Genomic DNA, 57,671 nt, shown 5'->3' on the forward strand with positions numbered 1-57,671 from the left:
ACCCAATATAGGTGCCGTGCTTAAAGTGATTATCTTTGCCATCATTATTATTGGCGCTTTTAACTACACTCAACATCAAGGTATGGCCAACCCGCTAACCTTTGACACGCTTATTCCCGACCTAGGCAGCAGCCTACAATATATACCCGCCATTATTTACGGCATGTTGGGTTTTGAGCTAATTAGCGCCAGCAGTGATGAAATGGAAAACCCCGCTAAAGATGTACCCCGTGCCATCTTTATGTCGGCGGGTATTATCATCACCCTTTATATACTGGGTACTATCGCGGTATTAGCCGCCATACCCGCTGATGAAATCAACTTGGTAGAAGGCCTAATGGATACGCTGTATCTATTCTTAGGTGACTCCCCAATAGGCCAAGCAGCTGCATTAGTTCTGGGTGTTGCCGCCTTATATACCTTCTTCTCTAATGGCGTTACCTGGTCATTGGGCTGTAATCGTGCCGCCGCTGAGGCAGCCCAAGATGGCGAACTACCCAAAGTGTTTGGCATAGTGCATCCAACCCGTGGCACCCCGGTAGGGGCGGCCATTTTAACTGGAGCAGTTAGTACTGCTACCTTACTGCTATACGGTTTTATCTCGGGCAGTAATGAAGACCTGTTCTGGTCGCTATTTGCCTTTAGCGCCGTCGTCTTCCTACTACCTTACCAAGGCATGCTGCTATCTTTTGTGCGTATGCGCAAAACCGACCCTGATCACCCCAGACCCTATAAAATTCCTGGTGGGGACCTAGTTGCCAAACTGTTGGCTTACTTATGCATGTCAGTTTTAGGCTTAACCATCGTCCTGTTTATTTACGTACCTGGTGAAGGCGTACAGTGGCCGGTATTAATAGGCGTTTTATTCACCCTAGGTTTAGGTGAAATCATCATACGCCAAGCGGAAAACCATAAATTCCCGCAAACAACACAAACCGAGGCCCTATAAGCTTAGCAATAGCTTATAATGCCCGCCCTAATCGCGTATTTGGACTAAGAATTGGAGTACCCCCATGCGAAATTACAACCAGTTTTACATTAACGGCCAGTGGGTAGCACCTATAGAGCCCAAGCTCTTAGATGTTATCAACCCCGCCAACGAAGAGGTTTGTGCGCAAATTTCTATGGGATCAGAAGCCGATGTTGATGTCGCCGCCAAGGCTGCACGCCTAGCCTTTAATAGCTACGGCTACAGCAGCCGCGAAGAGCGTATCGCCCTGTTAGAAAAAATTATCGAAGTCTACAAAAAATACTACGATGAAGTGGCCGATGCCATTACCGAAGAGATGGGCGCCCCTACCAAGCTAGCTAAAGGCGGCCAGGCCCACACCGGCCTAGGTCACTTTCAATCAGCCCTTAAAGCCTTGAAAACTTACGAGTTTAATGAAGACTTAGGTAACTCTGAAATTGTCTTAGAGCCTATAGGCGTGTGTGGTTTCATTACCCCTTGGAACTGGCCCATCAACCAGATCGCCTGTAAGGTCGCCCCGGCTTTAGCGGTAGGTTGTACGGTAATTCTTAAGCCTTCAGAAGTAGCGCCTTTATCCGCTTATATCTTCACTAAAATTTTGGATGAAGCTGGCGTACCTGCTGGCGTATTCAACATGATTAATGGTGACGGCCCCGCGGTAGGCACGGCTATATCAACTCACCCTGAGATCGACATGGTGTCTTTCACCGGCTCTACTCGCGCCGGTACCTTGGTTGCCCAAAATGCAGCCCCTACCGTTAAGCGTGTAGCGCAAGAGCTAGGCGGTAAGTCAGCCAATATCGTATTGGAAGATGCCGACCTAGAAAAATGCATTACCGAAAGCGTATTGGACATGTTCAGCAACACCGGCCAGTCCTGTAATGCCCCTTCACGCATGATTGTGCCAGCTAACAAACTTACTGAAATCAACGAAATCGCAGCCCGTGCGGCGGCAACTGTAGTGACTGGCGACCCTAGAGCCGAAGGCATTACTATGGGCCCGGTAGTTAGCGAGGTGCAATTCAACAAGATACAAGGCCTGATTCAAGCCGGTATCGATGAAGGCTCAGAGCTACTATGCGGCGGTACTGGTTTGCCAGAAGGTATAGAAAAGGGTTACTACATCAAGCCCACCATCTTCACCAACTGCACTAACGATATGATCATTTCGCGTGAAGAGATCTTTGGCCCAGTATTCTGCATCATCCCTTACAACACATTGGATGAAGCCATAGAAATAGCCAACGATACCCCTTACGGCTTGGCCGGCTATATTCAAGGCAAAGATGAAAAGACTATTCGCTACGTAGCCTCACGCATACGTGCTGGTAACATCAACATTAACGGCAACTACGGCGACTACGACACCCCCTTCGGTGGTTTCAAACAGTCGGGTAATGGTCGCGAATGGGGGCCTCATGGTTTCGCAGACTACTTGGAAGTGAAAGCCATTTCAGGCCTTAAATAAGCTAAACCCTACGGCTTAGTTTACTGTCGGCAGCACCCGCTGCCGACAGTACCCACCCCATAGCAACCCCTCTATCACTCATACCCCTAGCATAAACTTCTAAAAAACCTCGCACTTACCGCCACAAAACAAAGCCATCTCCCTACAACTATCAAAAACGTGAATATTCACAATTTGCTAAAAATGTTTGCTTTTAGGGGGCGATTGTTTGTACTATCAGCGCAGCTTACCGAATTATTGTTCGGTTATATAAAAAATACTTATAACGGGTATCAACTGTACTCATGTCATAAGTAAGAGCTGATGATAAGGCCGCTAATCTACCCGAGAAGCCGACCCCACCCATCGCTCGCAATTCATGCCTGCAGGCTACACCTCGCCGGCATACCCGAACACCGTCCAGTTAATACACTGGCGTGTTCCGTCAATAGTGATAGTCAGAACGCCTATCATTTCTCAATCCAGAGCCCACCTCTAGCTCTGTAAAGTTTTTGCAAGGCAGCACCAAATGTCTTTGTGAAAATTCGATGCCTAAACGTTGAATTGATCATCCACCGTCAGTCATTGCCATAACTAAATTTTTTAAAATTTGACATTGCAACCGATGGAGAGACTTATGTCTTCAAATATCTTAGTGCCTGGCATTATGCAAATAGGCGCGGGCGCCAGCTTGTGCCTGCCCGAAGTGCTAGTCCAATTAGGGGTAAAGAAGCCCTTATTTATTACCGGCCCCGTAGTCACCAAATATGGCTACCTAAAGCGCGTTACCGACACCCTAGACGCCGCAGGCATAGCCTATGGTGTATTTAACGATGTGCCCAACGACCCCACCACCAAAACCGTTAAAGATTCGTTAGCGGCACTGGCTGAAAGCGATTATGACTGCGTAGTTGGCCTAGGCGGCGGCAGCCCCATGGATACCGCCAAAGCGGTTTCACTACTGGCAGTTAAAGGCGGCGAAGTGCGTGACTACAAAGCGCCGCTCAATAACTCGGTACCGGGCTTACCGGTTATCGCTATTCCAACCACTGCAGGCACCGGCTCTGAAGCTACCAGGGTAACGATAATCACCGATGCCGAATCCGATGAAAAAATGCTACTGATGGGTCGCGCTTTTATGCCCGTGGCCGCCTTAGTGGATTTTGAAATGACCCTTACTATGCCCTACCGCCTCACCGCAGACACCGGCATAGACAGCATGACCCACGCCATGGAAGCCTATGTTAGCCGCAAGGCCAATCTATTTTCAGATGCGCTGGCGTTAGCGGCCATGAAAATCATCTACAAAAACATACGTAAAGTATGTGATGACTTAAGCAACCGCGAGGCTCGTGAAGCGATGATGTTGGGCGCCTGCCAAGCAGGCATGGCCTTCTCTAACGCTTCCGTTGCGCTGGTACACGGCATGAGCCGGCCCATAGGTGCCAACTTCCACGTACCCCACGGCTTAAGCAATGCCATGTTGCTGCCGGCGGTAACGGCCTTCTCAGTACCCCATTGTGTTGAACGCTACGCCGACTGCGCCCGCGCCATGGAGATGGTAGCCGCCGACTGTGATGACGCCACCGCTAACAAAGTACTGCTAGAAGAACTGCAGCGCCTAAACGATGACCTGGAAGTACCCAGCCCTGAAGACTACGGCATAGACCGCAGCCGCTTTATGGACTTGTTACCCACCATGGCTGAGCAAGCGATTGCCTCGGGCTCACCGGGCAACAACCCCGTGATACCCAGCACCGATGAAATTATTGCTATCTACAAAAACATATACAGCAACAATTCCTAGCTGCGCCCTAAGCATCCTTAAAAAACGCAGGTAGAGCAGACTCCCCGTCAGCAGTACACATTAACAATAAATAGCACTGGCGATGTAGAAAGTGCCAGTAGGAGACAACATGACAAGCAATACAACAACCACGGCATACACCCCCGCCGTACCGGCCATCATAGAGCAAAACCCCATACGCAGCGGCGATGACTGGCAACAAATGCGCACCGCCTGTGAGCAAGACCTAGGCGCTTTTCACGGTGACATCGCCGCCAAAAACTGCCATTGGTTTAACGCTGAACAAAACGCATGGCTCAGCAAAACCGACAACGGCTGGACCGGCTGGAATACCAGCGGCCAGCCCGTAGACCTAGCCCAGTGGACACCTTGGCACACCGCCCTAGACGAAAGCGACGCACCTTTTTACCGCTGGTTTATAGGCGGCAAAACCAACGCCGCCTTTAACGAAGTTGACCGCCACGTATTAGCTGGCCACGGCGCTGAAACCGCTTTCTTCTACGAAGGTGACCGCTGGGATCCAACCGCTAACGGCGGCAAAGGTGGCCCAGTACAACACTATGCCATGTCGCGCCGCGACTTAATGATTCAGTCAGTATTAGCGGCACAAGCTTTACGCGACCTAGGCTTGCAATGCGGCGACCGTATCGCCATCAACATGCCGAATATACTTGAGCAAATCGTGTGGACCGAAGCAGCCAAGCGCGTAGGCGTCATCTACACACCGGTATTTGGTGGTTTTTCTGATAAAACTTTATCTGATCGCATAGAAAACGCAGGCGCTCGTATTGTTATCACCGCCGATGGTGCAGCACGTAACGCCGAAGTGGCGGGTTTTAAAGAAGTGTATACCGACCCCGCTTTAGATAAATATATCTCTATCACTTCTGCTTTAGATATTCTTGCTAACGCCAACGTTGATGACGCATTAAAAACCAAAATTGTTGCTCATGTAACAGACGTACTCGGTGGCGAAATTACTTTAAGCCGCGCCGAAGTCATGCGCGAAGTGGGCCAAATTTTAGCGAAGGCACAATTGAGTGCTGAAGACACCGCCGAGTTACGTGGCGAATTAGCTGCGGCATTATCTAACTCCCCCGCCCGTGTAGAAAAAGTGGTGGTGGTACGCCACGCAGGCTTAAGCGACTTGCCTTGGTCAGAAGGCCGCGACGTATGGGCACACGATTTATTAGCCGATGCTGAACAAAAAATATTAACCAACGCCGGTTTAAAAACACGCGCTGACTTGGACGCCTTAAGCGATCAAGACTTAGTCGCCGCATTGTACAAATCGGTACAACCCGTAGAGGTAGATGCTGAATTCCCCCTATTCATCATCTACACCTCGGGCTCAACGGGCAAACCCAAAGGCGTAGTGCATGTACACGGCGGCTATATTGCCGGCATCACCGAAACCATGAAGGTAGCGTTTGACGCAGTACCGGGCAAAGACGTGATGTGGGTGATTGCCGACCCCGGCTGGATCACCGGCCAGTCGTATATGATTAGTGGCGCGTTGTCTGCACGCATACCCTCCGTAGTTACCGAAGGCTCACCGGTATTTCCCCACACCGGTAGATTTTCTTCCATCATAGAACGCTATGGCGTCACCATTTTTAAAGCGGGCTCTACCTTTTTGAAAGGTATTATGACCAACAATCAAAACCGCGCCGACGTCGACCGCTACGACATGTCTTCGGTAAAAGTCGCCACCTTCTGTGCCGAACCTACGTCACCGTCGGTGCAAGAATTTGCCATGGACTTGATGACACCACAGTACATCAACTCCTACTGGGCTACCGAGCACGGCGGCATAGTATGGACTCACCCCTACGGCAATAAAGATTTACCGCTGCGCGCTGATACCCACACTTACCCACTGCCGTGGATATTCGGCGACATCTGGATTCCACAAGGTAGCGCTGACGAGCAAGGCCGTGTTGGCTTCCGCTCTGCTGAGCACGAAGAAAAAGGCGAAATCGTTATTGCCCGCCCTTATCCCTATTTAGCGCGCACCATTTGGGGCGACAGCAATAATGTAGGTAAGCCCGACTGGAAAGGCGATATCGCGCGTTTTGAAAAAACTTATTTTGGCAGCTACCGCAATGACGATGGCACACCTGCCTACGGTTATTTGCAAGGTGACTTTGCCCGTAACTATGAAGATGGCAGTTTCTCATTACACGGCCGATCGGATGACGTTATCAATGTATCGGGACACCGTATGGGTACCGAAGAAATTGAAGGTGCTATCTTAAAAGACAAGCAAGTTAACCCCGATTCAAAAGTCGGCAACTGTATTGTTATAGGCGCACCGCACACGGCAAAAGGTTTAACACCCTTGGCTTTTATCTTGCCTATGGCTGGCGCGCACATCACCCGTGATGACGAGCGTAAGCTAAAAGAATTGGTACGCGAAGAAAAAGGGATTGTTGCCGTTCCTTCAGACTTCATCACCGTTTCTGCTTTTCCAGAAACGCGCAGTGGAAAATACATGCGCCGTTTCTTAAAAGCGATTGTTCTCGGTGAAGAGTTGGGTGACACCACCACACTACGCAACCCAGAATGTTTAGACGAGATACGCGCAGCAGTAGCTAACTGGCAAGCAGGCCAAGACCGTGCCGAGCGTCAAACCATTACTGAAACCACACGCACATTGCGTATTGAATACGCGCCAGTTGGCACTAAAAATGGCGTAGCCATACGCGTTGCCACCGTCACCATTACCAACCCACCGGTTAATGCTTTATCTGAGCGTTTACTGGATGAATTGGAAACAGCACTCACCCACATAGCGCGTCGCTCCGATATAGGCGCAGTAGTGTTAGCCGGTGCAGGTAACAAAGCCTTTGTGGCCGGTGCCGACGTGCGCCAATTATTAGAAGACGTACACGATGCCGCCGCCGCGCGCTCACTGCCTTCTAAGGCGCATGCCGTCGCCAATATGATAGAAAACATGAGCAAGCCGGTGATAGCTGCTGTTGAGGGCGTAGCCCTAGGCGGTGGTTGTGAGATGGCACTAGCTTGCCACTTGCGGGTGGCGAACAGCCGCACTATTTTCGGCCAGCCAGAAATTAACTTGTACCTGCCACCGGGTTACGGTGGCACCCAACGTTTACCACGTGTTTTGATGGATGCGGCGGGTGATGATGCCATTACCGGCTTAAATCGCGCCATGGCTATGCTGTTATCGGGCCGTCAAATTAAAGGCCAACAAGCTAACGAGTTTGGTTTAGTTGATAAATACTGCACCGGCACTGACAGCGTATTACCGGCCGCGCAAGCACTGGCACGTGCAGCAGCACTTAATGGTGCAGGCGATGCCATTAATGCCATGAACAAACGTCACCAGGCAGTGGCGCGCTGGAATCTAGCGGCAAGCTTCCCCGCAGCGACCTTAGACGATGACTACGTACAAATTTGTATTAAGGCATCCGAACAAGCAGGCCGCGGCCCCGTTGCCCACGCTATTGTAGGTTTAGTTAAGCTAGGATTTGAGCAAGGCTTTAAAGCAGGCTTAAATAGCGAGATAGACACCTTCGCTAAATTTGTGATGGACGAAGAAAACGGCGGTAAAAAAGGCATACAGTTGTTTATGGATAAACAATCGCCTGCGCTGCCCAGTAAGGCCCGTAAAGATATTAGCGAGAAAGCTGCGCTAATCGAAAGAGGCGACTTGCTACCTATGGGCGCGCCTTACTTAGCCGGTATCACCCCCATCCCCAGCTACCAATTAGCGAAGGCGGTTGTTCGCGATGCCAAAACCGGCGCTTACTGCCACGGCGATCCGATCGACGTAGAAGAAGAAGTCATCATCCCGGTGCCGCAACCAGAGGCTAATGAAGCTTTGGTGTATATGCTGACTTCTGAACTTAACTACAATGATATTTGGGCCATTACCGGCATCCCCATTTCATTATTCGATGAGCATGACGAAGATATACACGTCACCGGTTCTGGCGGTATAGGCATAGTGGCAAAAATGGGCGAAGGCCTACAGGGCGAAGGCCGTTTGGCTGTGGGTAAACTGGTAGTGGTTTATTCCGGTGTGTCTGATGTGCTAGATCCCGCTGCCGGTGTAGACCCCATGTTCACCGACTTTCATATACAGGGTTACCAATCACCCGACGGCTCGCACCAGCAGTTTATGATTTGCTCGGGGCCGCAGATGATAGCCCCCGCCGCTGACTTAAGCTTAGAAACAGCTGGCTCTTACATGCTACCTGCAGGTACCGCCTATCGCGCCTTATTCCGCGCGTTAGAATTACGCCAAGGCGATAGAATGTTTGTTGAAGGTGCAGCTTCGGGCACCGGTGCCTGGTCGGTAGAATTAGGTATAGCCGCTGGCGCTAAAATTACCGGTATGGTGTCGTCGGAAGAGCGTTGTGAATATTTACGCAAACAAGGCTCTGCCGGTATTAATCGTAAAGACTCAGCCATCAAAGATTGCTTCAGCAAAGTCCCTGTCGATGCCATTCAGTGGGCAGAATGGCAGCAACAAGGTGAAGGATTCTTACAAGCAGTACGTGCAGCTAACGATGGCGAACTGTGTACCCACGGTTTATCACATGCCGGTGAAACCGCCTTCCCACGTAGCTTCCAAGCGCTAGGCGAAAACGGCGTAATGACCTACTTCGGTGCTAGCTCGGGTTACCACATGACCTTTATAGGCAAGCCCGGTAGCAGCTCAGCTACCGACATGTTACGCAAAGCCAAGGCACGACCAGGGCAAGCAACTGTTATCTTCTACGGCAGCCGCACTGGCCAGCGTGATAACGAAGCACTAGCCGCCATTGAAGCGGGCCGCGCTTCGTCACTACGCATAGTTGTTGTTACCGACACCGATGCCGAACGCGACTTTGTGATGTCCTTAGGTTTTGGTGATGCGGTATTAGGCGCGGTAAGCCTGACAGAAATTAGACGCCGCGAACCTGAATTCGACTGGCCGGATACCATGGGTGATTTACCTAATCCCGAGTCACCAGAGTTTAAAGAATGCGTGCGCTTGATGAACGAAAATACCCTTAAGCCCATAGGTAAAGCAGTAGGTAAGTTGTTGCGCTCTGAAGACAACCCACGCGGCCAACCCGACATCATCATAGAACGTGCGCACACGGACTCCTTGTTTGCCACCACCATGATGGTGAAACCCCACACCGGCATAGTGATCTACGCCGGTGACATGGGCGGCAAGCGTTACAGCTTCTACGCACCGCAAGTGTGGATGCGTCAGCGTTCTGTGCTCATGCCTACCGCATCTATAGTCGGCACCCACTTATGTAACGCGGCAGAAATCTTAGGCCTAAACCAAATGATAGACGCCGGCGCGGTACAAGTACCCGAGCCTTACTTAGGTGAGTGGGATGAAATGGAAAACCTACACCAAGCCATGTGGGAAAACCGCCTACCGGAAGTGACTAACGGCGCTGTTAAAACCGTTATCAACCACGCCCTACCCATGCACGGCTTAAAATCCATGGATGAGTTGCTGGCGGCGTGGGCTGAGCAGTCATAGACTGCTCAGCAGTAAGCCGCAGGCTTACGGGGACAGATCTTTAGCTCTGTCCCCTTTCGCTACAAGCTACAAGCTACAAGCTACAAGCTACAAGCTACAAGCTACAAAAGTATGTTGCTGTTTTATCAATAAACCAGCAACATACTTTTCATAAACCCGTTTTATCTGAAGTCGCTTTTACTTTCTAGAAGCCACTTCAAATACAACGACGAAGCACCCAACTCCCCTTGGGAGTCGCCGAGCAACGGAGATTTTTAACGGGACGAAGTAGTGAGGGATGTCTGAGTATTTTGAAGATTTAGTATCTTCAAAATGCGAGTTCCGCAGCGGCCGCTAGTTTCTGATTCAAAAATGCTGGAGGCATTTTTTCACCCTACGGGCGCCTTTTGTAAAACAGGCGTCCAAATTGCTGTGCAATTTGTGAGTAGCGCAGGGAACCCGAAGGGCGACGGACTAGGGGTGCCCTTTCTTTTGGTTCTGTTTTCTTTGATTCAAAAATTCTTCAAGAATTTTTTCACCCTACGGGCGCCTTTAGAAAACAGGCGTCCAAATTGAGGTACAATTTGTGGGCAAACAAAGAAAATGAACTCGCCTAGCAAGGCGAAACAAAGCCTAACAAAACACTATAAAATAGAACCTTGATCAAAATCACAGGCAACTAGATACCGGCCTTCGCCGGTATGACAAAAAACAACTTCCTAGTAGAAAATACAGGCAAACACCCACCATGCAATTCAAAGCACTACTAACCACCGAAAACCAAGGTAACTACGACACCAAACTCGTCACCCGCCACATCGACGACCTACCCCAAGGCGACTTACTCATTGCCGTTAGCTACAGCTGCCTAAACTACAAAGATGCCCTCTCCACCTCCGGCCACCCCGGCATTGCCAAAAACTTCCCCCACACCCCCGGTGTCGATGCCGTAGGCGTGGTCAAAGAAAGCTGCAGCGACAAGTTTAATGTTGGCGATACTGTTATTGTTACCGGTCACGACTTTGGCATGCATACCGATGGCGGCCTATCGGAATATATACGCGTGCCCGCAGCTTGGGCCATACCGCTGCCCGCAGGGCTAAGCCCACTACAGGCCATGCAACTAGGCACCGCCGGTTTAACCGCGGGTTTAAGCTTATTAAAGCTGGAAGCCATGGGCGCCAAACCCGGCGACAGTGTATTAGTCACCGGCGCCACCGGCGGCGTGGGCTGCCTTAGCGTAGCCCTGCTAAGCAAATGCGGTTATAAAACTATCGCCAGCAGCGGTAAGGCTCAATACAGCGATAAGCTAATAGCACTGGGAGCTAGCGAAGTAATAGACCGTAAGCAACTGTCGGAAGACTCCCCCAAGGCACTATTAAAACCCCGCTGGCAACACGCCATAGACTGCGTAGGCGGCGACACCTTGGTGAATATTTTTAAAACCCTAGCCCCCGGTGGCAGTGTTGCCGCCAGTGGTTTGGTCGCCTCTGCCAACATCAACGCCACGGTATACCCCTTCATTCTACGCGGCATCAACCTATTGGGCATAGACTCGGTAGGAGTTAGCAATGACCTGCGCATAGCCGTATGGCAGCGCTTTGCCAGCCATTGGCAATTAGACTTGCCTCCAGGGTTTGTTACCGAGATAGACTTAGAGCAAGCCTATGATTACATACAGCGATTCAAACAAGGCGACATATTCGGTCGTATAGTGGTTAAAATCACCGCATAAATACTAATACTAAGGGGCTAGTTGCCAGATTGTCGCTTTGCCCCTTTTTCATAGGCTGTTAAAGTAGCGGTCTTAACAACTCACGATTATATTTACAGGGCTGCGTTTTTTATGTCTTCAAAGCAAGAGCAATTCATAGGTGAACCTTTAAGCCCTGCACAAACCATGGATAGCGGCTCACCACAGGTGACTTCCTCCGGTATTTTATTAGAGGTACACCCCAGCCGCGCCGAGTTATATGAAGAGCTACACAATCGCCCTTCACCGCTGGTTAAAACCCCCTGCTGTGTGACCCATATTGCGCTATTAGTGAGCCGTGAGCAGCGCGCCGATGAATACCAGCACCTAGTGCAGCTATGCCAACGCTTTAGCATTAACCCACCAGCCGAAGGTGCCTCTTGTTTTTATCAAAACTTTGGTGGCTTTGAGTTGCGCTGGGAAAGCCACATGGAGTTTTCCACCTATACTTTTATTTGCAGCGCATCCGACCCGGAGTCCTTTATCACCAAACCTTACACCGGCCGCGCCTTGCAGTATGTGCCTCGCGACTGGTTACAAAAACTACCCGGCCAATCTATGGCCGCGGTGCATTTAGCCATGGCCAAAAGCAGCGAGTCCATCAATCAAGATCATTTGGATAATGCCTTTGAACAAATGCGTTTATCGGGCAGCCAAGTGGCGGGTAATAAAGCCGAAGTTTTTACCAGCTTTCGCATACACAGCGATGGTTTTAGCCGTGCACTCATCATAGACAAAGGCTTAAATAGCTATCAAGCGGGCCGCTTGATGCAGCGGGTATTAGAAATAGAAACTTATAGAATCATGGCCCTGTTATCTCTGCCTATAGCCAGAAAGCTATCGCCACGCGTACAAAAAATGGAAGAGAAGCTGGCCAAAATCAATAACTCTATCGCCAGCTTAAAAGAAAACATAGACGATAATGGCATGCTAGTGGAGCTCTCAGAGCTGGCCGCCAAAATCGAACAGTACCGCTCAGACACCAACTATCGCTTTGGCGCTACCGTCGCCTACTACGATATTGTCAACGCTAGGCTCAGACAGTTACATGAAAAAGAAATGTCAGGCTACCAAACCCTGCAAGAATTTATTGGCCGCCGCTTAGGTCCCGGCATTAAAACCTGTGCCGCGGTGAAAGAACGCATGGAAAGCTTATCACTACGCATAGCGCAAACCAGTAGCTTATTACGCACCCGGGTAGAGCTCTCTATAGAAGCGCAAAACCAAGCTCTGCTTACCTCTATGAACCACCGCAGCGGTATGCAATTGCGCTTACAACAAACGGTAGAAGGGCTATCGGTAGTCGCCATTGCCTATTATTTAATGGGTTTGCTGGAATATATTTATGATGCAATAGAGCATCAAGGTATACATATCGATAAAACAACAGCACTGGGGCTGTCCGTTCCCTTTGCCGTATTAATCACGTGGGCAGCTATGCGCAAAATGATGCGCAGTGTTAAAGAGAAAAGTACGACGACTAAATAGCCGCCCTAACGCGTTTTTTCTAGCACTTTCTTCTGTCGTGCCGGACTTGATCCGGCATCCATCTTTCTACCAAAAACCGTAGATTCCGGGTCCAGCCCGGAATGACGCTATAGCGTGTTTTTTCTAGCGACTAGCGACTAGCAACTCCCCACTAAAGACTGTTACTTGGTAACTCCCTTAGGCTAAGCCGCCTTATAAATATGGCGATAATAACCGATCACCCCACTGCTTAAAAACACCACCTCTAACAAAATCGCAACCGGGCTAACAATCAATATATTGTGTATTAACCATACCGAGGCACCAGCCATTAGTAATAGCCGCATGCTTTTTTGCGTATGCGAAAACGAGCCCGACACCATCAGTAGATTAGCAGCCCCACTCAACAAGCTCAGATAGCCAGCATAGGTGGCAGACACAAAACCTATAGCACTCATCACAAAGGCTACATAAAGATACTTAGAGCGATAACGAATGGTAATAAAGTGCCGTACCGAGGCAATTGCAAACATAGCAGCTGCCGTATATTGCTCCAGCACATAAAAATGCCCGGCAATAAAAATAGACCCCACCCCCATAGCGGCAAAAACCTGATAGCGCTGTTTGAATTGGGCCGAACAAGAATCAAACAATAAGCCTAACAAGCCCAAGAGTTGTGAAAGTGCAAAATCACTCATTACCTATACCACCAAAATACTACATCATAGGCGGCTATTAGATGATATCTACTGCTAAATAACACTACCCCATTTAGGTGGTCGCCCCATCAAAACCATACTCATGGCTTAACTATCGTGCCACTATATGATCTCAGCTGTACGGTGCGTTAAACCCTCGCTACAGTTTCTGCCCTTAGCTTTTGCCTTATATAAATAGTTATCAGCCCGCGTAATTAAGCTTTCATAACTATCATCAGTCGACCATTCCGCCACACCAAAAGAACAACTCTGTTTAGGCAGATCGGTAAAGCTATAATTTGATATTTTTATACGCAGTTTTTCAGCGAGAAAATAAGCACCCTGCAAATCAGTTTCCGGACAAAAAACAACAAATTCTTCTCCACCCCAACGGCCTGGCACATCGGCCTCCCGTATGGTATCGCGCATAATGTCAGCCACGGCCCGTATCACCTCATCACCTTGGCTGTGACCATAACTATCATTAATACGCTTAAAATAATCCACATCAAAAATAATAATGCTGAACTTTTTATTGTAACGCTTAGCTAAGGCGATACTGTGATTAAAGGCATCACCCAAACCGCGACGGTTATACAATGAGGTTAGCGGATCTATGCTGGACAATGCCTCTATACGTTTTTTATCACTAATGTTGACGCTAATTTCCATTAAACCTGCCAACCTACCTTTGGCATCAACTACAGATTCCAGATCCATCATCAGCCAAAAAACACCCTCTGTTTTATGCTGTAATAACAGCTCGCCTGACCACGCCCCCTGTTTAACAAGCGCGACATTAAAAGCATCACGCAGCATTACTATGCTGGATTCATGGGCCAAATAGTCAAAATGTTTTCCTAACAGCTCTGCAGCGGTATAGCCTGAGGCTTCACAAAACGCTTGTGATACACGGGTAAACTCGCCCTTGGTATTCATCACACTGTTGATCACATAACGATCTACCACATCCAAGTAATAACCCAATTCATCCCTTGCTTCAACAAGTGCTTGGGAGCGTAGCGCCACTTGTTTTTTTAAGCGATGATTATAGGCCCAGAGTATAAAAGCAACGGATAGCGTTAAAGCCAGCGCTAGCAGCAATAGTTTTAACCAGCCGTGCTGTGCTTGCTCTTGGTAGTAGTCTAGATAATTAATGCCCTCTATATCTTGCGTAGTGTCGGCCAAACCTAGCTGTTTATAGATATCGCTAATACGCCCAAAACGATTAAGGCTAAAATAACCCAATTCCACTAACTGGGGTTTAATTAAACGTACGGTGTTCTCAGCTTCGTATAGCAAATGAGCCAGTGTTTTCTCTGTTTCTAGGTTTTTAAAAATCCATTCTGCCATTTCTTTTGGATGAGCAATGGCATACTCCCAGCCTTTAAGGCTGGCCTCACGAAAACGTAACACTTTCTGCTTATTGTTTTTTAAATAGTCTTCACGGGTAAACAGCATATCGCCATAAAAATCTATGCCGTAACTGGCTGGAGAAATAATATTTATTGCTATATTTTTTTCTATATATAAATAAGGCTGATCAGTGATATAGCCAGACATTACATCCACTTCGCCGTTAAGCAAGGCATCGTCTTTAAAGCTATGAGGCATATGGCTGTATTGATCATCATCTAAACCAAATTCGGTAAACATTGCGGTTAACACCGCATCATCGACATTGCGCTGAAACATAACCCGCTTACCCACCAACTCTAACGGGCTGAGTATATTGGATGACTGTTTACTAATAAGCACTAAAGGGGAATGTTGAAATACCGCCGCCAAAATAACGACGGGCTTACCCTGTAACCGTGAAAGCACCAAACTAGAGTCAGCAACGCCAAACTCAGCTGCGCCACTGAGCACTACCTCGGACGCACTACGCTGAAAATTAACCGGCAATATATCCACATCAAAACCGGCATCGGCATAATAACCTTGCTTGATAGCGGCATAAAAACCAGCAAATTGAAATTGATGTTTCCATTTTAATTGCAGGCGAACTTTTTCTAAAGCTAGCTCAGGCTCAGGCTGAGCCACGGTGGAATTGCTAAGCAGCAAGATCACCACCGCTAGCAGCGCACTAGCCAGCCACCTCGTCACATTCAACATATTCAGCCTCTAAGCTTCACTATTATTATTTGTTGAGATCACAATAATTATTCATTGTACACGCTGCCACGCAGCGTGAATACTCGCGCCTTTTTACCGTTCACCTATATTTTTACCGTTCACCTCTACAGGCAGCAGCGCAAACCGCTAGCCGAGGCTACACCTGCGATGAATAATGCTTACACACTAGATACTGCAGCCCAGCCACTAGCAACTTACGCACATATTGCCGAACAATTATACAGCAAAGGCTATTGCATACTCGAACAGGTTATACCGCATAACCTGGCTGCCACTTTGTGCGCGCAAGCAAAAACATATAGTGATGACTATAAAAAAGCTGAGGTAGGTAGGGGCGATAATAAGCACTACAACCCAGCTATACGCAGCGATGAGATTTTATGGATTAGTGAGAAAACTGCGGCGGAGACGAATTGGCTGGCTTGGGCGGAAGGTTTACGCGTGCAGCTGAACCAGCGCTTATTCTTAAACCTGTCCCATGTTGAAAGCCACTTTTCGCATTATCCACCCGACGCCTTTTATCGCAAGCATCGTGATGCCTTTCAAGGTAATAGCAATCGCCTAGTCTCTATGGTGACCTACCTCAACCCCAGCTGGTGCCCTGAAGATGGTGGCGAAATGCTGTTATATGATGACAATGAGCAACAGATATTGCGGGTACAACCCACTCTAGGCACGCTGGCAGTATTTTTAAGCAATGAGTTCCCTCACGAAGTACTGGCCACCCAGAAAGACCGCTACAGCATAGCCAGCTGGTTTAGAGTCAACGAGCTTGACGCCCCAGTAATATCCCGGCTTAAGTAAACTGGCCAGCCCCTGCCATCAGTATGACGGGGCTTATTAACTAATTATTCGCCCTGACGCCGGTCTTTATGGCTTCTTTTTGCTTCCCGGTAGCGATTTACCCGCGCATGCACCCCACGGCTAAACAAGACAGTACGCTCTTCTAGCAAATCCACCCCGTATAAAATCATCACCACCAAAATAGAAAGCTTAATTGCCGGCCCCAAATGTTCACAGGCAATAAGCACGCCCAATGAGGCCAACACCCAAATCGTCGAGGCCGATGTCACCCCCACTACTGCACCGTCTTTAGCTAACATCACACCGGCACCTAAAAAACCCACCCCGGTAATCACCTGCCCTATTACCCGCGAGGTATCCACTTGTTGGCCGCTAAACAAAAAGGAGGTGGCGACAAATAAATAGGTACCCAAAATAATCAAGGAAGCGGTACGTATGCCTACGGGCTTACCACGTACTTGCCGCTCCAAACCAATTATGCCACCACAAAACAGCGCAACGGCTATGGAGTGCCAATTAAAAGGGCTGATATCAAATAGTTCTGCCAATCGTTTTACCTCGAAGTAATGCTTTGTATAGCGTCAAAATGTCTATGCCTAAACAGCTAGTAAACACTAACAGAAAGGCTAAAACTAGCGCGCACTATAATTCATTTATACGGAAAAACAACGGACTACAACTAGTATTTTTAATACTCTCTTTCAACCTAGCGGCTAAACGTCTTCGATAAAAAATATTAATTATCACGTTAAAAAAATATTGATTTACCAGCAGCTAATCTCAAGGCATATTCCACAAAAAAGTGGCCCTGAATGATTGGAGTTAGGCTATGAATGATTTTGACGATGACATTGAATTGGATGCTGATGACTTTGACGATGCCGTAGATAGCTATGTCGAGGAGGAAAGCAAAAAAACTCAATTGACCAACCGCCGTCGCGAGCTAGAAGACCGCATTGAACTGTGGAAAATGCGCGATGAATTAGGTATTTATGACGAAGACCTTTATGCCTAGCTTTGCATAAGGGCCTATTTTGACCGGCAATCACGCCCATAGGTGAGACCATGAAAGACAGAAAAGCCAAAAGCAGTAAAAAATTCAGCGACGATAAAAGTCGCAAACAAGCCCGTAAAATAAAATACGCCCAAAAAGGCCGTTATATGGGCTGAACCCCTAGCTATTAACGCGTTGTACTGCGCTACAGCCTTCCGCCTATCTGTTAGTCAAGGTGGAAGGCTGCTAGATTTTAGCTGTTGTTATTCGGCAGCGCTGCAACGCTCACCCTAGCTTCATTACAACAAGCACCCCCACCTATCCCGGACTTATTGTCGGGTATCAAAGCGCGAATTTCAGTCACTAGTGACTTAATTACTATACATATAAAGAATAGCCATAAAACTCTTCATTAACTTTTTCATAACCTAGTTTTTCATACAAATGCTGGCCGGGCTTATTACTGTGCCCCGTCAACAAATCAACACGCCCCGCGCCGCTGGCTTTTGCAAATTCAGAGGCCTTATTCATTAGTAAAGCCCCTATACCTTTGTTGCGGCCATCGGCATCCACGTACAAATCATAAAGAATAAATATCTTCATCACTTCTACCGAACAAAATGAGGGGTACAACTGCACAAAACCTAATAAAGTCTCACCGTCTTCGGTGGCAGCAAAAATAACAGACTCATCATTGTTAATACGATCAGAGATGTATTGTTTAGCTAACTCAAGATCGGCATCACAGTCATAAAACTGCCTATATAAATCGAATAAACGGCCAAGCTCTGCGGTGTGAGCCTGCGTCACTCTGATAATATCTAACGGTTTGCTCATAATAAGCTCTCTTTTTAATTAGTGTTTTTACTGCCGTTAATCCTATACTATTTTGGCACCCACAAAAGAGCCAATATGTTATTTTTAAAGGTACCAATTTAGTAGTATGAACACCCTCACTAGCACCATGCTTAACGACATACAACTAGATAAACAGCTCAGCTCAAGCTTGTCACTACAGCTGTACGAAGCGATACGCGGCAGAGTTTTGTCTAGGCAGCTGGTGGCTGGCACCAAGCTAGCATCCAGCCGCGTGCTAGCTCAGCAGCTACAGATATCGCGCAACACCGTGCTAACCGCCATCGACCAACTGCGTGCCGAAGGCTATTTAGAGAGCCGAACCGGCTCTGGGGTTTGGGTGACTAGCAGCCTACCTGACTATCATATGGAGCCAGCACCTGCGCTATCTCTCACAAAAACCTCTGCCATAAAAACGACACTATCAGAGTTTGGCTGCCAATTAGCCAAGATGGATGCCGATAATGAGCCGGTTAACCATAGCTTTAGCCTAGGCGTACCCGCGCTAGATCATTTCCCTACGGATGTTTGGCAACGCTTAAGTAATCGACAGCAAGAATTAAAAGACCCTGACCTGCTAGGTTTTACAGACAGCTTAGGCTACCTACCGCTAAGAGAATCCATACGCCACTACCTGCAAGAATCTCGTGGTATTAACTGCACAACCGAACAAATTTTAATAAGCTACGGTGCGCAACAAGCACTGGATCTTTGCGCCCGCGTATTGCTTAACCGCAAAGATATGGCGGTAGTCGAAGAGCCGGGTTATCACGGCATGAAGGCAGCGTTAACCTCGGTGGGGGCCAGCATCAAGCCCTGCAAGGTTGATCAGCAAGGTTTGAATATCAACGCCCTGCGCTTATTGAAAAACAAACCCAAAATGATTTACACCACACCCGCCCATCAATACCCCTTGGGGCAGATCATGCCGCTGACTAGGCGCTTACAATTACTGGAGTGGGCTGCAACAAACAACTGTTGGATTATCGAAGATGATTACGACAGCGAATACCATTTTACCCACCGGCCACTGCCCGCCATGCAAAGCCTAGCGCAACATGATCAGGTGATTTACCTAGGTTCATTTAGCAAAGTGCTATTCCCCGCCATACGATTAGGCTATTTAGTGTTACCTAAAAACTTAATAAAAGCTTTCACTAACGCTAAGTTCGTCAGCTGTGCGGAAACCGCCATACACAACCAAATTGTAACGGCTAATTTTTTGCAAGAGGGCCACTTTAAAACACATCTCAAACGTATGCGGGTGCTTTACGGTGAACGCTGGCAAATTATCCGCCGTGAGTGCGAACAACAGCTGCCTAACTGGTGTGAGCTACAAGCCGAACATGCTGGCATGCACGTGGTAATTATTTTTAATAAGCACGTTGACGATCAAAAACTGCAAGACATATTGGCCAAAAAACAGCTTATCACCCATAGCCTCAGTGATTTTTATTACGGCAACAATAAACGCTATGGATTGGTGCTGGGCTTTGCCAATAGTTCGCCTGAACAAATAAAACAAGGTATCGCCACTATCGCCACAGAACTATTAAATAACAGCCATAATACAGCCCCATAAAAAATGCCGGCTTTTAGCCGGCATTGTTCTGACATCACTCTTGGCACTAAGCCATCAACAGCGCCAATTTATCACAAACGGCACCGGTAGATTTTCTCAGCCACGCAGGCGCTTTACCTTTGTTGTATAATTCCTCCTCCCAAGAAAATATATTGAGCAGAGTCTGGTAGGTTAACCAGCGGCAGGGCTCTGGCTCCCAGCGTTTGAGTGCGCTTTTATGGGTAGCCTGGGTGAAAGCCCAAGGCATGGCCGTGAGCTGAGTTTCTTTTTGCAAAATCATATCGGCCAGAGTACGACCAAATAAATTAGCAGCCCCTACCCCTTCACCACCGTAACCGCCAGCACTGGCTATACCCGTGTTAGCATCAAACACCGCAAAGGGCGTGAAGTTTCTCGCCATGCCTAAAGTACCGCCCCAGCCGTGGGTGACGTTAACGCTGGCTAAACTGGGGAATAAATCCCGCAGTATTTGCTCGCGCTCTCTAAACGCTGGGTCGCTTAAGGCAAATTGATGGCGCACTTTGCCGCCAAAAATATAGCCGCCACGGGCACCAAAAATTATACGGCCATCGGCAGAGCGCTGGCCATAAGTAGCCATGCGGCCCGCATCGCTAAAAGTGGGCCTATCGGCTAGGCCGATTTCATCCCACTTTGATTCTGTTAAAGGCTCGGTGGCGACAATTAAACTTTGTATAGGTAGCACGTAGCGCTTTAAGCCCATCAGCTCGTCGGCAAAGCCTTCGGTGGCAGGCACAATCACATCGGCACGCACACTGCCCTGTGCTGTTTGTAGCTGCTTGTGGCCCACGTGAGTGACAGCGCTTTGCTCATAAATGCTAACGCCCTTACGCTCCAAACATTCGGCCAAACCACGCACTAATTTAGCGGGGTTAATCGCTGCGCAGTGCGGGGTATAGATAGCGCCCATGCCATTGCGCATGCGCACGGTGGCATCCAGTTCGGCTTTGTTTAGCCAGCGATAATCGTCCTCGCTTAAGCCAGCCTGGTATAAATGTTTAAGCTCACTTTGCTGAAAGGCCAACTGCTCGGGGTAGCGGGCAGCGGCGTAAACTGAGCCGCCGTGATGCAAATCGCAGTCTATATTCTCAGCCGCTAACACCTGCTTAACCTCATCAATAATAGAAAAGATCAGCTGATAAGCCGCCTGCCGCTCAGGTTCTGGCAGCCCCGCTAGGTATTTGGTTTCACCGGCCAAAGCGCCCATTAACCAGCCGCCATTGCGGCCAGAGGCACCAAAACCAGCGGTTTCGGACTCGATGATGGCTATACGTAAATCGGGCTGTTGCTTATTAAGATAGTAAGCCGTCCATAGTCCGGTAAAGCCGGCACCGATAATGGCCACATCGACTTGTATATCTTCGCTTAGTATCGGCCGGGGCTGTATTTTCTCGGCCAAGGTATCAAACCAAAAGCTTACCGCTTGCTTGTTGTAATCCGTCATAGGGCTTTACCTCTTCCCCAAATACATACACGTAGTAAGGCTGGGCCTTAGCTACACTGACAAATAATATAATGCTTACGCACCTTGCCTAAAGACTCCCACACGCCATCAAAACCGGGCTGTACGATAAAGGCCTGGCCCTGGCTAAACTCTTGTGAATTACCCTCTTTGTCGGAGATGCGTACGGTACCTTCCAATATCAAACAGTACTCCATCTCGTTGGGGTGCTGTTTGATTTTATGGTATTCCTGCGACTCCCATATGCCTATGCTGACGCGGCCGTCGGCGCTATCGAAGGCTGGCCAATCGGTGGTGACGGGATTACCACTCAGCATCACTTCGGCGGGGGCGGTAACTGACTCACCGTCTTGCCCTTGTAGGCTATCAAAGGCAAATATGTGTTTTACAGGCATGGTAATTCCTCAATCGGATCATAAATAGGTGTTAAATCATTAAGAAAGGAGTGTAAAACAAGCCCGCAACCACTGTCTTACGGGCGGGACCGGCCGAAAAACCCGGTTAAACCGCTAAGGTATCGCCCTCGTTACCCTGTTCACAGGGCGAGGCCAGCCACTCAAAAGCACCCTCATGGCTGGAATCATGCAAGGTCGCATTAATCGCCCGTAATAGTGCCTTGAGTTTTTGCTCCATTTCCAAGCTTTTGTCATAACAAACAAAATAGGTAATGGTGGAGTGTATATGTGGTAACACGGTGGCTAAATGGCCTTGCGCTATGTCTTGCGCCACTAAATAGTGCGGTAAATACGCTATACCCAAGCCCGCCCTGACTGCCTCTACTATCGCCAAGGTATTATTAATATAGGTCACCTGGTCAGTGGCTATGGCTAATTCAGGATTATCCGAGAGTAACGATGTCCAATCACTATCATCCATTTGCCCCATAATAATTTGGTGCGTGCTTAAGGCCTCGGCACTAGTAATACTGCCATGCTGGGCCTGATACTCCGGCGACACCACCAATTGCATTTTCACCTTCATTAACGGTTTATAGTGCAAACCCTCAACCAGAGTGTTTACCCGTATAGCCACATCAATATTATTAGCCACTATATCAACTAGCTTATCTTCCAAGGCCAGTTTTAATTTTAAATCGGGATGTTGTTTTTTAACATTGGCCACCACCTTGGGCATAAAAACTGAGCCAAAACAGGTAGGCGCCGCTATGGTAAAGCTGCCCCCCACGCTTTTGCCGCTAAGGCTTTCAAAAACCTGATCCAGCTCCGAAAAAATAGATTGGCACTTCGTCGCCAATACTTCACCGGTAGCCGTTAACCGCACCGTGTTGCGGCAGCGCCTATCCAGCAACTGCACATTGAGTAAGGATTCTAACTTTTTTATTTGGTAGCTAACCGCCGACTGGGTGACGCATAGCTCCTCGGCGGCGCGAGTAAAACTATGGTATTTAGCTACCGTGTAAAAACCGTAAAGATGCGAGAGGTGATGTCGTGTTGCTGCCATCGTTTTTATATCCGCTATTAATTATTTTTATATCCATGACAGTAAAAACCGTTATTCCCTTAACTAAAGCGAGTCACTATACACACTAAAGCCCTGCTTTAGAATGCTCAATAAGAGGCATAAACCTAGGTGAAAATCGTCCTACTACCGAGAAAAACCCTGCATCTGTAAGCATAGCCGTTATTAAAATAATTGACGGCATCTTTTCAAATAATTAATAGCGACACACCCCTAATCACTGAGCTTATAAACCCTATCAATTATTTTAATAGACATCGCTAAAAAGTCAGATTATCTACCGTAAAAATGCCGTAAATTATCGCTAAACCACTGTTTATAAAAGACTTTTTAAAAACAGTAGCAAACTAACCCTACTAACAAATTTGATTTATGGAAATAATTTTTCGGCCAAAAAAATAGAGCTAAATCCGATTGATAACTCTTATTAAAAAATTTGACTAGCTAGCCTTGCAAAATGCTAACACTATCGAAAAACGGCATCGCTAAATGCATTACAGATCACAGTCCTAAATAACTGGCTGGTATTTATCCCTGTCACCCATACAGCAAAAAAATAGCACAACAATAAAGCAACCCTGTGGGGTCATGTTAACAACAACAAAAATAGATCAACGATAGTAAGGAGAGTCTCATGGGCCGTAAATCACGTCGTTCCAATAACCCCATTGCCAGCTTAATCAAACGTCTTCAATGGGCACACAACACCTCTAAGCAAACCGGCATACCCACCGATGAGCTGCTAGATCAATTGAAAGAACAGAAAAAAATACAACATGCACAGCGCCAAGAGCGACGTGACTTTGTTAAACACATGGGCATGGGGGTAGCCGCAGCGGGTGCCCTGGGTGCCGCAGCACCCAGTTTCGCAGGCAAGGGTGGCAAACCACCATCACCGCCACCTTCAGGTAATGTAGGTGTTGCCATTATCGGTGGCGGCTTAGCGGGCTTGCGCTGTGCTCACCGCTTACAGCAATACGGTATTAGCTCAAAAATTTATGAGGCCAGCACCCGTATAGGTGGTCGCTGCTTTACTACCCGCGGATTTTTCGACGATGGTATGAACGTAGAGCGCGGTGGTGAGCTTATCTCTACCGAACACAGCGCCACTCGTAACCTGGTTAACTCCCTGGGCTTAACGTTGGAAGACGTAGGCGGCGGTTCCTTACCTGGTGGTGAAGAGCTGTATCATGTAAACAATCAACTCTACACAGAGGCACAACTAGAGAGTGATTGGCGCGATCTTTACCCCATTTTCGGCAACACCGAAAGTGCTGCCCCTTGGCAGCCCACCTATGACAATCACAACGCTGAACATGTGCGTTTGGACCATATCAACGTTAATGACTGGATGAATCAAGTCGGCATAGGTGCCAACAGTAACTTTGGCCAACTGATGCAAGCGGATGTTATTTCAGAATATGGCTTAGCGCCCGAAGAACAAACCTGTTTGAATTTGGTTTATCTACTGGCTTGGAACTCCATCAATAACCCGCTACCGCTAGCGGGCACCGATGAGCGCTTCCACATCGTTGGCGGTAATGATGCACTAGTGTATAAACTAGCCGATGACTTACCCAACGACACCATAGTCACCGGCAAAGCCTTAACCGCAATTACCGGTGCGGCGCAAGGCCCTTATACCTGTACCTTCAACGACGGTAGCACCACCACCGCCAACAAATTGGTATTGGCTCTGCCTTTTACTAAGCTGCGTGAAGTCAGTATTGCCCCGGCGATATGGAATACTTTCTCCAGCGCCAAGCAACAAGCCATTAATGAAATGAGCATAGGTGCCAACGGTAAAATACACATACAAACTAAATCACGGCCATGGAGTGGTGTACGCAACGTTGATGGCCACAACATACAAATGAATGGCGTCAGTTATTCAGGCGGTGATGGCTTTGTTACCGTGTGGGATACGCAAGTTAACGGTAGCACTACCGGCAGCGTGATGTGTGATTATCTAGGGGGTCATCAAGGACGTAACCTCAGAGGCAGTCAGCCCTTTGCCAGCGCCAACAAAATCGATGTGAATAAGTTCTTAGGCCAAATCGAGCCGGTATTTCCTGGCACTACAGCAGCCTATGACCGCAAGGCACTAACCTCTAAGTGGGCAGTAAACCCCTGGTCTAAAGGTAGCTACTCTGCTCCAGGCTTAGGCCAATTCACCAGCTTCTGGGGTGCGCAATGGGAGAAAGAAACCACCAACAATGTACACTTCTGTGGTGAACATACCTCAGTAGAGTATTGGGGATTTTTGCAAGGTGCCGTAGAAACCGGTGAACGCGTAGCCACAGAAATTCACCTCAGTTAATAACACTACGCTCATTAAATAGCGGCAAGGATGGTGCTATTTAATTATCAACAACCTCTTCGTAACCTGCTGGCTTAACTAGTAGGTTTTTATACTATAAAACTCCCATTTCAACATTTTTATTGCCAAATATATGTTGTTTATAGCTAATAAACGCACATCCATATTATCCACTCTCGTTAAGTCACTCTTCTATAAGAGAAATTACACAACAAATAATTATATCTACTCAATCACCTACACTGCATGGCGGTGATTTTATAGCTGTTATCAAATATTTTGATTAGCTTCTGTCGCTCAGCTGTAACAATATCCCCTCGGCGCTAAAAAATGTTTTACCGCTAACAAAAAAATAACAATAACAAAAAATAAGCTAGCTTATTTTTTAACGCCACCTCTAATTCAGCCACGCACTCTCCCCCTAGGCTGTGTAGTTTAGTTATTAACAACAAAAATAGACTAACGAAATGATAGGAGAATTCTATGGGCCGTAAATCACGCCGCTCAAACAACCCCATCGCAGGTTTAATTAAGCGTTTGCAATGGGCACAACACACTTCAAAAAAAACCGGTATACCCACTGATGAGTTGCTGGATCAATTGAAGGAGCAAGAAAAAATCCAGTATGCACAGCGCACGGAGCGACGCGACTTTGTTAAACATATGGGTATGGGTGTAGCCGCTGCCGGCGCTTTAGGTGTAGCAGCACCTAGCTTTGCAGGCAAAAAGCCACCGCCACCACCGTCAGGTAATGTAGGCGTTGCTATTATCGGCGGCGGTTTAGCCGGTTTGCGCTGCGCCCATAGATTGCAGCAGTACGGCATAAGCTCAAAAATTTATGAAGCCAATACCCGCATAGGTGGCCGCTGCTTTACTACCCGTGGATTTTTCGACGACGGCATGAATGTTGAACGCGGTGGTGAGCTAATTTCTACCGAGCACAGCAATATACGCAACCTAGTTAATCAACTAGGCCTAAGCCTAGAAGATGTAGGTGGTGGCGCCCTGCCCGGCGGTGAAGAGCTTTACCGTGTTAACAACCAGTTCTATACCGAAGCCCAGTTAAGCAGCGACTGGAACTCTATACACACTATTTTTGGCAACACCGAAAGTGCCGCCCCTTGGCAGCCCACCTATGACAATCACAATGCTGAGCATGTACGCTTAGATTATACAGACGTAAATACTTGGTTAGATGACGTAGGCATAGGCGCCAGCAGCAACTTTGGCCAACTGATGCAAGCCGATGTTATTTCGGAATACGGCCTAGCTCCCGAAGAACAAACCTGCTTGAACTTGGTTTATTTAATGGCATGGAATTCCATTAATAATCCCTTACCGATAGCGGGTACCGACGAACGCTACCACATAGCTGGCGGTAATGACTCCTTGGTATACGCCATGTCTGACGATTTACCAGTAGACACCATAGTCACTGGCAAAGCTTTAACCGCTATTACCGGCAATGCGCAAGGCCCTTATACCTGCACCTTTAACGACGGTAGCACCACCACCGCCGATAAGCTGGTATTGGCTCTGCCTTTTACCAAGCTGCGCGAAGTCAGTATTGCCCCGGCAATATGGAACACCTTCTCCAGCGCCAAGCAGCAAGCGATTAATGAAATGAGCATAGGCGCTAACGGTAAGATACATATACAAACCGATTCACGCCCATGGGATGCAGTACGTAACATTGACGGCCACAACATACAAATGAATGGCGTTAGCTATTCCGGTGGCGATGGCTTTGTTACGGTATGGGATACTCAAGTTGGCAGTGGCACAACCGGCAGCGTCATGTGTGATTACTTAGGGGGCCATCAAGGCCGAAACCTTAGTGGTAACCAGCCTTTTGGCAACGCCAGTAACCCCAACGTCAATAACTTCCTAAGCCAAATCGAGCCGGTATTCCCTGGCACTACCGCCGCCTACGACAATAAAGCCCTAAAATCTAAGTGGACGGTAAACCCTTGGTCTAAAGGTAGTTACTCTACCCCAGGCCTAGGCCAGTTCACCAGATTTTGGGGTGCGCAGTGGGAGAAAGAAACCACTAATAACGTACATTTCTGCGGCGAGCATACGTCAGTAGAATACTGGGGCTTCTTGCAAGGTGCCGTAGAAACCGGCGAACGCGCAGCCACGGAAATTTTCCAAAGCTAAGCTAGCCATTCAAGCTATAGACCAAACCCGGCTTATCTTTTAACCGGGTTTTTTTATGGCTAGCGATTAAGCCTGGCTGTTTTTTAAATAGGCTTTTGGGGTTAGACCTGTGTGTTGTTTAAAAAACTTATAAAAGGTTGAAGTCGAATTAAAACCCACCTGCAAGGCAGCGTCACTAATATTATGGCTAAAGTCATCACTTAATAATTTCAGTAAATGTTCTATCCGCGACAAATTTACATATTCATAAAAACTTTTTTGTAAGCCACTATTCAGTGCATAGGATATTTGGTTGCGGGTATAGCCGGTAGCCTTAGCCACTTGCGCTAGGTTTAAACGGCTATCTAAGTAGGGTTGATGCTTTTCAAAGTAATCGCGTAGATCCTGTAACAAAATCTGCAGGCGACTATCGTCTAAACCTATCTTGCCTTTTTTCTCGCTACTCAACTCTTCTTGCGAACGTATTAATGATGAATACTCATTAATACGAATAATCTTGCCATCCGACACCGTTAAGGCCTCGCTGGAGCGATAATGGTAAATCTTGTTATTGGCACGTTTAATGGAATAGTTGTATTGAATAAACGCCGTATCGCCATCCACTCTTATGCGATCGGTGTGCTGCAAGGTCACTAGACTGGGGGTTAACAAGGTAAAGGTAAGGTAGTCGGCTAACTCGTCGCGGGTAATTTCTATATTATTAAGATAATCAAAATAGCGTATATCGGGGTGATACAGCGACATAATGCCGGTGATATCGCCCTGCAACCAATACTGGTGGTGGCGGCTCACTATAGCCAAGGTTTGTTCGCTACCCGTCGAATTATCTGTGTGCTTTGCCATACCACCCTATACCGCTTTAGCTATGATGCCTGAGAGTTGAACTACTGGGGCGACAAATTCTATGCTAAAGGCTGAATAAAGCAAATGGCTAAAACGCAGCCATAAAAAATCCCACTACAATCGGCCTGGCATTTAATAAGTGCAACAAGTATTGCCCCCCGCATTACTTATTTTCTTATTGTAACAACACCATTGTGACTGAGTGGGATTTAAAACGGTTTACGTAACTAGGCGCTTATAACTCTTCGATGATATTGGTTTCAATTTCAACGTGAAAACGCCTGCGTTTCACCTCTTTGAAATACTCCTCTACATCGTAATATTCTTCAGGCCCCCAAACACCGGGCTTTAAGGCATTGCGTAATAATAACTGCGCGCCTATAGAGACATTCATAGAGGTAGCGGCATCGTTATAGGCTTCGTATAAAGGATCGGGCTTGGAAGACACCACACACTTCACCCGTGTTTTCTTACCATCCTTCATGCCTTCGCCTATGGCAAAGTGAATCTCATAACCTTCCTGCTCGGGAATTTTATCATTATTGCGCTCTATATTGCGGCGTATCACCGCTTGCAAATACTCTACCGGTTTAATATCCACACCCTTGATAGTAATAGGGTCGTCAAAATCACCGAAACCAGCTTTGACTATGCCTACCCAAGCTTCGTGCTCGCGGGCCGGTAAGGATAACTTCCAAGTAAACTCTTTAATGCCTTTATCGGCAAAGCCTTGGGCAAAGGGTACGGTTAGCGGCTCGGAATGTTGTGAGTAGATAAATTCAGTGGTACCCCAGGGCTCGGGCAAGTCGATAATTTCATTACCGGTTTGTGGACCCACTTCACGCAAAGCGCCTTCTAAAAACTGCTGGCTGTTGTTAGCGTATTCACCCAACACGGTAGACTCGCTATAAGGCGGCACCAGTATGGGGTTTTCTGGCCCTTCAATTTCGGCAGCCCAATACAGATTAATTTTATCGATAGTATCTAAGCGCTCGGCTACCGCCTTGCAAGTCATATTGGACATACCGGGGTCAGCACCCAAACCTAATACCGCAGTCACGCCAGCTTTTTCCCACTCGGCATGCTCTTTCTTTTGCTTAACGGTATACACACCCATGCCGCCGTAATCTACATAGGGGGTTTTAGCTTCTAAGCAGTAATGGAAAATATCCATTTGATAGCCCGCAAAAGTCGGCACGGCATTGATGCAGATATCAGCATTGCGCAGCAGCTCCATGGTGGCGTCTTTATTGGTTACATCGAGAATAACCGAGCTAATACGCTCATCGTTTAACTCGCCTAATAATTCATCCATACGCTGTGGTGAAACATCAGCCACTACCAAGCTATCTACACCTGAGGATAATTCCGATACCAAGTCCCTAACCGTGCCGGACCCCATAAGGCCAGCGCCACCTAAAATTACAATATTCATTAACAACCTCTTATGTCATTTTTTTAATCAAACACACAAACCATAACGCCCTGTTAGTAGCGTTACTATTTACTTAATTCGTTTTTTTTTACGCTTTGTTATTTGTATTAGCGCTCCTCAAAGTGCGGTTATTTAACGTCCCCAAAGCGATTAAGGCGCACAGCAAGGTAAGCCCCACCACACCAGCGGCCACCCAACCCATTAATACATAGCCACCGGCATCTAAAATATAACCCGAAATAACCGGTGCCACTGCCGAGCCAGCAATCAGCAAACCACCCGATGCCGCCACGATGCGGCCATCTTTATCCAACTCGGCAGCTAATGAGGTTAAGTAGGCTAGGGAATAAAAATAACTAATAGAAATTAGCGACACCGTCGCGGTATACAACGCCACAGAATCGGTGGATAGCAACACCATCACGGTGACTAGGCCTGAACCCAACACACCAATAATGACCGGCATTTTTAAGCCAAAACGCGAACCCATCAAAGTTGCAATAACCGGCCCTAATAAACCCAATACCGCTTGCAGCGACAGTAAATTACCCACCTCTGCCGAAGAGTAACCGACGCCAGCACCTATACGCTCGACAAAAGCCCAGGACATGGTGTCGCGCATTTGAAAGCAAAACATAGCCAACATCATCACTATGCCCGCCAGCGAAAACAGCTGTTTGTTATTAGTGCCTGCCGCGGCTTCAGCATGTACTGCAGCGCTGGGGTGTTGCGGTAAACCCAACAGCAACAAGCTGACCACCGCAATGGTTGCCGCCAATGCGCCGTAGCTGCCCTGGTAACCATACATATCGCCTACCCGCGCAAAGATCATCATTAAGGCCACCATAATCACCACAAAAAAGATGGACATATGAGCGGCCATTTTTTCTGGGTTTTTAGAACAGGCCACCGTGGCATTACCAGCGGCCAGTGCCAAGCCACAACCTAGGCCAGCAATCGCGCGGCACAGCATCAGTAATTCATAAGACAGGCTAGTCATGCTCACTAGGTTGGCGGCTATCGCCAAGGCAGCACCACTCATAGCTAGAGTACGACGCGGCAAGCGCCCTATCCACGGTGCCACTATAAATGAGCCTAGGGTTACCGACAGCAATTCGGCGCTGCCCAACCAACCGGCCTGCGAACCACTTAAACCCAAGGAGCTCATGGTGGCACCGATTAAAAAAGGCAGCACTAATAAAGACAACATACCTATGCCATAGGCTGCCGCAGCGGCACCTAAGGTGGCGGGCCAATCATCAGGCAGTGAGTCTTTTAATAAGCCGTTTTTACTATCGGCTATGGTGTTATCTAAGCTATTCATGGGGGGACCTGCTATTTATTATTGAATGGGCGCTAACTGTATCAAGCCAATAAGTTTTCTACTTCTGCCAATTCGGCTTTGGTGTTAATGCCTAACACTTCCTGTGGATCACCTTCCACAAAGGCGCAGTTAAGACCTTTGCTTTTAGCGATGGCAACAACATCGGTTAAGTAATACTCACCTTTAGAATTATCATCCGTAATCGCATCTAATAATTCAAACAGGTATTGGCCGTCAAAAGCCATCACCCCAGAATTACAGAGGTTGGAAGCTTTTAACTGCTCGTTACAGTCAACAAATTCAACTATAGCCTCTAACTGACCATCTGCGCCTTCTTGTAAGCGACCATATTGCAATGGATCATCAGGGCGAAAGCCTAACACCACTACCGCAGGCTGGGCGGCGCTATGCCGCTCTGCTAATAAACGCTGTAACGTAGCAGTGGTAATTAAAGGCGTATCGCCATAAACCACCAACACATCACCATGAAAATCTTCCAGCATAGCTCTAACGGCTTTTACCGCATCGCCAGTGCCTGACTGCTGATGCTGTATCGCGGTTAGGCGTGGTGCGACACAGGCTTTTACGTTATCCATATCGGGGCCTATCACCACCACGCACTTGTCAGGGTTAATGCCATCCACTGCTTTTAATAAGTGGCTAATTAAAGGCTGACCTTTTAAAGGCTGTAACACTTTCGGCAAATCCGATTGCATGCGCGTGCCTTTGCCCGCGCCTAATACCACTACGGCTACTTCTGCTTGTTGCTGGCTCATAACAATTCTTCTTTTAACGCTTATTAATAACGGGTATTCGGGTTCTGCTTATCGCTAGCGCTTATTGAGCATCGGACACTTATTTAGCATCGGGATGAAAAGCTGAATCCGGATAGGGATACCACCAATCGTGCATAATGGGGTCGGCGTCTTGTATCACCATTTTACTTTGACGGAAGGCATTTAAACCTTCGCGGCCCAGCTCGCGACCCAAGCCCGACATTTTGGCACCGCCAAAGGGTAAGGCATCGTTATCTATCATAGGGTTGTTGACCCATACCATGCCGGTCTGTAATAGCTCGGTGGCTTTAGTCGCTTCTTTAAAGTCGTTAGTAAAGATACAAGCACCTAAACCAAACCGTGAGTTATTGGCTTTGGCTATCGCCTCATCCACATCTTTCACTCGACAAATCGCCGCTACAGGGCCGAACACTTCCGAGTTCATAATTTCCATATCATCGGTAACATCGGTCAAAATAGTAGGCTCGTAATAAGCGCCGGTATCAAAACCGTCAGGGATTTTGCCACCGCAGACTATGGTTGCACCTTGCGCAACAGTTTTGTCTACCAGGTTTTTAATTCTATCTCTGGCGGCCATATTCACCACCGGGCCTATTTCGGCCTTGCTTAAACCGTGGCCTATACGCAAGGCTTTGGCACGCTTGGCAAAGGCCTCTACAAATTCATCGTGTATGTCATCCACCACAAAAAAGCGTTCAGCAGAGGTGCACACTTGGCCACTTAAATGAAAGGCGGCACAGATGCTGCCCGCGGCGGCGATGTCTATATCGGCAGACGCGGCAATAATCATGGCATCGTTACCACCCGCTTCTATCACCGCTGGTTTCATCGCTTCGGCACAAGCGATATTGACCCTGCGACCGACTGCGACACTGCCAGTAAAGGCCACCGCATGGGTCAACTCAGAAGCAACTAGATGACTACCCACACTGGCGTTACCGGTGATACAAGAGGCCAAGCCTTCGGGCAGCACTTTAAAGTGATCCATAAACATCAGCGAACTGATAGAGGTCGCCTCGGCAGGCTTCATCACAAAGGCATTACCGCAAGCCAACGAAGCCGCGGCCGTCCAGGCGAATAATAAAATAGGGAAGTTAAAAGGCATGATATGCACACTCACCCCTAAAGGCTCGTAGCGGCAATACTGAAAAGACCCAATCTGAGTAGTACCGGCAATATGACCGCCATCATCACGGGCCATTTCAGCCATGTAACGAAACACGGGGCCTACGTTGGCAATTTCACCCAACGCTTCGGGGTAGGGTTTGCCCATTTCTAAACTCATCGCCTCAGCTACGGGCTGATGATTGGCGTGTTCTATAGAATCGGCAATTTTATGCAAATACGCCGCGCGAGTTTTGGCGTCGGTATTGGCCCATTTTTTTTGTGCAGCGTTGGCAATGGTTAAAATTTTATCAATCTCTTGCTCGGTAGGGCTGGCTATTTCAGACACCTGCTGTTCGGTAGCAGGATTGATAACCGGTATGCGCACATCGGAAACTGAATCGTGCAGGGCGTTGTTATAAAAAATTTTACCCGCACAATCCACTAAACCATTTCTTTTTTCACTGTTGCTCATGGTGATACTTCCTATCTATACATCTATAAATTTAATAAATTGATGCTTACTCGCAGAGCATGCCTCGAACTATGCCGGCATCAAACTGTAAGGGCGCAGAAACAAAACCCGGATGATTTCTATCCAACCAGTCGGCAAGTAACTGCAACTCTGGATTCAATAGAGATTGCTCTAGCAAGCGCTGCACGCGGGGTAAATAATCTAGGTAATGAGCCTTGCGGTCGCGCACACACAGGCGTACGAATATGCCCACAATTTTTATATGCCTATGAGCGCCTAATACGCTGTAGTCATAATGGAAATCGGCCGCCTGTTGAGGGCTAAAATCTTTGAGGTAATTTTGAATTAAGCGCTGCGCCATGGTTTGGTCTACATCGCGCCTAGCATCTTCAAACAAAGACACCATGTCATAGGCGCGGGAGCCGATTAAAGCATCTTGAAAATCGAGCAGGCCGCAGCTATTTAAACCACTTTCGCCCTCTATCACCATCAGGTTATCAACATGATAATCGCGCAACACCATGCATTCATTATCGCGCGAGAGCTGCGCCAATAATTGCTGCCACACGTCCATATATTCACGGCGTAAGTTGGCCGAAATCTGGCCTCCGGTTCTGGCTGGCCAATACCAATCTATAAATAAGGCAGCTTCGTCTAGGTAATAACCTTGGTCGTACCTAGGGATATCGATTCGACTAACATCTAAATCATTGTGCAAACGCGCCAAGGCATTAATTGCCAAACTATATAAGGGCTCTGCTTGCGCGCCAGCATCGAGTAACTGGGTATAGGTTTGATTGCCAAAGTCTTCAATAATGGCAAAACCATTTTGTTCATCTAAGGCGTGAATTTTGGGCGCCCGTAAACCTACCGACAACAAATATTCAGCCACATTTATGTAACTGTCCATATCTTCGCTGTCGGGCGGAGAATCCATCAGCAGCGCCGACTGGCCATTATGGCTCAGGCGAAAATATCGACGAAAAGAGGCATCGGCCGTTAAAGCATCTAGCTGCCAATCATGCCAGGCAGTTTCCGCTAAAAAGGCGGCTCTTAAAACAGATCGCTGCTCGCCTTTATTACCGGCGTCAGCAACCACTACACTGTTTTTAGCACACATATGCGCTCCAAAAAATACGGATAAAAGAGCTGCACCCGAAGGTGCAGCCAAACTAGTCATACAGACCTAGGGGATAAGCCTAACTATTCAAACTAGAAACGGTACTCTCTAGAAACGGTACTGTGCTTGCACACCTACCCAACGTGGTGGGCCGTAAATTTCTAGGGAATAACCGAAAAATTCAGCCAAGTCGAAAGCGTAGGTACGATATTCTTTATCGCCAGCATTCTTAACAAAAGCAGCAATATCCCAGTTTTCTTGTGCGTAACTAACACGCGCATTCCAAATGGTATATGAGCTAGTCATTGCTAACGGACTATTTACCGTACTCAGCTCCTGCTCATCAACATACTGCCCGTCAACTTGCACGGCAAAATCACCGCCATTAAATTCCCAACTTTTTCTAATTAACAAATTAGCGGTTAAATCAGGTGATGTGGTTTTAGTTTGGTCGCCTACTGCGCCAACAACATCTTCCACTTCGGTGTCAAGAACAGCTGCACCTATAGAAATATCCCAGCCGTCAGCTGGTGACATATATAGTTCAACTTCACCACCTGTCACTGTTGCGTCATTGTTCACAACCACAGAGGTTAAGCCAACAAATACAAAGCCTTGATAGTCTTGATAATCATACTGGAACGCACTGGCGTTCAACCGAACACGCCCATCAAGCCATTCAGATTTAATACCTACCTCATAGCTAGTTAATATTTCTGGTTCATAAGACAAGACATCTGTTGGCAGTAAACCATCTAAAGGCGCTGTAAAACCACCACCTTTCATGCCTCTATTAACACCCGCATACATCAGCACATCTTCAGTCAAGCTCCAGTCTAATTGCAACTTACCTGAATAATCTTCATCACGACGCTCAAATTCTTGAGTGCCGGGAAGCGACAAAACAGTATTATCAAAAGGATCATCAAAGCTCAGTAAATAGGCACAATCATAAGGAGTACCAGGGCCAACACCTAATGCTAACGCACCTGGATCTTCAGTTTCAGCACATTCACTTGTTAGATCATATTCTTTTTCATCCTCAGTCCAACGAACACCAGCCGTTAACAACAGGGCCTCTGTTAGATCATATTCAACCTGACCAAACACCGAGAAAGATTCAGTTTTCAACGTATAATTATTAACTGAAGCGCCACCAAATGTTGGCTCATCAATACGAGAATTATACTCGCCGTCGATATTTAAATAATACAAGCCACCCTGCCATTTCAGATTTTCACTCTCACCATTTAAGCGTAGCTCTTGCGAGAACTGATCAACATCTGCTGCAGCGTGATACCACAAATAAGAAGCTGGGGTGCTATCTGAATCTTCTTGGAAGTATTTACTAATTTCTTGTGCATCTGTAATTGATGTAACTGTAAAATTATCGGTTTCAATTTCAACAGTCATCATAAGGCCGTGTGAATCTTTATCTACCTGACCTTGAACATTGGGCGCGCCTTCGTTAGCACCAGGATAATCATCCGCGGTACCTGCCCCATCGGTTCGATTACCCTCACCGTTCACATACAAATCACTACCGTAAAACTCAGTACCTGCACTAGTTACGATATGGTCATAAACACCACCAGCAGCATGATCGGTAATATTTTGCCAAGCCGATAAATTGATCGTCGATTTATCGTTCACTTCAAACTGTAACTGACCGCGCCAGCTAAAATTATCACGTACACGTAGATCTTTCGCCTTATTGCCACTGGCATCCACATACTTATTATCGAAATAGCCATCAGCCGTCTCTCTCAATAAAGAGAATCGACCCAATATGTTATCGGTTATAGGGCCACTAACGGCTCCCTCAACGCGAACTTGATCAAAATCACCTAAGGTTAAATCAATATAACCCTCGAACTCTTCGGTAGGCTTTTTATTGATGATGTGCATCAAGCCGCCCGTTGCGTTACGGCCGAATAAGGTACCTTGTGGGCCACGTAGAATTTCCACACGATCTACATCAAACATTTGGAAGCCAGCAGCACCCGTATTCGAAATATAAACACCATCAACATACATAGCAGTAGGTGCTTCTTGGTGATCGGCAAAGTCATTTTGGCCTACACCACGTATAGAAAATATAGAAACTGATGAATCACCAGTAAATGACGCCGTTACCAAGCCCGGCGTTTGCGCAGCGATATCTTCACTGTTATTCCAGCCTAGAGCGCGCGTCTGCTTGCCGGTAAAAGCCGAAATAGATACACCTACGTCCTGCAGGTTTTGTTCACGCTTTTGCGCGGTTACTACAACCTCTTCAAGTATGGCGGCATTTAACTGCGTAGCCATGCCCACAGCAGACAATGTTGCTATAGCCAAGCCCAGAGGCTTGCGTGTTTTAGTCAGGAAACTCATAGAACTCTCCAATTTTATTGTTATTCATCGGTGGCTATTACAGCCTTACACTGCAACACTCTTAATCAAGACAACCAAGCGACTGATAGTTTATTGCAATAATTATTACAACGAACTAAATACTACCCCTCTCTTTTTGTGCATTCAAGGACTAAATGCATCTAAACACCAGTATTACCTATAGCAAATAGGAATAAAAGCCCCTTACAGACCATTAATTATCGAAAAAATGCATAAAAACAAGGGCTTATCTAATAATACCAATGAACATGAATTTTTATTAGACGGTAGACAGCCATCATTACTAAATAGTATATTGAACTATAAATGCAGAAACACTTACTACTACAACCAGAATATAGCGCTTAAGCTATGCTCTATTTATAATAATGTACTAACTAAAAGAAGCACTGGAGATCACCATGAGCAGCGGTAAAACTATTGCCTTTTTCCCGGAGGCGGCCTTTGGCCCAGCCTTAAACTGTGTGGGCATAGCCCAAGAGCTACGTAAAATGGGCCACAACCCCGTTTTTATTTGCGACAAAGGGTTTAGCGGTGTATTTGCCGAGTACGGCTTTGAAGAATACTTAGTCAATATGTCGGGCGACATGAGCGACGAAGACGTAGCCAAATACTGGGATAACTTTATCGCCCAACATTTACCGCACTTTAAATACTCACCTCTTAAGCAAGTTGAAGCCTATGTCGCCCCGGTATGGGAGGCCATAGTCGACTCCGCCATCTGCGCCGAACCCGACCTACAAATGCAGCTAGCTAAAATAAAGCCCGACCTTATCTGTGTAGATAACGTCATATTATTCCCTGCCATTAAAAAAGCGGGCTGCCCCTGGGTAAGAATTATTTCCTGCTCAGAAAATGAAGTAACCGACCCCATGGTGCCACCGCATCTATCGGGTTGCTCACAGGGTGACTATGAAGGCTATAAAGCCTTTGAAGCGGAATTTGAGCGCTGCGTCGCTGACTCACACCACCGCTACAACGATTTTTTAAAAGAGCAAGGTGAAGCCACCTACCCCATGGGTGAGTTTTTTGAAGTATCCCCTACCATGAACTTTTTACTCTACCCCAAGCCCTTGGCTTTTGAGCGGGAAACACCGCTATCAGAAGATCAGTTCAGTTATTTAGAAGGCTGCGTAAGGGATGAAGGCGTTTATGAAGTTCCCACCTTCCCCGCCGAATACCAAGATAAGCCACTAATCTATGTCGCCTTTGGCTCATTAGGTGACTCCGATGTAGAGCTATACCAGCGCATGTTGGCAGCCTTTGCCAACATGCCCTACCGCTTCTTAATGAAGGTAGGTGCAGACATGTCACCCTATAACAAGCCAGCCAACGTGCACTTACAAAACTGGTACCCACAGCCCGCGGTAGTGCCACACGCTGATTTGTTTATACACCACGGCGGCAATAACAGTTTTAATGAGGCGCTCTATTTTGGTAAGCCCGCCATTATCATGCCCTATTGCTGGGACGGCCACGACAACGCCTCACGCATAGAAGATACCGGCTATGGCCACAAGCTACCCCGCTATGACTGGACCGAGCAGAGCTTAAGTGAGGCCATCAATGACTGCCTCACCAACGAAAGCATACAGGCCAAGCTACCGCCGCTAAAAGCGCATATGCAAAAAGCACAAGGCGGTGAAAAAGCAGCACAGGTGATTAACGAGATACTGAGCCGCTAACAAGTATTGATACGGAAAGACTACACCGTCATTCCGGCAGTGTTTTAGCCGGAATCCATAAACTCAGCACACACTATTATGACCAACACCACAGAAGAGTAACAACTATGAGCGAGCCTATTACCGCCCAAGGCGAACACTGCAAAGTGATTTACAACGTAGACCAAATAGCCAGCGAGCAACTCACCGACTGGGGCGACCAACCCGATTGCACAGCAGGGCAATCAAAATCGCGCGGCATACTGTTGTACAAAGGTCCCGATAACAAACCCGAGTCCGGCTTTTGGGAATGCACCCCCGGCACCTGGACCCTGAGCATACCCCGCGACGAGCTTTGCCACTTCATCCAAGGTGAGGCCACCTACACCTCTAACGACGGTGAGGTAATAGAAGTTCGCGCCGGCACCTGCATACATTTTAACGCCGGCTGGACCGGCAGCTGTGTAGTCAAAAAGACTATACGTAACCTCTATATGCTTACTGCATAATTACTAGCCCTTAAGGAAGCAAACCATGACTGCATCTGTTTTACATAACCCCAACGAAATCACCGATGTTAAAGATTGGGGCACCGTACCCACCATGATAGAAGGCGTCTCCAAAGTGACTGGCGTGTTATTACACAAAGGCCCTAACGGCGAATCAGAAACTGGGGTGTGGATATGCACCCCCGGTTACTGGAACTGCCACGTTACCAGCGACGAGTTTTGCCACTTTATGGAAGGCCGCGCCACCTATGTACACGAGTCTGGCGAGGTGATAGAAATCACCCCTAACACGGCCGCCTTCTTCCCCAAAGACTGGAAAGGCACCTGCCGCGTACATGAGACCATACGTAAAACCTACATGATTAGATAATCCAGCCCTAGGCCGGTATGATAAGCCCCTTATCTACCGGCTTTTTTATTTGAGGATATAAGGTGACTAGCACCACGGCTGACAACAAGAGCGGCAAAACTGCCAATAAAACACCCCATAAAGCGCCTAGCAAAGCTTTTAGTAAAGCGTCCAGTAAAGAAAAGGCTACCCGCCCCGCCGCCCGTAAAAAAGGTGCAAAAACGCGCCAAGATATTATTGATGAGGCGCGACGAATTTTAGTGGATGAAGGTTACGAAAACTTTGTGCTGCGAAAAATTGCCAAAAACATAGGTATACAGCCCGGTAATATTCAATATTACTACGCCACTAAAAAAGAATTACTGTGGGAAGTCATCACCCCAGAGATAGACAAATACGCCAACACTTACGAAGCCGTCACCCAACACGGCAGCAGCAAGTCAGCAAAAGTACTAGCCGCCGTAGACTTCCTACTTAAGGACATCAAAGTAAAGTCCACCTGTAATATCTGGTTTACAGTATGGGCCTTATCGCAACACGACGATGAAGTCGCCGAAATCATGGAAAGGTTTTACGATTTTTATATTCCAGCACTAGCCAAACTCTTACTCAGCTGCGACAGTAATATGTCGACGCGCCGCGCTCACCACTTAGCCCGTATCATTACCGCCCTAATGGATGGCATGACCAACCAAATTGGCTACGGTAAACCCCACCACCCCGATATAGATGGCTTAGAAAACGAGCTGCGCACCTCCATACTGCACCTGGTCAACCTAGAGTAACTGTGGGCTTAAAAACGTCCGCTTACACTCAGTAGCCACTCGCGCGCACTGTGCAGCTCGGCACGCTCTAATCGCTCGACATTCTGAGCAGATAGTAAACCGCGCTGGCGCTGGAGGCTGGACTGATTTTCTAACAAAGTATTACCCTCCAAGCGCAACACCAAAATCTTGGCCAGTTGATACTCAACAAAGGCATTCATATTCAACACGCTAGATTGTCGTTCCAATAAATCGATATCTTGCTGTTTAACCGCCCCCGTCGCTGTCCACTCAACCCCATAAGATAGGGCTGTGGCTATCATGTCGTGCCTAAAGCCTAACCGCCAATCATAATTAGCTTTGTCATTAATATCGCGCCGCTTACCGGTAAAGGGGTCGGTGGTTTTCGAGCGCTTGGCGGTGTACTCCGCACTTAAAATCGCCTCGGGCAAACCCATAAACGCCAAACGCATACTGCTGGAAAGCTTGGCGCCGTATAAGCTTGCCTCGCCTATATTACCCACTGCCGAGCGCCCCGCCTGCACTTCTATAGTGCTGATGTGCTGGTCTATATCGTTGTAAAACACTTTTGCCTCTAACATGCCATTGTCATTGGCCAGCTGGTATTCATAGCTTATATCCAACTCCCACGCTAACTCCGGCTGCAATTGCGGATTACCGAAATCTAACCTATCTAACTCAGCATCGTAAGAGGGCACAAAATCACTAAACTCTAACTGACTAACACTGCGCTCTAGTTGCAGGCGTAATTGTTTGGCGGGACTAAGGCGGTAGCGCACATCAAAGCGTGGCTTAACATAATTAAAATCCCGGCTATTGTCATAAGCAGCTGCTGCTTGCTCTATGCGGCTGGTTTCGTAATTGATGCCGCTCTCTACACTCCAACCAGCCGCCGGCGACCAAAAATGAGTGGCGAATAACTCCTGCCTAAACTCTGTCAACTGCGATTGCGCATTACCCACATCCACGGCGGCTAATACGCCATTATTAGCCAGTAACAATGTAAAGTCTGTGTCCAGGCTGTTTTTGGCCAGTTCTACTCCCAGCTCTATGCTGTGCTGTTGCTGCACGCGCCACAGCAGTGAATTTCTCACTATGGCTTCAGTATCGCTAAGCTTGGCGCTATCGCTGCTGTTAATCACCTTGCTGTTATTACCTAGGCTATTGCCTAAGTAATCATCCAACCTATATTGCTGCTGCAGAGAACGCTCGCGTTCATAGCTGTATATGGCTATGCTCTTCCAACTCAAATCGGCAGCTAAACTATGCTGGTAATCTAACCCCAACTCCCATTGTTCACTGCTATCCGGCGAGTCTAATAACTCGGTATATTGTTCAGCTAGCAACTCGCGTTTACTGGTTTCAATGACCCGGTCTTTTTCGCTGGCCAACAAGGCATTAATGCGCAGCTCATCACCATTTTCAAAGCCATAAATCACATTGGCTGACAGTTGATACTTTTCCAAATCAAAGTTCGACTTATTGCGACGCCGCTCGTAAAAACCCAACTGCGTATTACTAAATTTTTCGTCCACATAGTCCGCACTATAAACTGATTCCAGCTGAGCGCTAAGCAAGTAGTTAAAGCCGCCCAACTCATCACTATAAGAAACTTCCGCCGCAGGGTTACTATGGCCGTCATCATAAAAAGCATTGGCCAAACGCCACGAGCCCACCCCCGCTGCCGCAGACTCACTGGCAACCACATTCACCAACAAACCATCGGAGCGCACCCCCAAGGAGGCATCGGTAGAGCGTATCAACTCCACTCGCGTAATTAACTCTACCGGTATGCGGTTTAATGCTGACGCAAGCTCGTTGGCCTTACCCGCCATACGCTTGCCGTTAATTAAAATCTGATCGCCGCCAGAGCCTATACCGCGCGTCTCTTCCTGCTCGGCATCCAGTAATTTTTCTACTCCCGGTATACGGCGCAATACGTCCTCAGCATTTACGGCATTATATTTCTTAAAAAAAGACAGCTCATAAACAACCACGTCACTGCTTTTTTCAGAGGATTGCACATTAACAGCCCATAAGCTGTATATAGCTAAAACAACAGGCAAAAAAAACCTTACTAAAGGCACCCTTAACGGCATTGCACACCTCAAAAATAATAAAAAAGCTTAAAAAAACCGGCTTAATAGCCGGCAAGGGAAACCATGGAAAATAAAAAAGGAAACTGCTTAGGCTATGTAGAGTTAGTTGGTAAGCATGCTATAGCACAGTATTATCAGTACTAACGGTACGAGAAAGCGCACCGAATACAACCACAGCCGGTAGCTGATTTGATGTTCACTGGTAGACAGCTCTTGCGCCGTCATTTTCTTAGTCATTACCCAGCCCACAAAAATGGCTATGCCTGTACCGATTACCGGTGCGGCAACACGGGTGGTTATAAAGTCGTATAAATCAAAGAAGGTTTTGCCTTCAAAATAACTAAACATACCCAAAGGGTGTACATCTGACAGTAAATTAAAAGAGAGCACACACAGCAAACCTAAACACCACACCAAGCCACCGGTAATAAACACGGACTTTTTACGCGACCATTGCCATAAGTCACTAAACCAGGCCACAGGTGCTTCTAGCATACTCAGTGAAGAGGTTAGCGCCGCAAAGCTCAGTAATATAAAGAACAGTGCACCCAATATCGCACCACCACTAACCGAGCCAAACACGATAGGCAGCGTCATAAACACCAGTCCAGGGCCTCCGCCAGGTTCTAAGCCGTAAGCGAAGATAATGGGGAATATCGCCAGGCCTGCCAATAACGCCACTAAGGTGTCGGCACCTACAATAACCAAACAAGAGCTGGGGATATTTATATCTTTTTTCAAATACGCGCCGTAGGCCATTAGGTTGGTATAACCCACACTCACAGAAAAGAAAGCCTGACCAAAGGCGTCTAACACGATAGAGGGCGTAATTTGAGAAAAATCGGGATTGAATAAAAAACTAACCGCTTTTAAAAACTCACCGGTAATCGCCGAGTAAATCACCATGGCAAACAACATAAAAAACAAGGTAGGCATTAGTAACTTAACGGTACGCTCTACCCCGCCCTGTATACCTTTAGACGAAATATAAACGGTAAGACCTAAAAACGCCGAAAAAGCTAACAACATTAATAGTGGATTGGCGTTAACCTCATCAAAGGCCTGGCCTAGCTCCACTCCCGACATGCCGCTCATGCTGCCACTGGCCATTTTTAGAACATAGATAAGAGTCCAGCCACCCACTACACAGTAAAAAGCCAAAATTAAAATGGCAGCGATACTGCCGCCATAACCCATTTTTTTCCACGACGCACTGCCGCCAGCTTCTTTGGCTACCGTGGCAATTGCATTAGGCGGGCTGGCTTGGCCGCGCCGCCCCACCAATAGTTCGGCAATAAGCAGGGGCAAAGCCACGGTAGCAACCGCTGCCAAATACACTAATACAAAAGCACCGCCGCCACCTTCACCTGCAGCATAAGGAAAGCGCCAGATATTAGCCAAGCCCACCGCTGATCCCATGGCGGCCAACATAAACCCCCAACGGGACGACCACTGCTGTTGATTGGTATTAGACATAGCTAAACTTCTCTATTTAAAAATTATTATGTTGTTACTGCCTGCACGGAAGCTATGTTACGGCACCGCGCTGATTAAATTCTGGCTGCTGCCATAAATCACTTTCCATAATATCGACTATGCGCTCTACCGCTTCCCACACATCAACATAGCTAGTGTATAAAGGAGTAAAACCAAAACGCACATTTTTAGGCGCTCTAAAATCACCCACCACATCGCGACTAATCATGGCCTGTATCACCGGGTAACCGTGGTCGTGATTAAAAGACACCTGGCTGCCGCGTATAGCCGCATCGCGCGGGCTCACCAAGGTAAAACCGTATTGGCTACAACGCTGCTCCATTAAATCGATAAATAGCTGGGTAAGCTTTTGTGATTTTTCCCGCACCTGTTTCATATCGGCTTGCAAAAAGATATCCAGGCCCACCTCGGTAACGGCCAAGCTTAAAATAGGTTGGGTGCCACTAAGCATTTGCCCTATATTTTCCGATGGCCTGTAATCGCGTTCAAAAGCAAATGGGGCGGCATGGCCCCACCAACCGGTTAAGGGTTGTAAGGCTTTGCCGTGATGGCGTTTAGCGGCAAAAATAAAACCGGGGCTACCAGGGCCGCCGTTTAAATATTTGTAGGTGCAACCTACCGCAAAGTCGACATTGCAGGCATTGAGCTGCAACTCCATGGCACCGGCACTGTGGCATAAATCCCAAATACTTACCGCACCACACTGTTCGGCCTTGGCGGTGACCGCCGCCATATCAAATAGCTCACCGGTCTTGTAGTGCACATGAGTTAAACACAGCACCGCCACGTCTTCGTCTATGGCCTGCATAATATTGTCGTGCTCGGCAAAGCGTATGTCGTAATCAGCGCCCAACTGCTTGAGTAAACCCTGGGCCATATAATTGTCGGTAGGGAAATTACTGCCGTTCATCACAATCACTTTACGCTCTGGGCGCAGAGTTAAAGCAGCAGCCAATACCTTATATAAGTTAATACCGGTAGAGTCGGTTACCACCACCTCACCGGCATCGGCACCGATTAGCTGCGCCACTTTATCTCCCAGCTTATAAGGCAGATCAAACCAGCCCGCGGTGTTCCAGCTTTTAATTAAGTCATTACCCCACTCCTGCTCTATCACCTCTAGTGCCCGAGCTTTGGCAGCCTTAGGACGCACACCCAAAGAATTACCATCCAAATAAATCATACCCTCAGGTATGGCAAATGCATCGCGCATAGCTGCTAGCGGGTCTTGTTGGTCTAATTGTTCACAGTCGTTACGGGTGTAGTGGCTCATAGCGGTTCTCAACATCAGAATTTGTTTTAAGGGGCTTATACCTAGACATGTATAAATGGTACCCCAGCACTCAATGAAAGCGAGTATATCAATCCAGCTATACAAAGCTTATATAATTTAAGCGAGCTGAAATAACTTTAAATATATAGCTAGCCATCACCAAGACATACACATTAAGTTATAGCTAAGTCTAAAAATTATATTATTCATGAATAGCTTCGCCACTTATAGTTAATCCACTAACACGCACCTCTACAGCGATGATCAGCCCTACATTATTAACAGGCCATCCCGGGGAGCATAGCCAGCGAGTTTCACGACTAGAGTACTGCCACATGAGCCAAAAAATAAAAGTCGCCATTATTGGGCCGGGAAATATAGGCACCGACCTATTAATTAAAGCCATGCGTTCCAACATCCTAGAACCAGTTTGGATGATAGGGGTAGACCCCGCCTCACCGGGCCTGGCCCGCGCTAAAGAACTAGGTCTAAAAACCACCGACCAAGGGGTAGACGGTATGCTGGCCAGCATGAAAGCTGATGGTGTACAAATTTGCTTTGACGCCACCTCGGCCTATGTACACGCCGAAAACTCACGCAAGGTTAATGAGCAAGGCGCAGTGATGATAGACCTCACCCCCGCCGCCATAGGTCCTTACTGCATACCGCCAGTTAATTTAGATCAAGCCGTTGACGCTCAAGCCATGAACGTCAATATGGTAACCTGCGGCGGCCAAGCGACCATACCCATGATAGCTGCTGTCAGCCAGGTGCAGGCCGTTAGCTATGGTGAAATTGTTGCCACGGTCGCTTCAAAATCAGCAGGCCCAGGCACCCGCAAAAACATAGACGAATTCACTCGCACCACCGCCGCCGCCATAGAGAGCATAGGTGGCGCCGCCGAAGGCAAGGCCATCATTATTATCAACCCCGCCGAGCCACCGTTAATTATGCGCGACACCATACACTGCCTCACCGTTGATGAGCCCGACCAAGCCGCCATCACCGCATCGGTGCAGGCCATGATTAAACAAGTGCAGCAATATGTTCCCGGCTACACCTTAAAAAATGGCCCCGTGTTTGATGGCAATCGTGTTTCTATCTTTTTAGAAGTGGAAGGCCTAGGTGACTTTTTGCCTAACTATGCCGGCAACTTAGACATTATGACCGCCGCCGGTTTACGCACTGCTGAACGTTACGCCCAAGAAATATTAGCCGGGCACTTTAACCCTTGCGCCACACTAGAGGCCCAATAATGACTACTACAACACCACAGAAGATCACCCTGCACGACATGTGCTTACGGGACGGTATGCACCCCAAACGCCACCAAATTAGCGTGGCCGAAATGGTCACCGTAGCCAAGGCCATGGATGAAGCCGGCATGCCTATGATAGAAGTTGCTCACGGTGACGGCCTAGGCGGCCGCTCGGTAAACTACGGTTTTCCCGCCGCGAGTGACGAAGAGTATCTGCGCGCTGTATGTGGAGCTGTCAAAAACACAAAAGTGTCTGCTTTATTGTTGCCGGGAATCGGCACGATAGATCATTTAAGAATGGCAGCAGACTGTGGCATAGACACCATTCGCGTCGCCACCCACTGCAGCGAGGCAGATGTATCTGAGCAACATATTAGTATGGGTAAAAAAATGGGCCTAGATACCGTAGGCTTTTTGATGATGGCCCATATGATTCCTGCTCAGCAACTAGTAACCCAGCTTAAACTGATGGAATCCTACGGTGCCAACTGTGTTTATATTACTGACTCTGCCGGCTATATGTTGCCTGAAGATGTTAGCGAGCGCGTAGCCTTAGCCAAACAACAGTTAAAGCCCGAAACCGAAATTGGTTTTCACGGCCACCACAACTTAGCCATGGGCGTAGCCAATAGCATTGCCGCTATAGATGCCGGTGCCACTCGCATAGATGGCTCAGTAGCAGGTTTAGGTGCCGGTGCCGGCAATACCCCCTTAGAAGTGTTACTCGCCGTGCTAGAGCGCAAAGGCATAGTCACCGGGGTAGACCTATTTAAAACCATGGACATCGCCGAAGATATCATCGTGCCCATGATGGATGAGTTAGTGCGCGTAGACCGCGACTCCTTAACCTTGGGCTACGCCGGTGTGTACTCCTCGTTTTTATTATTCGCCAAACGCGCCGCCCAAAAATACGGCGTTAGCGCTAGGGATATTTTAGTGGAGCTAGGCAAACGCCGCACCGTAGGCGGTCAGGAAGACATGATAGAAGATTTGGCGTTGGATATGAAAAAAATGTCGGGCTAAGCCCGACAGCGGTAAGCCGTAAGCATCAAGCGATAAGGAAAAACCACAGCCACGCTGCCGAAGTTAAGCTCGTCACTCCGGCGAACGCCGGAGTCTATGCATAGATACAAATACTTTATCTAAAAATAATAAATATGGATGCCGGATCGCGCCCGGCATGACCGTAGCGTATCACCAATCCACAGAGAATATCTGCCATGAAAAAAAACCAGCGTTTTTGCATGCCCACACTACTTGCCATCATCTTTTTGTTTTTCTCAATCATCACCTCTGCCGACATGAAAACCATAGGCATATACAAAATTGTACCCGGCAAACAACAAGCCTTTATGGAATGGATGGCGGCCTGGGATGAAGTCTATAAAACCATAGGCTTGGCGCAACCGGAATGGTATCGCAATGTACGCGGTGACGACTGGGACTTTGTGGTGATCTACCCGCCTTTTGACGCTAGCAAAGAAGCTGAAATGGAAAAAGCCGGCAAGGCTCGCGGCTTAGCCGTAGGCTTCCAGTGGAAATTAAGCTACTGGCAATTCGTGCAGCGACAAACCGAAAGCCTAAGCTATGGCCCCACCACCCCGGCGACGCTATTACAAAGCTTAAAAACCCAAAAATAAACTAGTAACTAGTTACTTAAAAAACATAAACAATAATAACGAGGCCAGTATGCCCATAAAAAACCGTATAGCTCTAACCCTAACATTGACTAGCAGTTTATTGCTAAGCGCTAATAGCCATGCCGAACTACTGGGCCCCTTTAACTGGGGCGCGAATATAGAAAGCATCAAGCAACAAGAGCAACAAACCCTGTTAGAAGAAAAATCCCACAGCCTAATCTACCAAAGCCAACTCGCAGGGCAGGCTTACCACCTAGAATATTTATTTACCGGTAGCCCACCACAGCAACAGCTGGTCGAGCAACTTTATTACCGCAGCCTCAGCCATAACAACAGCCTGTGTGCGCAAGCCTTTAGCGAAGCCCTGAAAAGCCTCAGCCAACATTATGGCCAGCCCCAAAAGCCCGCTGAACTGCCTACAAGCTGTGAACAAAAGCCCCGTAGCCACTGGCAATTACCCAGTGGTGAGCAACTGCAACTGCTGTTGGATCAGTGGCGCAGCCAGCCCTACGTAGGGCTGCGCATAACACCCGCGCCATCAGCTATACCATAACCTTTTAATTATATCCAAGGCTTAAAAAGTTGTTTTTACTATATACGAGCCTAGGTTACTGTTCTAATACGTGATCGGAAAATGTTCAGCCGGCACCAAACACATAATCAATAAAAAAAACAAACTTAACTATGCAGGTGAGGAACCCACAATGACTATGCGCCACCAACCCACAACACGCCTTAATTATTTGGCACTGACCATCGCGGCCCTAGTGGCCACGCCTATTACTCCGGTAATGGCCGAGCAAAAAAAATTCGCCCTAGAAGAAGTGTTGGTTACCGCCAGACACAAAAGCGAAAGCCTACAATCAACCCCTGTTGCGGTGTCGGCCTTTAGCGAAAGTCTAATGAAAGATGCCAATATCACCGGCTTAGATGATATCGCCGGTCGCGTGCCCGGCTTTCAAATGAACGCCTACAACGCCGCCGAGCCCGAGCTATTTATGCGCGGCATAGGTAGTGATATAGAAAGTGCCGGCGCTGCAGCAGCCATAGGCATCTATATCGATGGTGTGTATATTTCACGGGGCACCGGTGCCACCGGTGACTTATTCGACCTTGCACGGGTAGAGGTATTGCGCGGCCCACAGGGCACCCTATATGGTAAAAACGTGGTGGGCGGGGCGGTTAACTTTATTACCAAAAAGCCCTCACTAGAAGGCAGTGAAGGCAGCGTAGAAGTTACCCTGGGTGATTACCAATTATTCGAAACCAAGGCCTATTACAACACGCCCATTAGCGACACAGTAGCGGCCAAAGTAGCCGGCACCACCTTAGTGCGTGATGGCTATGGTAAAAACCGTCACACCGGCAACGCTGTCGATGATTCCGAGCGTTACTCATTGCGCGGCCAAGTATTAGTACAACCCAGTGCCGATTTAGAAATAGTGCTCAGTGCCGATGGCTCACACGCTAATGGCAAGCCCCGGGTAAAACATATTGCCTACAGCGAAGGCCGCAACCAGGCCTTTATTAGCGATGACGAGCGCGAAGACTCCAGCACAGTCGATGGTTTTGAAAAATCCCGCACCGAAGGTGTAAGCTTACGTGCCGATTGGAACACCGACGCCGGCACCTTCACCTCTATTACTGCCTATAGACAAAATGACTACAGCATATTCGAAAACGCTGCCGCCGGTTTAGTGGATGATACGCAAGTGTTTGACCCTTGGGGCGACCCAGCTAACAACACCGTAGCCAGCCCAGAAGAACTGGCTATGCTGCAACCTGATGACCAGTGGCTATCCTTAAAAGATGAAAAGTCTAACCAATTCTCGCAAGAGTTTCGTTTTGCCAACAGTGCCGACGGCAATATACATTGGCAAGCCGGTGCCTTTTTTATGCGTGAAGATATAGAGCGTTTAGAGTCGGTAGATTATTGGTTTGATACCCAATGGGGCACCACTGCCGGTAATGTTAGTAACACCACAGCAAACACCACCAACAGCATGGCGGTGTTTGGCCAAATAACTTACGACCTCAGCGAAAAATTATCGGTTACCACCGGCTTACGCTGGAGTGAAGACGAAAAAGATTTTGGCGGCAGCGCCTCTGGCCGTAGATTTGATAACTTCGACAACCTGCACGAAGACATCAACGGCAACCGCGTGGCCAGCTACAGCTTTAACACCAAAGAGTCATGGGATGAATGGACACCCAGCTTAACGGTAGATTACCAAGCGAGTGACGATGTGTTTTTATACTTCTCCTACGCCAAAGGCTACAAGGCCGGAGGTTATAACGGTGAAGGCATGGAAAAAGAACTTGAAGCCATTACCCCCTTTGAGCCAGAAACCGCCGTTAACCACGAATTTGGTTTTAAAACCCAGTGGCTGGATAACCGCATACAATTAAACGGCGCGGTATTCATAACCGATTACGAAGACATACAAAACCAAGTATGGGTTTCTACCGGCGACAGCACGCCCGATAACCTGCAAGTACTAAACGGCAGCGGCAAAGCCAAAGGTGCCGAGTTAGAATTTACGGCTCTAGTTACCGAAAACTTCAATATTATGGGTAGCTACGGATATTTAGATGCCAAGTTTACCGATGACTTGTTAGTGGACGATGAAAACCTTAAGGGCAACGATATGCGTCGCTCACCTGCCCATAGCTTTAATATAGCAACTAGCTACGACTGGCAAGTGGGCGACAACACCGCCAACTTCCGCATAGACTATCGCTACCAAGATGAGTACTTCTTCGACAATAGCAACAATCCACTCACGCAAGTGGCTAGCGAATACAGCGTTGATGCCAGCCTCAAGCTCACCAGCAGTGATAGCAGCTGGTCGGTAAAACTCTGGGGTAAAAACCTTACTGACGAACTCAACGTAGCCTCTAGCACCGTATATGCAGCTTGGGATGACACCGTCTTTAACGTCTATCACCCACCACGCACTTACGGTATTACCGGCAGCTATAATTTCTAAACACTAAACCGACAACAGTAGCCACACATAAGGCAGCTAATTTTCTATTAGCTGCCTTTTTTATTATTTCTAACCTTGCTAACCACCAGCACGCAGCCTGCGCGTTAAGCGCCCTGCCCTAAGTCAGCAAAAACGGTTACGCCTATCTACTGCTGCGCATGCCTACGTCAATTAGGCTAGGCCTGCTAAGTAATAACAGCGTGTTAAACTAAACCTCAGTATCTACAGCCCTAATAAGACCCCCTATGCTCATGTTTTTAAACGAACACAATGATCTCAGCCAGGCCATGATAGTCAGCTATCAATCTGGCTGAGTCGTACGGTGCTTTACTATCGCCGGTATAGCCTCCAGTAACGCACTCTCGGTTTTAGGCAGGCTACACGGCAATGAGCGCAGCGCCCGTAAATTTTGGACTGGCATAGGTGCGGCATTGCCAAATACCTATAGCCGATGGCTTTGCCGCTATCCAAGCAATACGTAAAAAATACGGACCCCAGCAACTACCCATTATTGCCATTACCGCCAATATCAGCGACATCGTTCAAAAACACTCCCTAGCGGCGGGCATGAATGACTTTTTACCTAAGCCGGTTAATAAGGGAAACCTACAAGCGGGATTACGCTACTGGCTAGCGCAGCGTATTACTCCTGAAAATTTATAATTGCAGCAATACCCTGATAATAGATACCGATCAAGTCCGGCCGACAGCTTCCGTGCGGGTATCGCGGGATTAGCTAACGTGGGTAGCAGTGGATTTATCTTTATCTTCAAAAAAAACATAATAAGCAAACATAAAAAACCCGGCCATAAGCCGGGCTTTTTCTTAACACAAAGATGACTAACGTTTAGGCCAAGGCGCTGCCGGCTGGCCAAAGTTAGGCTCACCTAATACCGGGCTAGAGAGCAAATAAATACCATGGTTGGTAAACAACCAAAACAGGTTTCTATCGTACTCTATATAAACACTGTGCGACAAATTACCCCGTGCATATTCAGCCACTGTTTCAGTATTAAAACCGGGCACAAAGTAAGCCGCTATTTCGGGATTTTTCACATCGCTAACATCAAACACCTGCAAACCCGCATTATAAAAGTTAAAGGGTAAAATTCCGTCTTTAGGGGTTCCTGGTTGCGTGTAGTAACCGGTACGCTTAGGCCCGAAGCTACCTCTGCGCTGGCAGAAATCCGTGAACGCCGCATCAGCAGGTGGCTTAGGCCTAGGTAATACACCTATGACTTTTGGCGCGGTAGGATTATTCACATCTATCATGAAGACGTCTTTGTACGGTTCCCAGCAATCTTCATTTAAGGGATAGCCACTAAAGTACACTATGCCGGTTTTTTCTACCTGTGACACATCAACAAAGTCACCCTCTACACCCGCCACATTGGGCTCAAATTCCAAATGGCTAACAACCTTCATTTCGGCAGGGTTGCTAATATCGACTACATAAAAACCTAAACCACCCATGGCCGCATAACCATACTTGCCGCCATCCTCTACCGCCTTAGGTATAAACAGTGACATACGCGCGCCCATCCACGAGGTGCGGTTACCCGCGCGCGGGTTAGCTTTAAAAACCGCTTCCTCTGCGGGGATGCCCGATATTTGGCCTGGCACATTTAATTGCTGTAAAAATTTTGGGTTAGCCGGATCAGACATATCCCAAGATTGGTAACCCGCCGAATATAGATCGTTAGGGTATTCAGTTAGCGAATGGCTGTCCTCTGGTGCTGCCGCGACAAACATAGTGTCGCCGCCAAAGTACACCGGTATATCGCGCACACCTGAACCCTGTTGTTTACCTATAGGCGCATTGGGATGTTTGTAATCGGTGGTGCGTTCAGATAATAACTCCCAGTCCTCAGGCATGGGGCCATTCATGGCATACACTTTAAAACCTTTTAAATGCTTAGAGTCACGTAGCTTTTTAACTTGCTCAGGCTTTTGGTATTTGTTTTTTAACAAACCAAAGCGGCGCACCTCATAGGCCTGCACCATGATGTTTTTGCCTAGTTTTTCATTCCACTGTATGGTGGCGGCCCCAAACATCTCACCTTCGGGATAAGGGTTAACCGACTCGCCGGGGCCATCTATACCCCAAGTATTCCCCTTAGTTAATAACAGCTTTAGATTTTTCGGGTTGGTAATATCGAATATTTTTAAATCGTGACGCACGTATTGGTATAGATAACGGCGGCCATTAAAATCTACGATATTCTGCCAAGTGTGAAAAGGCTCTACAGTAATAGGGTAAAACGCCTCTACCGTCATATTTTTAATATATTGTTTGGTATCCCAGTAATCCAATATGCCTTTAAAAGGTTTGGCATCATGGGAGTCACTGGTCGCCAGCGGATGTATGAACTTGCCATTCTCAGCCAAGCCATAACTTTCTGGGGTTGGGTCTTGCGGCGTTTTATCTTCCGATAAATTGACCTGTGCTTGCACATGGGAGTCAGTAATATTGTACTCACCTTGTTTATGCGGCTCTGCACAGGCGCTCATCATACCAGAGTAAAATATTACTGCGGCGGCGAAACACTTTTTACTTATGTTCATAAACCTATACCTGTTTATTAGTTACAGCTTTAAAAATTGTTGTGCGTTGTTACTTAAAATATTGTGCTTGGCGTCGGCACTCAAGCTGGGGTGTTTTCGAACTAGCTTACCTATCTCCTGCTCACCTAAGGGGAAGGGATAGTCAGAACCCAAAATAACCCGCTCCTCGCCCATCACTTTCACCAGTAGAGCCAAGGCGTCATCGTTAAATACCGCCGAGTCCACATAAAATCTATCGACATAGCTAGAAGGTAAGTTAGGGCAATCTTCGCGCACGATATCGCGATGCGTCCACGCGTTATCAACCCGGCCTAATAAAAAGGCAAAACTGCCGCCACCGTGGGCAAAGCATAGGCGCAAGCTTTTTGGCAGCCGTTCAAAGGCGCCCGACATAATCAGCGATAAAATAGATAGCTGCGTTTCTGCAGGCATAGACACCAACCAAGGCAGCATATACTTAGGCATGCGTTCTTTCGCCATCATATCCCAAGGGTGCACTAACACCGCAGCATCAACACTGGCGCAGTGCTGTAAAAAAGTCAGTATGCCTTCGTCATCTAAGTTTTTTAAACCGACGTGGTTACCAATTTGTACACCCAAGTGGCCATTAGCCATACAGCGGCTTACTTCGGCGCAAGCCTCATCTATATCTTGCAAAGGCACCTGGCATAGCGCCTTTAAACGCTGGGGGTTGTGGCTGCAAATTTCTAAAGCCGCGTCGTTAAATAATCTTGCGCAATCGGCGGCTTGCTGTGCGGGGCGCTCATAAGCAAACAATACCGGAGTTGCTGACATCACTTGTATATCAACGCTATGTTTATCCATTTCCTCTATACGCACCGCTGGGTTCCAGCAGGCTTCATAAACGGGGCGAAATTCTTTATCGCCAACCATAATCATGGCTTTACCGGCTTCAGTGTGACGCATAGACGGCCAATCGGGGGTACCGAATCGCTGCGCTAGGTCTGGCCATGTTTCGGGTAGAAAATGGCTGTGTAAATCTATTGTTTTCATGGTTTATTTTCCGGAGTGTAGTTCGCCACAGTTTTTACAAAGACGCTTTTCTTCATCGTCGGCAAAGGCTTTAAACAAGGGAGGCAAGTCTTTAACAATGGACTTTAATACCACCTCTACCCTATGTACTTTGTGATTACAGCTTTCGCAATACCATTCAAAAGCATCGACCTCGCCATCGGGGCGTTTAGGTTCTACCACCAAGCACAGGCTGCCGGCTTCTGGACGCTGTGGCGAATGGGGGACCCTGGGGGGCATTAGAAATATATCACCCTCTTTTAAGGTCACATCATAGGGGCCGTCTTCAGCCATAATGCGTAAAAATGAGTTACCTTTGAACTGGTAAAAAAACTCTTCCACCGGGTCTACATGGTAATCAGAGCGGCTATTAGGGCCGCCAACCACGGTGACCATTAAATCGGCATCTTCCCAAATTAATTGGTTATTAACGGGTGGCTTTAGCTTGTCTTTATGCTCTTCCAGCCACTGCTGAAAATTAAAACCGGTCAACTTTGCCATGACTATCCTCCTAGCGTATTGTTAAATTTTTATAGGGGCTTGTAAGCCACTGCTTTAATTTCTATTAATAAATGTGGATGCGGTAATTGGTGCACAGCGACGGTGGTTCTGGTAGGCCCGCTTTCAGTAAAATACTCAGCATAGGTTTCGTTGTAACCGGCAAAGTCATTCATATTAACTAGGTAAGTGCTCATTTCCACCAAGTCATCTAAGCTGGCACCGGCCTCTTGTAATATATCGCGGATATTATCGATAACGGCACGAGTTTGCGCGCGTATGTCTAAATTAGTGGCGCCCATGTCATCGACTTCCACACCGTCAAAACTATTGTCGGCACGGCGCGAGCTAGTGCCCGACACAAAAATAAAATCACCGGCGCGCTTATAGTGAGGAAAACGGCCTCGGGGTTTAGCCTTACCCGCTATAACTTGGCTATCGATTATTTTCTTGCTCATGGTTACGCCCTTTATTAATACTTACACTGCAACAGAAATTTCTGCGACACCTAACCGTTCTATTTCTAAGCGCACATGCACGCTGGGTTTTAAGGCCTCGGCCGCAGTAGCGGCTCCTGCTAACACTATCCAGCCACTCTCTAACACCATACCTGCAGCCGCGGCCAAACGCGCAGCCGCCACTAACGAGCGATAAGGGTTACCCATAATCGCCGCCGACGAGCCTATTTGTACCGGCTCGCCATCAAAGCTCATGGCCATACCTAAATTACTTAAATCACAATCGGGGCTTTGCCATGCGCCTATCACCACACCCGATGATGAAGAGTTATCGGCCACTACATCTTGCAAAGAAAACTTAAAATTTTCATAGCGCGAATCAATAATCTCCATGGCCGGCGCCACCGCTTCTACTGCGGCCATCGCTTCCAATAAGCTCACTTCGCCACTCAGCGGGCGCTTTAAACGAAAAGCAATTTCTGGCTCTATTCTGGGGTGCACATAATTTTTTAAATTAAGCTCCGCGCCCTCTTCCAATAACATGGTATTGGTTAGGCGACCCCAAATTAAATCGTCTACTCCCATTTGAATCATTTTTGCACGGCTGGTAAAACCCATTTTTATACCGATTAAGCGCTCGCCACGCTCTAAGCGTCTGGCTATAGATTGCGCCTGTACTTGATAGGCCTCATCCAAACTCAGAGGGTAACCATTTTCGGATAACTGGCTAATGGCCTGCGCATTGTTAGCGGCGCTATCAACTATTTCTGCTACTACTGCTATATCTATCATTGTATAAACTGCCCTATTTATTCCTGTGCGAATGCCGCTCTAACTGAACCCAAGCCGGATATTCTCGCTTCAAAAACATCACCCGCCTGCACCGTCACCATAGGCCCTAACGCGCCGGTTAATAATATATCTCCCGCCTTTAAGGGCGAGCCATTGCTAACCATGGTTTTAGCCAGCCACACAGCTGCATTTAAAGGATGGCCTAAACAAGCCAAACCCGCCCCTACCGAAACTTGCTCACCGCGGCGTTCCATCATCATGCCGCATAAACGCAAATCTAAGTCTTGTAATTTTTTAGGCTCATTACCCAATACAAATAAACCGGAAGAGGCATTATCGGCAATAGTATCGACGATATTGATATCCCAATTAGCAATACGACTACCGACTATCTCTATCGCCGGCAAGGCATAGGCTACCGCCGAAATCACATCCACCACGGTAGGATTTTCTACGTTAATATCACGGCCTAATACCAGTGCCACTTCGGCCTCTACCTTGGGTTGCAACACCGCATCCATGGCAATTTTTTCGCCATCGGCTATGGCCATATCGGCATACAACATGCCGAAGTCGGGCTGATCGACCCCTAGCTGTGCTTGCACAGACTTAGAGGTTAAACCAATTTTGCAGCCCACTACGCGCCTACCCTGAGTCTGCCAATGCTCGGCATTCAGTTTTTGCACTGCGTAAGCCGAGGCTAAATCTAACTCAGGTAAAAGATCGCGTACTGGCGCACAGGTTTCACCTTTTTCATAGGCAGACCTAATTCGTAATGCTGCTGTCTTTATATTTTCTTGCGTCACAATTATTTCCGTTTCTTTAGTCTAATTTGATACAAATATTCATAGGCTCAGAATAAAAACTGAGCGAGTGTGCACCACCTTCACGGCCTATGCCCGATAACTTCACGCCACCAAAGGGCGTGCGCAAGTCACGTAGATACCAAGTGTTAACCCACACGATGCCGGTTTCCATTTGCGGGGCTACGCGATGCGCTCTTTGTAAGTTAGTAGTCCAAACCGTTGCCGCCAAACCATATTCGCTATCGTTAGCCATGGCCACGGCTTCTGCTTCGGTATCGAAAGGCGCGATATGGCAGATAGGGCCAAACACTTCTTCTTTTATACAGCGGGCCGTTTCCGGTAGGCCGGTAATAATCGTGGGCTGCACAAACGCCCCTTGGTCGCGGGCATCACCAAAGATAGGCACACCACCGCCGGTAATCACGGTGGCACCTTCGTCTTTGGCTAATTGATAATAGGACAACACTTTTTGTTGATGCTTATGGGAGATTAATGGCCCCATATCGGTGCTAGCATCT

45 protein-coding genes (2 of these 45 running past the window's edge) are annotated in these 57,671 nt (G+C 47.6%); 21 read left to right on the plus strand and 24 right to left on the minus strand.

Annotated elements, in window-relative coordinates; genetic code table 11:
- The 6 genes from B067_RS19820 to B067_RS0106685 form a co-directional block, all read left to right on the plus strand.
- On the plus strand, window positions 1-949 hold the 3' portion of the coding sequence (locus B067_RS19820) for an APC family permease (RefSeq protein ID WP_019529295.1). 443 nt of this gene lie to the left of the window's left edge; 949 of the gene's 1,392 nt are visible here — the last part of the coding sequence; the start codon falls outside the window, past its left edge; it ends in the stop codon at window positions 947-949.
- Window positions 950-1,013: 64 nt separating this feature from the next.
- Complete coding sequence (locus tag B067_RS0106660) at window positions 1,014-2,438, plus strand: aldehyde dehydrogenase family protein (protein ID WP_019529296.1); 1,425 nt, start codon at window positions 1,014-1,016, stop codon at window positions 2,436-2,438.
- A 616-nt stretch (window positions 2,439-3,054) separates the two neighbouring features.
- Window positions 3,055-4,224: an iron-containing alcohol dehydrogenase gene (locus B067_RS0106665; RefSeq protein WP_019529297.1), complete on the plus strand. Its 1,170-nt coding sequence runs from the start codon at window positions 3,055-3,057 to the stop codon at window positions 4,222-4,224.
- Between the two features lie 109 nt (window positions 4,225-4,333).
- Window positions 4,334-9,739, plus strand: coding sequence for an AMP-binding protein (locus B067_RS0106670; RefSeq protein WP_019529298.1), 5,406 nt, complete (start codon window positions 4,334-4,336; stop codon window positions 9,737-9,739).
- A gap of 727 nt (window positions 9,740-10,466) precedes the next feature.
- Entirely contained in the window at window positions 10,467-11,453 is a 987-nt protein-coding gene (locus B067_RS0106680; RefSeq protein ID WP_019529300.1) for a YhdH/YhfP family quinone oxidoreductase, read from the plus strand.
- Between the two features lie 111 nt (window positions 11,454-11,564).
- Window positions 11,565-12,959, plus strand: a complete 1,395-nt coding sequence (locus tag B067_RS0106685; RefSeq protein ID WP_019529301.1) for a DUF3422 family protein — start codon at window positions 11,565-11,567, stop codon at window positions 12,957-12,959.
- 182 nt (window positions 12,960-13,141) lie between these two features.
- Here B067_RS0106685 and B067_RS0106690 read toward each other — a convergent pair whose 3' ends face one another.
- Both B067_RS0106690 and B067_RS0106695 read right to left on the minus strand, forming a co-directional pair.
- On the minus strand, window positions 13,142-13,636 hold the full coding sequence (locus B067_RS0106690) for a YgjV family protein (RefSeq protein ID WP_019529302.1): 495 nt from the start codon (window positions 13,634-13,636) through the stop codon (window positions 13,142-13,144).
- A gap of 123 nt (window positions 13,637-13,759) precedes the next feature.
- A complete protein-coding gene (locus B067_RS0106695; RefSeq protein WP_019529303.1) occupies window positions 13,760-15,751 on the minus strand; it encodes an ABC transporter substrate-binding protein in 1,992 nt (663 codons plus the stop codon).
- Window positions 15,752-15,826: 75 nt separating this feature from the next.
- Between B067_RS0106695 and B067_RS0106700 the strand changes: the two genes are divergently transcribed.
- Window positions 15,827-16,576 (plus strand): 2OG-Fe(II) oxygenase, encoded by a 750-nt coding sequence (locus B067_RS0106700; protein WP_019529304.1) that lies wholly within the window; start codon window positions 15,827-15,829, stop codon window positions 16,574-16,576.
- A gap of 44 nt (window positions 16,577-16,620) precedes the next feature.
- On the opposite strand, the gene B067_RS0106705 is transcribed toward B067_RS0106700, so the two are convergent.
- A complete protein-coding gene (locus B067_RS0106705) occupies window positions 16,621-17,124 on the minus strand; it encodes an MgtC/SapB family protein (protein WP_019529305.1) in 504 nt (167 codons plus the stop codon).
- Window positions 17,125-17,405: 281 nt separating this feature from the next.
- Between B067_RS0106705 and B067_RS0106710 the strand changes: the two genes are divergently transcribed.
- Complete coding sequence (locus B067_RS0106710) at window positions 17,406-17,591, plus strand: hypothetical protein (protein WP_019529306.1); 186 nt, start codon at window positions 17,406-17,408, stop codon at window positions 17,589-17,591.
- A gap of 357 nt (window positions 17,592-17,948) precedes the next feature.
- Here B067_RS0106710 and B067_RS0106720 read toward each other — a convergent pair whose 3' ends face one another.
- Window positions 17,949-18,407, minus strand: coding sequence for a GNAT family N-acetyltransferase (locus B067_RS0106720; RefSeq protein WP_019529308.1), 459 nt, complete (start codon window positions 18,405-18,407; stop codon window positions 17,949-17,951).
- Window positions 18,408-18,513: 106 nt separating this feature from the next.
- On the opposite strand from B067_RS0106720, the gene pdxR reads away from it, so the two are divergent.
- Window positions 18,514-20,007, plus strand: a complete 1,494-nt coding sequence (pdxR, locus tag B067_RS19825; RefSeq protein ID WP_019529309.1) for a MocR-like pyridoxine biosynthesis transcription factor PdxR — start codon at window positions 18,514-18,516, stop codon at window positions 20,005-20,007.
- A gap of 46 nt (window positions 20,008-20,053) precedes the next feature.
- Here the strand turns inward: pdxR and B067_RS0106730 are convergent, their stop codons facing one another.
- From B067_RS0106730 to B067_RS0106740, 3 genes are all read right to left on the minus strand, one after another.
- Window positions 20,054-21,469, minus strand: a complete 1,416-nt coding sequence (locus B067_RS0106730; RefSeq protein ID WP_019529310.1) for an NAD(P)/FAD-dependent oxidoreductase — start codon at window positions 21,467-21,469, stop codon at window positions 20,054-20,056.
- A gap of 47 nt (window positions 21,470-21,516) precedes the next feature.
- Entirely contained in the window at window positions 21,517-21,882 is a 366-nt protein-coding gene (locus B067_RS19830) for a cupin domain-containing protein (RefSeq protein ID WP_019529311.1), read from the minus strand.
- A gap of 106 nt (window positions 21,883-21,988) precedes the next feature.
- Window positions 21,989-22,948, minus strand: a complete 960-nt coding sequence (locus B067_RS0106740; RefSeq protein ID WP_019529312.1) for a LysR family transcriptional regulator — start codon at window positions 22,946-22,948, stop codon at window positions 21,989-21,991.
- Between the two features lie 652 nt (window positions 22,949-23,600).
- Between B067_RS0106740 and B067_RS0106745 the strand changes: the two genes are divergently transcribed.
- Window positions 23,601-25,286 carry a flavin monoamine oxidase family protein gene (locus B067_RS0106745; RefSeq protein WP_019529313.1) on the plus strand — a complete coding sequence of 562 codons (1,686 nt, stop codon included), beginning with the start codon at window positions 23,601-23,603 and terminating at the stop codon, window positions 25,284-25,286.
- A gap of 483 nt (window positions 25,287-25,769) precedes the next feature.
- Window positions 25,770-27,446 (plus strand): flavin monoamine oxidase family protein, encoded by a 1,677-nt coding sequence (locus B067_RS0106755; RefSeq protein ID WP_019529314.1) that lies wholly within the window; start codon window positions 25,770-25,772, stop codon window positions 27,444-27,446.
- Between the two features lie 66 nt (window positions 27,447-27,512).
- Here the strand turns inward: B067_RS0106755 and B067_RS0106760 are convergent, their stop codons facing one another.
- The 7 genes from B067_RS0106760 to B067_RS0106790 form a co-directional block, all read right to left on the minus strand.
- A complete protein-coding gene (locus tag B067_RS0106760) occupies window positions 27,513-28,289 on the minus strand; it encodes a nuclear transport factor 2 family protein (RefSeq protein ID WP_019529315.1) in 777 nt (258 codons plus the stop codon).
- 235 nt (window positions 28,290-28,524) lie between these two features.
- Entirely contained in the window at window positions 28,525-29,724 is a 1,200-nt protein-coding gene (locus B067_RS0106765; protein WP_019529316.1) for a saccharopine dehydrogenase family protein, read from the minus strand.
- Window positions 29,725-29,812: 88 nt separating this feature from the next.
- Window positions 29,813-31,048 (minus strand): MFS transporter, encoded by a 1,236-nt coding sequence (locus B067_RS0106770; protein WP_019529317.1) that lies wholly within the window; start codon window positions 31,046-31,048, stop codon window positions 29,813-29,815.
- Window positions 31,049-31,089: 41 nt separating this feature from the next.
- Entirely contained in the window at window positions 31,090-31,824 is a 735-nt protein-coding gene (locus B067_RS19835) for an NTP transferase domain-containing protein (RefSeq protein WP_019529318.1), read from the minus strand.
- A gap of 79 nt (window positions 31,825-31,903) precedes the next feature.
- Complete coding sequence (locus B067_RS0106780) at window positions 31,904-33,424, minus strand: aldehyde dehydrogenase family protein (RefSeq protein ID WP_019529319.1); 1,521 nt, start codon at window positions 33,422-33,424, stop codon at window positions 31,904-31,906.
- Between the two features lie 46 nt (window positions 33,425-33,470).
- Complete coding sequence (locus B067_RS19840) at window positions 33,471-34,544, minus strand: aminoglycoside phosphotransferase family protein (protein ID WP_169335553.1); 1,074 nt, start codon at window positions 34,542-34,544, stop codon at window positions 33,471-33,473.
- Window positions 34,545-34,652: 108 nt separating this feature from the next.
- Window positions 34,653-36,917 (minus strand): TonB-dependent receptor, encoded by a 2,265-nt coding sequence (locus B067_RS0106790; RefSeq protein WP_019529321.1) that lies wholly within the window; start codon window positions 36,915-36,917, stop codon window positions 34,653-34,655.
- A 422-nt stretch (window positions 36,918-37,339) separates the two neighbouring features.
- Here B067_RS0106790 and B067_RS0106800 point away from each other — a divergent pair, with 422 nt between their 5' ends.
- The 4 genes from B067_RS0106800 (at window position 37,340) to B067_RS0106815 (ending at window position 40,245) form a co-directional block, all read left to right on the plus strand.
- Window positions 37,340-38,623: a glycosyltransferase gene (locus B067_RS0106800; RefSeq protein ID WP_019529323.1), complete on the plus strand. Its 1,284-nt coding sequence runs from the start codon at window positions 37,340-37,342 to the stop codon at window positions 38,621-38,623.
- A 107-nt stretch (window positions 38,624-38,730) separates the two neighbouring features.
- The gene (locus B067_RS0106805) at window positions 38,731-39,111 is read left to right on the plus strand and encodes a cupin domain-containing protein (RefSeq protein WP_019529324.1); all 381 of its coding nucleotides are present in this window, start codon (window positions 38,731-38,733) and stop codon (window positions 39,109-39,111) included.
- Window positions 39,112-39,136: 25 nt separating this feature from the next.
- Entirely contained in the window at window positions 39,137-39,481 is a 345-nt protein-coding gene (locus B067_RS0106810) for a cupin domain-containing protein (RefSeq protein WP_019529325.1), read from the plus strand.
- Between the two features lie 62 nt (window positions 39,482-39,543).
- Entirely contained in the window at window positions 39,544-40,245 is a 702-nt protein-coding gene (locus tag B067_RS0106815) for a TetR/AcrR family transcriptional regulator (protein WP_019529326.1), read from the plus strand.
- Window positions 40,246-40,253: 8 nt separating this feature from the next.
- On the opposite strand, the gene B067_RS0106820 is transcribed toward B067_RS0106815, so the two are convergent.
- From B067_RS0106820 to kynU, 3 genes are all read right to left on the minus strand, one after another.
- On the minus strand, window positions 40,254-42,311 hold the full coding sequence (locus tag B067_RS0106820) for a TonB-dependent receptor plug domain-containing protein (RefSeq protein ID WP_169335554.1): 2,058 nt from the start codon (window positions 42,309-42,311) through the stop codon (window positions 40,254-40,256).
- Window positions 42,312-42,446: 135 nt separating this feature from the next.
- On the minus strand, window positions 42,447-43,820 hold the full coding sequence (locus B067_RS0106825; RefSeq protein ID WP_019529328.1) for a sodium-dependent transporter: 1,374 nt from the start codon (window positions 43,818-43,820) through the stop codon (window positions 42,447-42,449).
- Between the two features lie 52 nt (window positions 43,821-43,872).
- Window positions 43,873-45,114 (minus strand): kynureninase, encoded by a 1,242-nt coding sequence (gene kynU / locus B067_RS0106830; protein ID WP_019529329.1) that lies wholly within the window; start codon window positions 45,112-45,114, stop codon window positions 43,873-43,875.
- Between the two features lie 335 nt (window positions 45,115-45,449).
- On the opposite strand from kynU, the gene B067_RS0106835 reads away from it, so the two are divergent.
- The 6 genes from B067_RS0106835 to B067_RS0106860 all read left to right on the plus strand — a co-directional run bounded on the left by B067_RS0106835 (window position 45,450) and on the right by B067_RS0106860 (window position 51,665).
- Window positions 45,450-46,370 (plus strand): acetaldehyde dehydrogenase (acetylating), encoded by a 921-nt coding sequence (locus B067_RS0106835; protein ID WP_019529330.1) that lies wholly within the window; start codon window positions 45,450-45,452, stop codon window positions 46,368-46,370.
- Window positions 46,370-47,395: a 4-hydroxy-2-oxovalerate aldolase gene (gene dmpG / locus B067_RS0106840; protein ID WP_026244487.1), complete on the plus strand. Its 1,026-nt coding sequence runs from the start codon at window positions 46,370-46,372 to the stop codon at window positions 47,393-47,395. The genes B067_RS0106835 and dmpG overlap by 1 nt, the downstream gene beginning before the upstream one ends.
- A gap of 197 nt (window positions 47,396-47,592) precedes the next feature.
- Entirely contained in the window at window positions 47,593-48,012 is a 420-nt protein-coding gene (locus B067_RS0106845) for a hypothetical protein (RefSeq protein ID WP_019529332.1), read from the plus strand.
- 49 nt (window positions 48,013-48,061) lie between these two features.
- Window positions 48,062-48,565, plus strand: coding sequence for a hypothetical protein (locus tag B067_RS0106850; RefSeq protein WP_019529333.1), 504 nt, complete (start codon window positions 48,062-48,064; stop codon window positions 48,563-48,565).
- 151 nt (window positions 48,566-48,716) lie between these two features.
- Entirely contained in the window at window positions 48,717-51,002 is a 2,286-nt protein-coding gene (locus B067_RS0106855) for a TonB-dependent receptor (protein ID WP_019529334.1), read from the plus strand.
- Window positions 51,003-51,425: 423 nt separating this feature from the next.
- A complete protein-coding gene (locus B067_RS0106860; protein WP_019529335.1) occupies window positions 51,426-51,665 on the plus strand; it encodes a response regulator in 240 nt (79 codons plus the stop codon).
- A gap of 177 nt (window positions 51,666-51,842) precedes the next feature.
- On the opposite strand, the gene B067_RS0106865 is transcribed toward B067_RS0106860, so the two are convergent.
- The 7 genes in view from B067_RS0106865 to B067_RS0106895 are tightly spaced (at most 29 nt apart) and all read right to left on the minus strand, a layout consistent with a single transcriptional unit that may run on beyond the window.
- Window positions 51,843-53,567: an LVIVD repeat-containing protein gene (locus B067_RS0106865; RefSeq protein ID WP_019529336.1), complete on the minus strand. Its 1,725-nt coding sequence runs from the start codon at window positions 53,565-53,567 to the stop codon at window positions 51,843-51,845.
- Window positions 53,568-53,588: 21 nt separating this feature from the next.
- Window positions 53,589-54,581 carry an amidohydrolase family protein gene (locus B067_RS0106870; RefSeq protein WP_019529337.1) on the minus strand — a complete coding sequence of 331 codons (993 nt, stop codon included), beginning with the start codon at window positions 54,579-54,581 and terminating at the stop codon, window positions 53,589-53,591.
- Between the two features lie 3 nt (window positions 54,582-54,584).
- Window positions 54,585-55,100, minus strand: a complete 516-nt coding sequence (locus tag B067_RS0106875) for a 3-hydroxyanthranilate 3,4-dioxygenase (protein WP_019529338.1) — start codon at window positions 55,098-55,100, stop codon at window positions 54,585-54,587.
- Window positions 55,101-55,129: 29 nt separating this feature from the next.
- Window positions 55,130-55,555, minus strand: coding sequence for a RidA family protein (locus B067_RS0106880; RefSeq protein WP_019529339.1), 426 nt, complete (start codon window positions 55,553-55,555; stop codon window positions 55,130-55,132).
- A 21-nt stretch (window positions 55,556-55,576) separates the two neighbouring features.
- The gene (locus tag B067_RS0106885; RefSeq protein WP_019529340.1) at window positions 55,577-56,347 is read right to left on the minus strand and encodes a 2-keto-4-pentenoate hydratase; all 771 of its coding nucleotides are present in this window, start codon (window positions 56,345-56,347) and stop codon (window positions 55,577-55,579) included.
- 17 nt (window positions 56,348-56,364) lie between these two features.
- Window positions 56,365-57,153, minus strand: a complete 789-nt coding sequence (gene mhpD / locus B067_RS0106890; protein ID WP_019529341.1) for a 2-keto-4-pentenoate hydratase — start codon at window positions 57,151-57,153, stop codon at window positions 56,365-56,367.
- A gap of 16 nt (window positions 57,154-57,169) precedes the next feature.
- Window positions 57,170-57,671: the 3' portion of a 2-hydroxymuconic semialdehyde dehydrogenase gene (locus B067_RS0106895; RefSeq protein WP_019529342.1), read on the minus strand. The gene runs 992 nt beyond the window's last position; the window shows 502 of its 1,494 coding nt (coding positions 993-1,494); its start codon lies beyond the right edge, outside the window — the gene reads right to left on this strand; the stop codon is at window positions 57,170-57,172.

This window comes from Dasania marina DSM 21967, from assembly GCF_000373485.1.
Lineage (GTDB): Bacteria > Pseudomonadota > Gammaproteobacteria > Pseudomonadales > Dasaniaceae > Dasania > Dasania marina.

Coding starts and splice junctions, on each gene's coding strand:
- B067_RS0106875 (WP_019529338.1), bottom strand. CDS start 55,100: ATGGCAAAGTTGACCGGTTTTAATTTTCAGCAGTGGCTGGAAGAGCAT.
- B067_RS0106745 (WP_019529313.1), top strand. CDS start 23,601: ATGGGCCGTAAATCACGTCGTTCCAATAACCCCATTGCCAGCTTAATC.
- B067_RS0106810 (WP_019529325.1), top strand. CDS start 39,137: ATGACTGCATCTGTTTTACATAACCCCAACGAAATCACCGATGTTAAA.
- B067_RS0106825 (WP_019529328.1), bottom strand. CDS start 43,820: ATGTCTAATACCAATCAACAGCAGTGGTCGTCCCGTTGGGGGTTTATG.
- B067_RS0106855 (WP_019529334.1), top strand. CDS start 48,717: ATGACTATGCGCCACCAACCCACAACACGCCTTAATTATTTGGCACTG.
- B067_RS0106730 (WP_019529310.1), bottom strand. CDS start 21,469: ATGACGGATTACAACAAGCAAGCGGTAAGCTTTTGGTTTGATACCTTG.
- B067_RS0106885 (WP_019529340.1), bottom strand. CDS start 56,347: ATGATAGATATAGCAGTAGTAGCAGAAATAGTTGATAGCGCCGCTAAC.
- B067_RS0106685 (WP_019529301.1), top strand. CDS start 11,565: ATGTCTTCAAAGCAAGAGCAATTCATAGGTGAACCTTTAAGCCCTGCA.
- B067_RS0106690 (WP_019529302.1), bottom strand. CDS start 13,636: ATGAGTGATTTTGCACTTTCACAACTCTTGGGCTTGTTAGGCTTATTG.
- B067_RS0106740 (WP_019529312.1), bottom strand. CDS start 22,948: ATGGCAGCAACACGACATCACCTCTCGCATCTTTACGGTTTTTACACG.
- B067_RS19835 (WP_019529318.1), bottom strand. CDS start 31,824: ATGAGCCAGCAACAAGCAGAAGTAGCCGTAGTGGTATTAGGCGCGGGC.
- B067_RS0106710 (WP_019529306.1), top strand. CDS start 17,406: ATGAATGATTTTGACGATGACATTGAATTGGATGCTGATGACTTTGAC.
- B067_RS0106870 (WP_019529337.1), bottom strand. CDS start 54,581: ATGAAAACAATAGATTTACACAGCCATTTTCTACCCGAAACATGGCCA.
- B067_RS0106790 (WP_019529321.1), bottom strand. CDS start 36,917: ATGAGTTTCCTGACTAAAACACGCAAGCCTCTGGGCTTGGCTATAGCA.
- kynU (WP_019529329.1), bottom strand. CDS start 45,114: ATGAGCCACTACACCCGTAACGACTGTGAACAATTAGACCAACAAGAC.
- B067_RS0106660 (WP_019529296.1), top strand. CDS start 1,014: ATGCGAAATTACAACCAGTTTTACATTAACGGCCAGTGGGTAGCACCT.
- pdxR (WP_019529309.1), top strand. CDS start 18,514: ATGAACACCCTCACTAGCACCATGCTTAACGACATACAACTAGATAAA.
- B067_RS19830 (WP_019529311.1), bottom strand. CDS start 21,882: ATGCCTGTAAAACACATATTTGCCTTTGATAGCCTACAAGGGCAAGAC.
- B067_RS0106865 (WP_019529336.1), bottom strand. CDS start 53,567: ATGAACATAAGTAAAAAGTGTTTCGCCGCCGCAGTAATATTTTACTCT.
- B067_RS0106880 (WP_019529339.1), bottom strand. CDS start 55,555: ATGAGCAAGAAAATAATCGATAGCCAAGTTATAGCGGGTAAGGCTAAA.
- B067_RS0106755 (WP_019529314.1), top strand. CDS start 25,770: ATGGGCCGTAAATCACGCCGCTCAAACAACCCCATCGCAGGTTTAATT.
- B067_RS0106805 (WP_019529324.1), top strand. CDS start 38,731: ATGAGCGAGCCTATTACCGCCCAAGGCGAACACTGCAAAGTGATTTAC.
- B067_RS0106780 (WP_019529319.1), bottom strand. CDS start 33,424: ATGAGCAACAGTGAAAAAAGAAATGGTTTAGTGGATTGTGCGGGTAAA.
- B067_RS0106670 (WP_019529298.1), top strand. CDS start 4,334: ATGACAAGCAATACAACAACCACGGCATACACCCCCGCCGTACCGGCC.
- B067_RS0106665 (WP_019529297.1), top strand. CDS start 3,055: ATGTCTTCAAATATCTTAGTGCCTGGCATTATGCAAATAGGCGCGGGC.
- B067_RS19840 (WP_169335553.1), bottom strand. CDS start 34,544: ATGTGTGCTAAAAACAGTGTAGTGGTTGCTGACGCCGGTAATAAAGGC.
- dmpG (WP_026244487.1), top strand. CDS start 46,370: ATGACTACTACAACACCACAGAAGATCACCCTGCACGACATGTGCTTA.
- B067_RS0106770 (WP_019529317.1), bottom strand. CDS start 31,048: ATGAATAGCTTAGATAACACCATAGCCGATAGTAAAAACGGCTTATTA.
- B067_RS0106845 (WP_019529332.1), top strand. CDS start 47,593: ATGAAAAAAAACCAGCGTTTTTGCATGCCCACACTACTTGCCATCATC.
- B067_RS0106850 (WP_019529333.1), top strand. CDS start 48,062: ATGCCCATAAAAAACCGTATAGCTCTAACCCTAACATTGACTAGCAGT.
- B067_RS0106760 (WP_019529315.1), bottom strand. CDS start 28,289: ATGGCAAAGCACACAGATAATTCGACGGGTAGCGAACAAACCTTGGCT.
- B067_RS0106695 (WP_019529303.1), bottom strand. CDS start 15,751: ATGTTGAATGTGACGAGGTGGCTGGCTAGTGCGCTGCTAGCGGTGGTG.
- B067_RS0106835 (WP_019529330.1), top strand. CDS start 45,450: ATGAGCCAAAAAATAAAAGTCGCCATTATTGGGCCGGGAAATATAGGC.
- B067_RS0106800 (WP_019529323.1), top strand. CDS start 37,340: ATGAGCAGCGGTAAAACTATTGCCTTTTTCCCGGAGGCGGCCTTTGGC.
- B067_RS0106720 (WP_019529308.1), bottom strand. CDS start 18,407: ATGAGCAAACCGTTAGATATTATCAGAGTGACGCAGGCTCACACCGCA.
- B067_RS0106680 (WP_019529300.1), top strand. CDS start 10,467: ATGCAATTCAAAGCACTACTAACCACCGAAAACCAAGGTAACTACGAC.
- B067_RS0106765 (WP_019529316.1), bottom strand. CDS start 29,724: ATGAATATTGTAATTTTAGGTGGCGCTGGCCTTATGGGGTCCGGCACG.